Source organism: Burkholderia sp. BCC1996 (assembly GCF_905339955.1).
Taxonomy (GTDB): Bacteria; Pseudomonadota; Gammaproteobacteria; order Burkholderiales; family Burkholderiaceae; genus Burkholderia.
On the sequence record NZ_CAJPHM010000010.1, the window covers coordinates 55,923 to 113,593 of the forward strand.

Annotated in this window: 47 protein-coding genes, 1 tRNA gene and 1 pseudogene (2 of these 49 cut by a window edge); 23 read left to right on the forward strand and 26 right to left on the reverse strand. The window is 69.5% G+C overall.

All coding sequences use genetic code 11. The annotated features are described in order from the left end of the window. Positions 1-1,869, forward strand: partial view of a glycosyl transferase gene (locus U4Z64_RS16480; RefSeq protein ID WP_321820498.1) — the 3' portion only. The gene continues 27 nt to the left of window position 1, outside the view; 1,869 of the gene's 1,896 nt are visible here — the last part of the coding sequence; its start codon lies beyond the left edge, outside the window; it ends in the stop codon at positions 1,867-1,869. Positions 1,870-1,970: 101 nt separating this feature from the next. Here U4Z64_RS16480 and U4Z64_RS16485 read toward each other — a convergent pair whose 3' ends face one another. From U4Z64_RS16485 to U4Z64_RS16550, 14 genes are all read right to left on the reverse strand, one after another. Continuing rightward, positions 1,971-2,588, reverse strand: coding sequence for a DUF924 family protein (locus U4Z64_RS16485; protein WP_321820499.1), 618 nt, complete (start codon positions 2,586-2,588; stop codon positions 1,971-1,973). Next, positions 2,585-3,316 carry an alanyl-tRNA editing protein gene (locus U4Z64_RS16490; protein WP_321807912.1) on the reverse strand — a complete coding sequence of 244 codons (732 nt, stop codon included), beginning with the start codon at positions 3,314-3,316 and terminating at the stop codon, positions 2,585-2,587. The genes U4Z64_RS16485 and U4Z64_RS16490 overlap by 4 nt, the downstream gene beginning before the upstream one ends. Before the next feature lie 104 nt (positions 3,317-3,420). Continuing rightward, positions 3,421-3,831: a group II truncated hemoglobin gene (locus U4Z64_RS16495; protein ID WP_044844686.1), complete on the reverse strand. Its 411-nt coding sequence runs from the start codon at positions 3,829-3,831 to the stop codon at positions 3,421-3,423. 42 nt (positions 3,832-3,873) lie between these two features. Beyond that, complete coding sequence (locus U4Z64_RS16500) at positions 3,874-6,489, reverse strand: ABC transporter permease (RefSeq protein WP_415750579.1); 2,616 nt, start codon at positions 6,487-6,489, stop codon at positions 3,874-3,876. Further along, positions 6,486-7,103, reverse strand: coding sequence for a DUF4126 domain-containing protein (locus tag U4Z64_RS16505; RefSeq protein ID WP_044844688.1), 618 nt, complete (start codon positions 7,101-7,103; stop codon positions 6,486-6,488). The genes U4Z64_RS16500 and U4Z64_RS16505 overlap by 4 nt, the downstream gene beginning before the upstream one ends. A 215-nt stretch (positions 7,104-7,318) precedes the next feature. Beyond that, on the reverse strand, positions 7,319-7,639 hold the full coding sequence (sugE, locus tag U4Z64_RS16510; protein ID WP_044844689.1) for a quaternary ammonium compound efflux SMR transporter SugE: 321 nt from the start codon (positions 7,637-7,639) through the stop codon (positions 7,319-7,321). Between the two features lie 178 nt (positions 7,640-7,817). Beyond that, on the reverse strand, positions 7,818-8,102 hold the full coding sequence (locus tag U4Z64_RS16515) for a DUF333 domain-containing protein (protein ID WP_044844690.1): 285 nt from the start codon (positions 8,100-8,102) through the stop codon (positions 7,818-7,820). Between the two features lie 157 nt (positions 8,103-8,259). Beyond that, on the reverse strand, positions 8,260-8,958 hold the full coding sequence (gene kdpE / locus U4Z64_RS16520; protein WP_040127870.1) for a two-component system response regulator KdpE: 699 nt from the start codon (positions 8,956-8,958) through the stop codon (positions 8,260-8,262). Next, complete coding sequence (locus tag U4Z64_RS16525; protein ID WP_321820500.1) at positions 8,951-11,794, reverse strand: sensor histidine kinase KdpD; 2,844 nt, start codon at positions 11,792-11,794, stop codon at positions 8,951-8,953. The genes kdpE and U4Z64_RS16525 overlap by 8 nt, the downstream gene beginning before the upstream one ends. Before the next feature lie 162 nt (positions 11,795-11,956). Next, complete coding sequence (kdpC, locus tag U4Z64_RS16530) at positions 11,957-12,538, reverse strand: potassium-transporting ATPase subunit KdpC (RefSeq protein ID WP_321820501.1); 582 nt, start codon at positions 12,536-12,538, stop codon at positions 11,957-11,959. A gap of 24 nt (positions 12,539-12,562) precedes the next feature. Further along, positions 12,563-14,647: a potassium-transporting ATPase subunit KdpB gene (gene kdpB / locus U4Z64_RS16535; RefSeq protein WP_321802118.1), complete on the reverse strand. Its 2,085-nt coding sequence runs from the start codon at positions 14,645-14,647 to the stop codon at positions 12,563-12,565. Between the two features lie 54 nt (positions 14,648-14,701). After that, the gene (gene kdpA, locus U4Z64_RS16540) at positions 14,702-16,507 is read right to left on the reverse strand and encodes a potassium-transporting ATPase subunit KdpA (RefSeq protein WP_321820502.1); all 1,806 of its coding nucleotides are present in this window, start codon (positions 16,505-16,507) and stop codon (positions 14,702-14,704) included. Continuing rightward, positions 16,504-16,596 carry a K(+)-transporting ATPase subunit F gene (gene kdpF / locus U4Z64_RS16545; RefSeq protein ID WP_006752209.1) on the reverse strand — a complete coding sequence of 31 codons (93 nt, stop codon included), beginning with the start codon at positions 16,594-16,596 and terminating at the stop codon, positions 16,504-16,506. The genes kdpA and kdpF overlap by 4 nt, the downstream gene beginning before the upstream one ends. Before the next feature lie 391 nt (positions 16,597-16,987). After that, positions 16,988-17,962 (reverse strand): quinone oxidoreductase, encoded by a 975-nt coding sequence (locus U4Z64_RS16550; RefSeq protein WP_321820503.1) that lies wholly within the window; start codon positions 17,960-17,962, stop codon positions 16,988-16,990. 441 nt (positions 17,963-18,403) lie between these two features. Here U4Z64_RS16550 and U4Z64_RS16555 point away from each other — a divergent pair, with 441 nt between their 5' ends. After that, the gene (locus U4Z64_RS16555) at positions 18,404-18,757 is read left to right on the forward strand and encodes a Rap1a/Tai family immunity protein (RefSeq protein WP_321820504.1); all 354 of its coding nucleotides are present in this window, start codon (positions 18,404-18,406) and stop codon (positions 18,755-18,757) included. 122 nt (positions 18,758-18,879) lie between these two features. Here the strand turns inward: U4Z64_RS16555 and U4Z64_RS16560 are convergent, their stop codons facing one another. Together U4Z64_RS16560 and U4Z64_RS16565 are read right to left on the reverse strand one after the other, a co-directional pair. Further along, positions 18,880-19,272, reverse strand: coding sequence for a methylglyoxal synthase (locus U4Z64_RS16560; RefSeq protein WP_044844698.1), 393 nt, complete (start codon positions 19,270-19,272; stop codon positions 18,880-18,882). A gap of 55 nt (positions 19,273-19,327) precedes the next feature. Next, on the reverse strand, positions 19,328-20,107 hold the full coding sequence (locus U4Z64_RS16565) for an SDR family oxidoreductase (protein ID WP_044844699.1): 780 nt from the start codon (positions 20,105-20,107) through the stop codon (positions 19,328-19,330). Between the two features lie 245 nt (positions 20,108-20,352). Here U4Z64_RS16565 and upp point away from each other — a divergent pair, with 245 nt between their 5' ends. The 14 genes from upp (at position 20,353) to U4Z64_RS16635 (ending at position 32,330) form a co-directional block, all read left to right on the forward strand. Beyond that, entirely contained in the window at positions 20,353-21,003 is a 651-nt protein-coding gene (gene upp, locus U4Z64_RS16570; protein ID WP_006481871.1) for a uracil phosphoribosyltransferase, read from the forward strand. 228 nt (positions 21,004-21,231) lie between these two features. Further along, a complete protein-coding gene (locus U4Z64_RS16575; protein ID WP_321820505.1) occupies positions 21,232-21,960 on the forward strand; it encodes a YebC/PmpR family DNA-binding transcriptional regulator in 729 nt (242 codons plus the stop codon). Between the two features lie 105 nt (positions 21,961-22,065). Beyond that, positions 22,066-23,343 carry a phosphoribosylamine--glycine ligase gene (gene purD, locus U4Z64_RS16580; RefSeq protein WP_044844701.1) on the forward strand — a complete coding sequence of 426 codons (1,278 nt, stop codon included), beginning with the start codon at positions 22,066-22,068 and terminating at the stop codon, positions 23,341-23,343. A 118-nt stretch (positions 23,344-23,461) separates the two neighbouring features. Beyond that, complete coding sequence (gene hemF, locus U4Z64_RS16585) at positions 23,462-24,382, forward strand: oxygen-dependent coproporphyrinogen oxidase (RefSeq protein ID WP_321820506.1); 921 nt, start codon at positions 23,462-23,464, stop codon at positions 24,380-24,382. Then, a complete protein-coding gene (locus U4Z64_RS16590) occupies positions 24,379-25,131 on the forward strand; it encodes a nicotinate-nucleotide adenylyltransferase (protein ID WP_415750582.1) in 753 nt (250 codons plus the stop codon). Before hemF ends, U4Z64_RS16590 begins: the two co-directional genes overlap by 4 nt. A gap of 4 nt (positions 25,132-25,135) precedes the next feature. Beyond that, entirely contained in the window at positions 25,136-25,582 is a 447-nt protein-coding gene (rsfS, locus tag U4Z64_RS16595) for a ribosome silencing factor (protein ID WP_257772882.1), read from the forward strand. Between the two features lie 19 nt (positions 25,583-25,601). Next, entirely contained in the window at positions 25,602-26,072 is a 471-nt protein-coding gene (rlmH, locus tag U4Z64_RS16600; protein ID WP_044844705.1) for a 23S rRNA (pseudouridine(1915)-N(3))-methyltransferase RlmH, read from the forward strand. A gap of 51 nt (positions 26,073-26,123) precedes the next feature. After that, complete coding sequence (locus U4Z64_RS16605) at positions 26,124-26,756, forward strand: Maf family protein (protein ID WP_321820507.1); 633 nt, start codon at positions 26,124-26,126, stop codon at positions 26,754-26,756. 8 nt (positions 26,757-26,764) lie between these two features. Next, positions 26,765-28,234, forward strand: coding sequence for a ribonuclease G (gene rng / locus U4Z64_RS16610; RefSeq protein WP_321820508.1), 1,470 nt, complete (start codon positions 26,765-26,767; stop codon positions 28,232-28,234). Between the two features lie 200 nt (positions 28,235-28,434). Beyond that, positions 28,435-28,511, forward strand: a tRNA-Met gene (locus tag U4Z64_RS16615). A 347-nt stretch (positions 28,512-28,858) separates the two neighbouring features. Then, positions 28,859-29,194, forward strand: a complete 336-nt coding sequence (locus U4Z64_RS16620) for a YggL family protein (RefSeq protein ID WP_044844709.1) — start codon at positions 28,859-28,861, stop codon at positions 29,192-29,194. Positions 29,195-29,494: 300 nt separating this feature from the next. Continuing rightward, on the forward strand, positions 29,495-30,460 hold the full coding sequence (locus U4Z64_RS16625) for a PRC-barrel domain-containing protein (RefSeq protein ID WP_321811004.1): 966 nt from the start codon (positions 29,495-29,497) through the stop codon (positions 30,458-30,460). Then, positions 30,457-31,716 carry an MFS transporter gene (locus U4Z64_RS16630; protein WP_321820509.1) on the forward strand — a complete coding sequence of 420 codons (1,260 nt, stop codon included), beginning with the start codon at positions 30,457-30,459 and terminating at the stop codon, positions 31,714-31,716. Before U4Z64_RS16625 ends, U4Z64_RS16630 begins: the two co-directional genes overlap by 4 nt. A gap of 35 nt (positions 31,717-31,751) precedes the next feature. Then, positions 31,752-32,330 (forward strand): FUSC family protein, encoded by a 579-nt coding sequence (locus U4Z64_RS16635; protein WP_044844713.1) that lies wholly within the window; start codon positions 31,752-31,754, stop codon positions 32,328-32,330. An 85-nt stretch (positions 32,331-32,415) separates the two neighbouring features. Here the strand turns inward: U4Z64_RS16635 and U4Z64_RS16640 are convergent, their stop codons facing one another. Further along, entirely contained in the window at positions 32,416-32,808 is a 393-nt protein-coding gene (locus U4Z64_RS16640; RefSeq protein ID WP_321802112.1) for an RcnB family protein, read from the reverse strand. A gap of 88 nt (positions 32,809-32,896) precedes the next feature. Then, complete coding sequence (gene msbA / locus U4Z64_RS16645; RefSeq protein ID WP_260426288.1) at positions 32,897-34,648, reverse strand: lipid A export permease/ATP-binding protein MsbA; 1,752 nt, start codon at positions 34,646-34,648, stop codon at positions 32,897-32,899. A gap of 223 nt (positions 34,649-34,871) precedes the next feature. Between msbA and U4Z64_RS16650 the strand changes: the two genes are divergently transcribed. The 3 genes from U4Z64_RS16650 (at position 34,872) to U4Z64_RS16660 (ending at position 38,032) form a co-directional block, all read left to right on the forward strand. Then, the gene (locus U4Z64_RS16650; protein WP_124487204.1) at positions 34,872-35,624 is read left to right on the forward strand and encodes a glycosyltransferase family 2 protein; all 753 of its coding nucleotides are present in this window, start codon (positions 34,872-34,874) and stop codon (positions 35,622-35,624) included. A gap of 150 nt (positions 35,625-35,774) precedes the next feature. Further along, positions 35,775-36,617 carry a glycosyltransferase family 2 protein gene (locus U4Z64_RS16655; protein ID WP_044844717.1) on the forward strand — a complete coding sequence of 281 codons (843 nt, stop codon included), beginning with the start codon at positions 35,775-35,777 and terminating at the stop codon, positions 36,615-36,617. A 134-nt stretch (positions 36,618-36,751) separates the two neighbouring features. Next, a complete protein-coding gene (locus tag U4Z64_RS16660) occupies positions 36,752-38,032 on the forward strand; it encodes an O-antigen ligase family protein (RefSeq protein WP_321820510.1) in 1,281 nt (426 codons plus the stop codon). A 180-nt stretch (positions 38,033-38,212) separates the two neighbouring features. Here U4Z64_RS16660 and U4Z64_RS16665 read toward each other — a convergent pair whose 3' ends face one another. The 3 genes from U4Z64_RS16665 to dnaE form a co-directional block, all read right to left on the reverse strand. Next, positions 38,213-39,391 carry a glycosyltransferase family 9 protein gene (locus U4Z64_RS16665; RefSeq protein ID WP_044844719.1) on the reverse strand — a complete coding sequence of 393 codons (1,179 nt, stop codon included), beginning with the start codon at positions 39,389-39,391 and terminating at the stop codon, positions 38,213-38,215. 490 nt (positions 39,392-39,881) lie between these two features. Then, a complete protein-coding gene (locus U4Z64_RS16670; RefSeq protein ID WP_321820511.1) occupies positions 39,882-40,976 on the reverse strand; it encodes a glycosyltransferase family 9 protein in 1,095 nt (364 codons plus the stop codon). A gap of 323 nt (positions 40,977-41,299) precedes the next feature. Continuing rightward, complete coding sequence (gene dnaE, locus U4Z64_RS16675) at positions 41,300-44,830, reverse strand: DNA polymerase III subunit alpha (protein ID WP_044844722.1); 3,531 nt, start codon at positions 44,828-44,830, stop codon at positions 41,300-41,302. Between the two features lie 223 nt (positions 44,831-45,053). Between dnaE and U4Z64_RS16680 the strand changes: the two genes are divergently transcribed. Together U4Z64_RS16680 and gluQRS are read left to right on the forward strand one after the other, a co-directional pair. Further along, a complete protein-coding gene (locus U4Z64_RS16680; RefSeq protein WP_044844723.1) occupies positions 45,054-45,908 on the forward strand; it encodes a sulfurtransferase in 855 nt (284 codons plus the stop codon). A gap of 22 nt (positions 45,909-45,930) precedes the next feature. After that, complete coding sequence (gene gluQRS / locus U4Z64_RS16685; protein WP_321820512.1) at positions 45,931-46,824, forward strand: tRNA glutamyl-Q(34) synthetase GluQRS; 894 nt, start codon at positions 45,931-45,933, stop codon at positions 46,822-46,824. A gap of 224 nt (positions 46,825-47,048) precedes the next feature. Here gluQRS and U4Z64_RS16690 read toward each other — a convergent pair whose 3' ends face one another. The 4 genes from U4Z64_RS16690 to purT form a co-directional block, all read right to left on the reverse strand. Beyond that, entirely contained in the window at positions 47,049-48,599 is a 1,551-nt protein-coding gene (locus U4Z64_RS16690; RefSeq protein ID WP_321802105.1) for a DEAD/DEAH box helicase, read from the reverse strand. A gap of 446 nt (positions 48,600-49,045) precedes the next feature. Next, positions 49,046-49,429 carry an MliC family protein gene (locus U4Z64_RS16695; protein WP_124487197.1) on the reverse strand — a complete coding sequence of 128 codons (384 nt, stop codon included), beginning with the start codon at positions 49,427-49,429 and terminating at the stop codon, positions 49,046-49,048. Between the two features lie 92 nt (positions 49,430-49,521). Beyond that, complete coding sequence (locus U4Z64_RS16700; RefSeq protein WP_044844727.1) at positions 49,522-49,716, reverse strand: DUF6726 family protein; 195 nt, start codon at positions 49,714-49,716, stop codon at positions 49,522-49,524. A gap of 18 nt (positions 49,717-49,734) precedes the next feature. Then, on the reverse strand, positions 49,735-50,949 hold the full coding sequence (purT, locus tag U4Z64_RS16705) for a formate-dependent phosphoribosylglycinamide formyltransferase (protein ID WP_257772901.1): 1,215 nt from the start codon (positions 50,947-50,949) through the stop codon (positions 49,735-49,737). Between the two features lie 237 nt (positions 50,950-51,186). On the opposite strand from purT, the gene U4Z64_RS16710 reads away from it, so the two are divergent. Continuing rightward, the gene (locus U4Z64_RS16710) at positions 51,187-51,732 is read left to right on the forward strand and encodes an META domain-containing protein (RefSeq protein WP_124487195.1); all 546 of its coding nucleotides are present in this window, start codon (positions 51,187-51,189) and stop codon (positions 51,730-51,732) included. A gap of 2,676 nt (positions 51,733-54,408) precedes the next feature. Further along, a pseudogene (locus U4Z64_RS37630) lies at positions 54,409-56,907 on the forward strand (DNA translocase FtsK); the annotation flags it as partial. Positions 56,908-57,017: 110 nt separating this feature from the next. Here U4Z64_RS37630 and U4Z64_RS16720 read toward each other — a convergent pair. Then, positions 57,018-57,671: the 3' portion of a lactonase family protein gene (locus U4Z64_RS16720; RefSeq protein WP_321820514.1), read on the reverse strand. The gene runs 594 nt beyond the window's last position; the window shows 654 of its 1,248 coding nt (coding positions 595-1,248); its start codon lies beyond the right edge, outside the window — the gene reads right to left on this strand; the stop codon is at positions 57,018-57,020.

Sequence of the window (57,671 nt, forward strand, 5' to 3'; positions counted from 1 at the left end):
CGACGCACGGCCGTGCCCGCTTCGGCCACGCACGCACGCTCAGCCGCCGATCCCAACCTCAGCGCGACACTCGATGGCGCCGGCACGCCTGCCGTGGCCGGCGCCGCCGCACCGAACGCCACCCGCGATCGCGTCCTCCGGCTCGGCTGGCGCGTCTGGCTGCTGGTTGCCGCGCTGGTGTGCGCGTATACGCTGCCGGGCGTGCTCGGCCACGATCCGTGGAAGCAGGACGAAACCTATACGTTCGGCATCATCCAGCACATGCTCGAGACGGGCGACTTCGTCGTGCCGACCAGCGCCGGCCAGCCGTTCATGGAAAAGCCGCCGCTCTACGCATGGGTCGCGACGAGCCTCGCGTGGCTGCTGCAGCGGGTGATGCCGCTGCACGACGCGGCACGGCTCGCGAGCGCGCTGTTCGCGGCGCTCGCGTTCGGCTTCATCGCTCGCGCGGCCCGCAGTGCCGGCCGGGCCGACAGCTGGCTCGACCTGCGCGTGATCGGCCCCGTCGTGCTGAGCGCGGGCACGCTCGTCGTCATCAAGCACGTGCACGACATGATGACGGACGTCGCGCTGTTCGCCGGCACCGCAATGGGCTTCTGCGGCCTGCTCGAGCTCGTGATGCGGCACGTCGCGCAGGCGCGGCAGATGCGGCACGGGCTGCCGGTGCGGCCGTCCGGCCGCTGGGCCGCGCCGCTCTTCGGCGCGGGTGTCGGCATCGCGCTGATGGCGAAGGGGCTGTTCGTGCCGCTCGTGTTCGCGGCCACGCTCACGGGCGCGCTGGTGCTCTACCCCGCCTGCCGTACGCGCGCGTTCGCACGCTCGCTCGGCGTCGCCGCGCTGGTGTTCGCACCGTTCGCGCTCATCTGGCCGACCGCGCTGTTCCTGCGTTCCGAGACGCTGTTCATGACTTGGTTCTGGGACAACAACGTCGGCCGCTTCTTCGGTTTCTCGGTGCCGGAACTCGGCGCGGAAAACGACAAGCCGTTCTTCATCCTGCGTGCGTTCCTGCTGCTCGGCTTCCCGGTCGCGCCGCTCGCGATCGTCGCGCTGGCGCGCGGCGCATGGCGCGACTGGCGCACGCCGCGCATCGCGCTGCCCGTGCTGTTCGCCGGGATCGGCCTCGCGGTGCTGCAAGTGTCCGCGACCTCGCGCCAGCTCTACATCCTGCCGTTCTTCGCGCCGCTCGCGCTGGTCGCCGCGCAGGCGATCGACCGCCTGCCGCGCGGGCTGCATCTCGCATGGGACTACCTGAGCCGCCTGCTGTTCGGCACCGTCGTCGCGCTCGCGTGGATGATCTGGGCGGTCATGGCCGATCCCGGTGCATCGCGTGCGAACCTCGCGGTGCTCGGCCGCTGGCTGCCGCTCGACTGGACCATGCCGATCGTGCCCGGGCTCGTGATCGGTGCGCTCGCGCTGACGGTCGGCTGGCTGTCGCTGCTGCCGAAGCTGCGCACGACCGGCCTGTGGCGCGGCGCGCTGTCGTGGGGCGCAGGCGCGCTGGTCGCGTGGGGTCTCGTTTATACGCTGCTGCTGCCGTGGCTCGACGTCGCGAAGAGCTACCGGTCGGTGTTCGACGACCTGAACGCGCATCTCGCGCTCGAGTGGAGCGACGGCGACTGCATGGCGAGCCTGCACGGGCTGGGCGAATCGGAAGCGCCGATGATGTACTACTTCTCCGGTATCCAGCACACGCCGATCGACGACGCGAAGACGACGCGCTGCACGTGGATGATCGTCCAGGGCGTGCGGGCCGTCGATCCGGCACCGGGCAGCGAATGGAAACTGTTCTGGACCGGCGCCCGCCCGGGCGACGACGAGGAGCTGCTGCGCGTCTACGTGCGCACGCCCGAAGCGCACGAAACGAAGTAATGCAAGGCGGCGCCGCGAAACGGCGCCGTCGTCATTTCCGCAAGACCAGGCAAGCGGCGCGCGAGCGCGGCTTCATGCCCGCCATCCCGCCACCCTGCCCGTCAAAACGACGAGCCGGGCTCGCGCAGGAATGCCGCCTCCGCATCGGTCGATGCACGGCCGAGAATCGCGTTCCGGTGCGGAAAACGGCCGAAACGCCCGATCACGGCCGCATGACGCAACGCGAAGTCGTGATAGCTCGCACACCCGGCCTCGCCGCGAATGCCCGCGCACAGGCGCACGGCCTCGCGCTGGCTCGCGTCCGACTCGTCATGTTCGAACGGCAGGTACGCAAACGCGCGGTGATGGCCGCTCGGCAACTGCGCGTCCCACCCGGCCGCGACGACGCGCCGCGCAAGCGCCAGCGCTCTCGGATCGGCGGCGAACGCGCGCGGCGTGCCGCGATGAATGTTGCGCGAGAACTGGTCGAGGACCACGATCAGCGCGAGCGCGCCGAGCGGCGTGTCGGCCCAGTGATCGCACGCGCCGTCGCACGCGGCGTCGAGCAACGCACCGTAGCGCGTACGAAGCACGTCGTCGAACGCCGCGCCGCCGTTGAACCACACCTTGCGCGCTTGGCCGAACGCCGCCGAATCCGGTTCGCCGAACCAGAAATCGAGAATCTCGCGCGCTTGCGGATCGAGCGCCGCGGCGCTGTCCGTCAGGTTGTCGATCGTCATGCAAACTCCAGCACGAGGCGCCGTGTCCGCGCACTCTTCTTTTCAAGTCTGGCGACCCGCAGGTCGCCGATTTCCGACGTATTGCGCACATGCGTGCCGCCGCACGGCTGCAGATCGACACCTTCGATGCGCAGCAGCCGCACGCGGCCCAGCCCCAGCGGCGGCTTCACGCTCATCGTGCGCACGAGTTCGGGGCGCTCGGCCATCTCCGCGTCGGTGATCCATTCGGTCGTGACCGCATGCGCGCCGTGGACCAGTTCCGCGAGACGGCGCTCGACGTCGACGCGGTCGATCGTGTCCGACGTCGCGAAATCGAGCCGCACGTAGTCGGCCGTCACGCTGCAGCCGTCGACCGGGTAAGGCAGCACCGCGCACATCAGGTGCGCGGCCGTATGCAGCCGCATGTGCCGGTAGCGGCGCAGCCAGTCGATGTCCGCGACCACGCGCGCGCCGGGTGCGAGCGCCGCGACGCGCGCTTCCTGGCCCGCCTCGGGCACGTGCACGGCATCGTCGGGGGTTGCGCCTTCGAACTTCGCCTTGCGCGTGTCGACGATCGCGATCGTGCTGCCGTCGGGCAGCGTCAGCGTGCCGCTGTCGCCGGCCTGCCCGCCGCCGAGCGGATAGAACACGGTGCGGTCGAGCCGGATGCCGTCTTCGCCGACGGCCGCGACGACGGCCTCGCACTGCGTCAGATAGGCATCGTCGCGAAACAGGGCCTGGGTCATCATCGGGCGAACCTCGTATCGATGGGGAAACGACCAGTGTCGCGCCGCACCGCGCCGGCCGCCCAGACGCAGTTCGCCCGGCGTCCGGACAGCGGCGTACCGGTCGATCAACCGGGCCGGTTGCGCATCCAGTCGGCCGTGTCGTAGAACGAATGCATGAGCCGTTCGCGCAGCGGCTCGGGCAACCCGACGTCCTCCATCGCCCACGCCATGCAGCGCAGCCACTGATCGCGCTCGACCGACGCGATCGGGAACGGCAGGTGCCGGGCGCGCAGCCGCGGATGGCCGAACCGGCTGATGTAGTGATCGGGGCCGCCGAGCCAGCCGCACAGGAACCAGAACAGCTTGTCGCGCGAGCCGTCGAGCGACGCCGGATGCAGCGCGCGAATCTCCGCGAACTCGGGCTCGAGGTCCATCAGGTCGTAAAAACGGTCCACCATCTCGCGCACGCGGGCTTCGCCGCCCACGAGCTCGAACGCCGTCGGCTGCGACGGCGCTTCATCATTCACATCGGTCATACGGATAATCGGAAACGGGATAGTCGGGGCCGCCGGCGACGCTCAGGCGTCGCGCAGCGACTGCAGCGCCGGGCGCCGCAACACATTATGCAGGCTCAGCCAGCCGGCCGCACCGGCGCACGCGACGCCGGCCGCGATGCCGGCCGGCACGAGCCACGGATCGACGGCGAGCCGGAACTCGAACACGCGCGACGCGAGCACCCAGCCGACCGCGATCGCCCCCGCCGCAGCCAGTGCGCCGGCCAGCGCGCCGACGACGATGAATTCCGCGCGCTGCACCGCATTGACCTGCGCGCGCGACGCGCCGAGCGCGCGCAGCAGCGCGGCCTCGCGCACGCGCTCGTCGCGCGAGCCGGCCAGCGCCGTGTACAGCACCAGCACGCCCGCCGCGAGCGTGAACGCAAACAGGAACTGCACCGCGCCGACCACCTGCAGCATCATCCGTTGCAGCTGCGCGAGGATCGGCGCGATGTCGATCGCGGTCAGGTTCGGGTAGCGCGCGATCAGCGGATCGAGCAGCGCCGCCTGCTCGGCCGGCAGGTGGAAGCTCGTCAGGTAGACGGCCGGGAAATCCTTCAGCACCGGCGGCGGCATCAGCACGAAGAAGTTGACGCGGAACGTGCCCCAGTCGAGCTTGCGCACGCTGGTGATCGGCGCATCGACCGTCAGGCCCGTCACGTCGAAGCGCAGCGTGTCGCCCGGCTTCACGTTCAGCGTCTGCGCCAGCCCGGCCTCGATCGAGATCTGCGGGCTGGCCGAATTGCCGAACCAGTCGCCTGCGACGATCCGGTTGTCGGGCGGCAGCTCGGTCGTATACGACAGGTTGAACTCGCGGTCGACGAGCCGGCGCGCCTCGTCGGACGGATACGCGTCCGGGTTCACCGGCTTGCCGTTGATCGCGACGAGCCGGCCGCGCACCGTCGGCGCGGGCACCGCATCGCGCACGCCGTGCGCGGCGAGCCACGCCGCGACGTCGTCGCGCTGGTCGGGCTGGATGTCGATCAGGAACTGGTTCGGTGCATCGGGCGGCATCGACTGCCGCCAGCCGGCGACGAGATCGTTGCGCGTGATCGCGATCAGCAGCAGGCACATCAGGCCCAGCGCGAGCGCGGTGATCTGCAGCGCGCTCGCCGTGCCGCGCCGGTGCAGCGACGCGAGCGCATAGCGCCAGCCGATGCCCGCCGCCACGCGTGCATCGCGCACCGCGCGCGCCGCCGCGTACAGCACGAGCCGCGCGATCAGCGAGAAACCGACCAGGGCGCCGGCGAACCCGCCCGTGACGATCAGCCCGAGCTTCAGGTTGCCCGCCGCGACGATCAGCAGCCCCGCGAACAGCACGACACCGAGCGCATACGCGGCCCACGCGGTGCGCGACGCGTCGCCCCAGTCGCGCCGCAGCACGCGCACCGGCGGCACGCGCGTGAGCGGCGCGAGCGGCGGCAACGCGAAGCCGAGCAGCAGCACGAGCGCGGTGCCGATACCGACGAGCGCGGGCCAAAGCGTCGGCAGCGGCAGCGCGACGTCGATCAGGCCGCCGAGCGCCGCCAGGAGCGCCCAGTGGCCGCCGTAGCCGAGCACCGCGCCGGCGACGCCCGAGACGATGCCGAGGCCGGCGAATTCGAGCGCGAACAGCGCGCCGAGCGTGCGCCGGCTCACGCCGAGGCAGCGCATCGTCGCGCAGCCGTCCAGATGGCGCCGCATGTAGCGCTGCGCGGCCATCGCGATCGCGACCGCCGCGAGCAATGCGGTCAGGAGCGCGACGAGCGTCAGGAAATGGCGCGCGCGATCGAGCGTCTGGCGCACTTGCGGCTGGCCTTCCTGCAGCGATTCGAGACCGACGCCGCGCAGCTTGCCGCCGTCGACGCGCCCGTGCGCATAGGCCTCGAAGCGCGCGACGGCCGCCGGGTCGCCGGCGACCAGCAGCCGGTACGTGACGCGGCTGCCGTAGCCGGTGAGCCCGGTCGCGGCAAGCTCGTCCGCGCGCATCATCAGCCGCGGCGAGAAATTGACGAACGAGAAGCCGCGATCGAGTTCGCGGGAGATCGACGCGGCGACCGTGAACGTGCGCAACCCGACACGCACGGTATCCCCCGCCTTCAGATGCAAAGCATCGAGCAGCGCGGGATCGGCCCACACGGTGCCGGGCGCGGGAATCGCGGCCGCCTTGTGCGCGGCGGCGGTGCCGGCCGGCACGATCTCGACCGCGCCGCGCAGCGGATAGCCGGGCGACACGGCCTTCACGGCCGCAAGGCGCGCGGGCGCCGCGTCGCTCGCCTGCCGGCCGGCGGCCGACGCGATCATGCTCGGGAAGATCGCGGTCGTCGCGGTGCGCAGGCCGAGTGCGCGCGCCTCGCGATCGAACGACGGATCGACGGGATGGTCGGCACGCACGACGAAATCGGCGCCGAGCATCTGGCGCGCGTCGCGCTCGAGCCCCTGGCGCAACCGGTCGGCGAGGAAACCGACGCTCGTCAGCGCGGCGACCGCGAGCACCAGCGCGAGCACCAGCAGCGTCAGTTCGCCGGCACGCCAGTCGCGTGCGGTCATCCGTGCGGCCTGGCGGATCAGGTCGTGCCAGCCGAAGCGGCCGGCATGGCCGGGCCGCCCGGCCGGCGAAGGGTCAGGATGCTGCCGCTCGGCGGTTGACGGCGCCTTCAATCGCGCTTGCCCCCGATCGAGTTGAGCCGCGACACCATGTGGTTCGCCATCCCGCGGAAGCCGCCCGACACGCCGCGCCACAGACGCGGCAGCGCCCAGGCCGACGCCGCGATGAACGCCGCGAGCAGCACGAGGAACGCGAGCGGAACGAAGAACGCGAGTGCGAGGCCGCCGAACACGAGGCCGTCTTCGGTGGACGATGCGACCCAGTTCGAGATCGGCTCGGGAGACAGGTTGATCAGCGCGCGCGTGCCGGCCTTCGCGACGTGCGCGGCACCGGCGAGCGTGCCGCCGGCCAGCCCGGCGACCGCGAGCACGGTCGGGTCGGCATGGCCGAGCGCACCGGCGGCCAGCACCGCGCCGGCCGGAATGCGGATGAAGGTGTGGACGGCGTCCCACAGCGAATCGAACGCGGGAATCTTGTCGGCAAGGAATTCGGTGACGGCGAGCACGGCGGCGGCGCCGATGACCCACGGCGACGTCAGCACCGCCAGCGTGTCGGGCAAATGGAGCCAGCCGACCCGCGCGAGCACGCCGGCGATCAGCACCGTCAGGTAAAGGCGCAGCCCGCTCGCCCACGCGAGCCCCGCGCCGAGCGAAATGGCTTCGATCATGGCCCTCTCCTTGCACTTTCCGTGCGCTTTGCCGATTGATCGGATCGAGTCGGTATGACCGGCCGCGCGGCGCGTGGCAACCGGTGCCGCCTGCCGGGAACGGCGCAGCGGCATTCAGGCCCGAATGCGTTCCATTATAGACAGGCTGGCAGGCGGGCCGCCGCAATTCCGCAGTGCGTCACGGCCGGGCGCGGGCGCCGGCCGGCGCGGCGGCGTCACGCAGCCGACGACAGCTTCAGGCCGATCAGCCCGAGCACGATCAGCGACGCGCTCGCGACGCGGGCGGCGGTGAGCGCCTCGCCCATCATCACGATCCCGAACACGAACGCGCCGACCGCGCCGATGCCCGTCCATACCGCATACGCGGTGCCGAGCGGCAACTGGCGCATCGCGACCGCGAGCAGCCCGAAGCTGGCGAGCGCCGCCACGATCGTCACCACCGACGGTCCGAGCTTCGTGAAACCCTCGGACGATTTCATGCCGGCCGCCCAGGCCACTTCCAGCAAACCGGCGATCAACAACCATACCCACGCCATCTCGACGTACTCCGGATCGGATGGGGCCGTCCCCGTTGAAGCGAATGGCCCGGGGTCGTCCCCGGGCGGCGCCGAGTATAACAAGACGCTTACGGGCATGCCGGATGCACCGGCCGGGGGCGAACGGAGGGATCGCTGCGACGCGTGGCCCGCGCACCGCCGCCCGGCCTGCCCGGTCTCAGTTCGACACGCGTTTGGCGCCCCCGCCGCCGACGCAACGGTCGTCGCGGTACAGCGCCCATTCGTCGCACACCCGGCCGTCCTTGAACACGCACATGCCGACCTGCCCGCTCGACAGGTTGCGGATCACATGGCGGCCGCCGAGCTTCTCGCAGTTGACCGACGCGGGATTGGCGAGCGCCTGTTGCGGCGCCGAAGGCTGCTGCCCGGGCGGCAGCGGCTGGGCAAACGCGCCGGGCGCAGCGAGCGCCAGCGCACAGATGACGACCAGACGGACGGACATTGCACGCTCCTCGATTTCGTTCGCGGAACGGTCAGCATAGCGGGGAATCCGTGGCCGGTGTGCGCGGCCCGCTCATGCGGCGGCAATGTCGCGCCGAAGCAACTTCACCGGCGTGCGGCCTTGCATTCCGGCCGCATCGCGCGGCATGCCGCGGACGTCACGCGGCGCCGACGAGCCGGTAGCCGACGCCCGTTTCGGTGACGATATGCTCGGGTTGCGCGGGATCGCGCTCGAGCTTCTGGCGCAGGTGCGCCATGTAGATGCGCAGATAGTGATGGCTCTCGACGTGCGACGGCCCCCACACGTCGCGCAGCAGCTGGCGATGCGTGAGCACGCGCCCCGCGTGCCGCACGAGCGTCGCGAGCAGCCGGTACTCGAGCGGCGTCAGGTGCACGATCTCGCCGTCGCGCCACACCTGGCGCAGCGCGAGATCGACGCTCACCGTGCCGAAGCTCACCTTCGGCGACTCGTTCGCGCCACCCTGGTTGCGCCGGCGCAGTTGCGCGCGGATCCGCGCGCGCAGCTCGGACACGCCGAACGGCTTGGTCAGGTAGTCGTCGGCGCCGGCATCGAGCGCGGCGACCTTCTCCTCTTCCTGGGTGCGCGCGGACAGCACGATCACCGGCACCTCGGACCAGCCGCGCAGCTCGCGGATCACGTCGAGGCCGTCGGTGTCGGGCAGGCCGAGGTCGACGATCACGAGATCGGGCTTGCGGGTCGCCGCGTCGATCAATCCCTGCTTGCCCGTCTCCGCCTCGAACACGGCGATGTCCTCCTCTTCGAGCGCGGCGCGCACGAAGCGGCGGATCTGTTTTTCGTCCTCGATCAGGACGACGGTCAGGCTCGGTTCACTCATGATCTGGCAATGGCTCGGAGGGAGACGACGCGCCGGGCACGTCGATTTCGTCGTCGGGTACGGCAGGCACGGCCGGCGGCGTGTCGACCGGCAGCGTGAACCAGAAGCGCGCGCCCGTCACGCGGCCGTCGGGCGCGGTACGGTTGAGCGCGCCGATTCTACCGCCATGCGCTTCGACGATCGCGCGGCAGATCGCGAGGCCGAGCCCGATGCCCGGCGTCGCCGATTCCTTCTCGCCGCGCGTGAACTTGTCGAAGATCCGCGTTTCCATCCCGGCCGGCAGGCCCGGGCCGTGATCGTCGACGTGCACGCGCACGAAGGGCTGGCCGTCGTCGGTCACGCGTTCGGCGCCGATGTCGATCGGCGCATCGGGCGGCGTGTATTTCGCCGCGTTCTCGAACAGGTTGGTGAACAGCCGCTCCATCAGCACCGCGTCCATCTGCAGGAGCGGCAGGTCGGCCGGCAGCGACACGCGCGCCGGATGCCGCGCGAGCACGCGCTTGCACGCGGCGAGCGCGGCGCCGACGGTTTCCTCGAGCAGCGACCACTGGCGCTTGAGCTGCAGGCTGCCGGCCTGCAGCCGCGCCATGTCGAGCAGGTTGGTGACGATGCCCGTCATCCGCAGCGCCTCGTCGTGGATCGCGTCGACCAGCTCGCCCTCGCGCTGCGCGAAGCGTTCGGCCGCCGCGGCGTCGCCGTCCTGCGCGGCCGCGCGACCGTTCGCGAGCATCGACGAAAAGCCGACGATCGTCGTGAGCGGCGTGCGCAGGTCGTGCGAGATCGCCGACAGCAGCGAGTTGCGCAGCCGCTCGGATTCCATGTTGACGAGCGCGTCGCGCGCGATCTCGACGTAGTGCACGCGCTCGAGCGCAAGCGCGATCTGCGCGGCGAACGCGTCGAGCATCCGCTGCTGCTCGGGCACCTCGAGCTCGCGCGGCTCGCGCGACGCGACCGCGAGCACGCCGCGCGTACGCATCGGCGCCTTCAGCGGCAGGTACAGCGCGGCGGCGGCGGGCAGCGTGTCGGTGCCGCGGCCGGCCGGCTTCTGCTGGTCGTACACCCACTGGCCGACGTCGCTGTCGAGATCCGCGCCCGTCAGCGTGACGGCCGCGTCGGGTTCCTCGATCTTCTGCCGCACCTGGTCCGCGCTGTCGGGCAGCAGGAACGCGACGCGCGCGCGGAACACCTCGCCCACGTGGCGGCTGCCGATCTCGACGATCTGCTCGGTCGTCAGCGCCGCGCCGAGCTCGCGCGCCATCGCGTAGATCGCGCCGGTGCGGCGCTCGCGGCGCTGCGCGATGCTCGCCTGGCGCGTCAGCGTCGACGTCAGGTGACTGATCACGAGCGACGTCAGCAGCATCCCGAAGAAGGTCAGCAGGTACTGCGTGTCGCTGACCGAGAACGACATGCGCGGCGGCACGAAGAAGAAATCGAACGCGGCGACCGACAGGAACGACTGCAGCACGCCCGGGCCGCGCCCGAGCCGCACGGCCGAGAACACGACGCCGAGCAGGTACAGCATCACGAGGTTCGTGAGGTCGAGCCGCTCGGACACGACGCTCGCGACACCGGTGATCGCCGCGCAGATCGCGGCGGCGTACAGGTAGTGGCGCGGCGGCGAACGCCGCAACCCGAATTGCGCGAACGCGTCGCGCCAGTCGCGTGCGCGCGCGTCGAGCGGCGCCGCGCGCACTTCGTCGCTCGCCGACGCGCGGATCAGCATCAGGTCGACGTCGCCCGCGCGTTCGGCGAGCTGTTCGCCGAACGGCCGCGCGAAGCGGCGCGCGAGCCCGACCTTCGGCGAGCCGCCCGCGACGAGCTTCGACACGTTGCGCACCTTCGCATAGCCGATCAGCGCGGCGACCGCGTCGTCGCCCGCGAGCGTGGCCGTCTCCGCGCCGAGCTCGGCCGCGAGTTTCAACGCGTCGAGCGTGCGCTGCCGCCGCGCGTCGGGCAGCCGCTGCAGCCGCGGCGTCTCGACGTATACGGCGATCCAGTCGGCCTTCAGGCTCGCCGCGAGCCGCGCGGCCGCGCGTACGAGCGTCGGCGCCTCGGGGCCCGGCCCGACGCACACGAGCAGCCGCTCGCGCGCCTGCCAGATGCGCTGGATCGAACGGTCGGCGCGGTACTCGCGCATCTGCGCGTCGACGCGATCGGCCGTGCGCCGCAGCGCCAGCTCGCGCAGCGCGATCAGGTTGCCCTTGCGGAAGAAGTTGCGCACCGCGCGCTCGGCCTGCTGCGCGAGATAGACCTTGCCGTCGCGCATCCGCTCGAGCAGCTCCTCGGCCGGCAGGTCGACCAGCGTGACTTCGTCGGCCGCGTCGAACACGCGGTCGGGCACGGTCTCCCACACGCGGATGCCGGTAATCGCGCCGACCACGTCGTTCAGGCTTTCGAGGTGCTGCACGTTGACCGTCGTATAGACGTCGATGCCCGCGTCGAGCAGTTCGTAGACGTCCTGCCAGCGCTTCAGGTGGCGCGCGCCCTGCACGTTCGAATGCGCGAGTTCGTCGACGAGGATCAATTGCGGCGCGCGCGCGAGCGCGCCGTCGAGATCGAATTCGGCGAGCGTGCGGCCGCGATACTCGATGCGCGCGAGCGGCAGCACGTCGAGGCCGTCGAGCAGTGCGGCGGTTTCGCCGCGGCCGTGGGTCTCGACGATGCCGACGACGACGTCGACGCCGTCCTGCAGCCGCTGGCGCGCGGCCTGCAGCATCGCATAGGTCTTGCCGACGCCGGCGGACGCGCCGAAGAAGATCTTCAGCTGGCCGCGCCGCTGCTTTTCTTCGTCGCGCTGCAGCTTGTCGAGGAGTTGGTCGGGATCGGGGCGGTTCATGCGTCAGGAAGGCGAAACGCGGGATGGCGAACGAGTACTGTCATTGTGGTTCCAAATCGCCGCAAAAGGCAAAGACGGCGCATGCGCCGTCGGACAAGCGCGTGCGGCGCGGATCGGGCCGCGCCGCACGCCGGTTGCCGCGCCGGGAGCCCGGCCGCGCGTTCAGTGCGCGGCCTGCGCCGCGTCGAGCGCGAGGTTCAGCTTCAGCACGTTCACGCGCGGCTCGCCGAGCACGCCGAACTGGCGGCCCGTCGTGTTCGCGGCGACGAGCTGCGCGACCGCGTCGGCGGTCAGGTTACGCGCCTTCGCGACGCGCTCGACCTGGTACGCGGCCGCGGCCGGCGTGATCTCCGGATCGAGGCCGCTCGCCGACGCCGTCACGAGGTCGACCGGCACGGGCTTCGACATGTCGGTGCCGGCGTCGCGCAGCGCGGCGATGCGCGCCTTCACCTGGTCGGCGAGCGACGGGTTCAGCGGGCCGAGGTTCGAGCCGCCGGAGCCGGTCGCGTTGTACGGCATCGGCGACGTGGCCGACAGGCGGCCCCAGAAATACTTCGGCGCATCGAACGGCTGGCCGATCAGCGCGGAGCCGACCGCGCGGCCGCCCTGCTCGATCAGGCTGCCGTTCGCCTGCGACGGAAACACGGCCTGGCCGAACACGGTCATCACGGCCGGATAGGCGAGCCCCGTCACGGCGGTCAGGACGACAAAGATCACGACGAGCGGGCGAATCAACGTTTTCATGAGGGTTCCTTCAAATGCGGCGCATCAGGCCCAGCCGAGCGCGGCGAGCGTCATGTCGATCAGCTTGATGAACGGGAACGGCAGCAGCACGCCGCCGAGGCCGTACACCAGCAGGTTGCGGCGCAGCAGCGACGCGGCGCCGAGCGGCCGGTAGGTGACGCCCTTCAGCGCGAGCGGGATCAGCGCGACGATGATCAGCGCGTTGAAGATCACCGCGGACAGGATCGCGGAGGCCGGCGACGTCAAATGCATGATGTCGAGCACGCGCAGTTGCGGGTACGTCGTCACGAACGCGGCCGGGATGATCGCGAAGTACTTCGCGATGTCGTTCGCGATCGAGAAGGTCGTCAGCGAGCCGCGCGTCATCAGCATCTGCTTGCCGATCTCGACGATCTCGATCAGCTTCGTCGGGTTCGAATCGAGGTCGACCATGTTGCCGGCTTCCTTCGCCGCCTGCGTGCCGGTGTTCATCGCCACCGCCACGTCGGCCTGCGCGAGCGCCGGCGCGTCGTTGGTGCCGTCGCCCGTCATCGCGACCAGGCGCCCCGCCGCCTGATGCTCGCGGATCGTCGCGAGCTTGGTTTCCGGCGTCGCTTCCGCGAGGAAGTCGTCGACGCCCGCTTCCGCCGCGATCGCCGCGGCCGTCAGCCGGTTGTCGCCCGTCACCATCACGGTCTTGATGCCCATCTTGCGCAGTTCCGCGAAGCGCTCCTTGATGCCGCCCTTCACGATGTCCTTCAGCTCGATCACGCCGAGCACGCGCGCGACGCCGTCGTGCAGGTCGGCCACGACGAGCGGCGTGCTGCCGCGACGCGCGACGTCGTCGACCGCGCGGCGCACTTCATCCGGGAAGCGGCTGCCGTGCGTCTCGACGTAGCGGCGGATCGCATCGGCCGCACCCTTGCGGATCTCGCGACCCGGGAGATCGACGCCGCTCATCCGTGTCTGCGCGGAGAAGCCGAGGAAGGTCGCATGCAGCTGCGCCATGTCGCGCTGGCGGATGTTGAAGCGTTCCTTCGCGAGCACAACGATGCTGCGGCCTTCCGGCGTCTCGTCGGCGAGCGACGACAGCTGCGCCGCATCGGCCAGCGCCTCCTCGCTCACGCCCGGCGCGGGCACGAACATCGACGCCTGGCGGTTGCCGAGCGTGATCGTGCCGGTCTTGTCGAGCAGCAGCACGTCGACGTCGCCGGCCGCTTCCACCGCGCGGCCCGACGTTGCGATCACGTTCGCCTGCATCATCCGGCTCATCCCGGCCACGCCGATCGCCGACAGCAGCCCGCCGATCGTCGTCGGGATCAGGCACACCAGCAGCGCGACGAGCGCGGTGATCGTCACTACGTGGCCGGCCTTCATCGCTTCGACCGAGAACATCGAGAACGGCAGCAGCGTCGCGGTCGCGAGCAGCATCACGATCGTCAGCGCGACGAGCAGGATCGTCAGCGCGACCTCGTTCGGCGTCTTCTTGCGCTTCGCGCCCTCGACCATCGCGATCATCCGGTCGAGGAACGCCTCGCCGGGGTTCGCGGTGACCGTCACGACGATCCAGTCGGACAGCACGCGCGTGCCGCCGGTCACCGACGAGAAGTCGCCGCCCGATTCGCGGATCACCGGCGCGGATTCGCCGGTGATCGCCGATTCGTCGACCGACGCGACGCCGTCGACGACTTCGCCGTCGGCCGGGATCACGTCGCCGGCCTCGACCAGCACGACGTCGCCTTTACGCAGGTCCGACGCGGTCGTGATGCGGATCGGCGACTTCGGATGCGGCTCGTTGAGCTTCTTCGCCATCACGTCCTTCTTCGCGCTGCGCAGCGACGCGGCCTGCGCCTTCGAACGCCCTTCGGCGAGCGCTTCGGCGAAGTTCGCGAACAGCACGGTGAACCACAGCCACAGCGCGATCGCGAGGATGAAACCCGCGGGCGCCTCGGCCTGGCCGGCGAGCGCCGCGATCCACAGGATCGTGGTCAGGATGCTGCCGACGTACACGCAGAACATCACCGGGTTGCGGAACTGCGTGCGCGGCGTGAGTTTCTTGAACGAATCCACGATCGCCGGGCGCAGCAGCGCCGGATCGAACATGGACCGTGTTGCGGAATGTTGAGTCATTGCGATCTCTTCAAGCTCTTCAGTCTTTTCAATGTGTCGCCATGCGGGCGCGCGTTACGCACCCAGCCACATCATCAGATGCTCGACGCCCGGGCCGAGCGCGAGCGCCGGCACGTAGGTCAGCGCGCCCACCAGCATCACGGTGCCGAGCAGCAGCACGACGAACAGCGGGCCGTGCGTCGGCAGCGTGCCGCTCGTCACCGCGATGCGCTTCTTCGCGGCGAGCGAGCCGGCGATCGCCAGCACCGGCACGATCGTGCCGAAGCGGCCGAACCACATCGCGATCGCGGTCATCCAGTTGTAGAACGGCGTGCCGACCGTCAGGCCCGCGAACGCGCTGCCGTTGTTGTTCGCGGCCGAGCTGAACGCGTACAGGATTTCCGAGAAGCCGTGCGGGCCCGGGTTCGCGATGCCGGCACGGCCCGCATCGGCCAGCACCGCGATCGACGTGCCGACCAGCACCAGCAGCGGCGTGAGCAGCACGACGATCGACACCATCTTCATCTCGTACGACTCGATCTTCTTGCCGACGTATTCCGGCGTGCGGCCGATCATCAGGCCCGCGACGAACACCGCGAGCAGCGCGAACACCAGCATCCCGTAGAGACCGGACCCGACACCGCCGTAGATCACCTCGCCGAGCTGCATCAGCAGCATCGGCACGAGACCGCCTAGCGGCGTCAGCGAATCGTGCATCGTGTCGACCGCGCCGCACGACGCGGCCGTCGTCGCGACCGTGAAGATGCCGGTCTGCGCGATGCCGAAGCGCGTTTCCTTGCCTTCCATGTTGCCGCCCGGCTGCAGCGCGCTCGTCGACTGGTCGACGTGCAGCGCGGCGAGCGCCGGGTTGCCGGCCTGCTCGGCGCTCACCTCGACGCCGATCGCGACCGCAAACGCGACCGTCATCGCCGCGAGCACCGCGATGCCCTGCCGGCGGTCGCCGATCATCCGGCCGAACACGAGGCACAGCGCGGCCGGAATGATCAGGATCGCGAAGATCTGAACGAAGTTGGCGAACGGCGTCGGGTTCTCGTACGGATGCGCGGAGTTCGCGTTGAAGAAGCCGCCACCGTTGGTGCCGAGCATCTTGATCGCTTCCTGCGACGCGACCGGGCCCATCGCGAGTGTCTGCTTCGTCAGCTGCGTCGGCACCGTGACCGCGTTACCCTTGTCGTCCTTCACCGGGTTGCCCTGCGCGTCGAGCTTCGGCGCCGCATAGGTGCTCGTCTGCAGCACCGGCACGTCCTGGTAGGCCTTCATGTTCTGGATCACGCCCTGGCTCATCAGCAGCGCGGCGATCACCACCGACATCGGCACGAGCACGTACATCGTCACGCGCGTGAGGTCGACCCAGAAGTTGCCGATCGTCTGCGCGGTGTGGCGCGCAAAGCCGCGGATCAGCGCGATCACGACGACGATGCCGGTCGCGGCCGACAGGAAGTTCTGCACGGTCAGGCCGAGCATCTGCGTCAGGTAGCTGACGGTCTGCTCGGGCGTGTAGTCCTGCCAGTTCGTGTTGGTGACGAAGCTGACGGCCGTGTTGAATGCGCCGTCAGTCGTCATCGCGCCGAACTGCTGCGGATTGCCGGGAAGGAAACCCTGCAGGCGCAGCAGGTCGTAGAGAAACAGCGCGCCGAGCGCGTTGAATGCGATCGTCGCGACCGCGTAGCGCTTCCAGTTCATCTCGGTGCCGGCGTCGACGCCGGCGATGCGGTACAGCGCGCGCTCGAGCGGTCCGAACACGCGCACGACGCGCGAGCTGCCGTCCATCACGGCCGTCAGGTAGCGCGCGACCGGCACGGCCGCCGCAAGCAGCACGACGATGAACAGCAGCGTCTGCAACAGGTTGTTCGCGTTCATTCGATGTCCTCCGCGCGCAGCAGCGCAAAGACGAGATACGCGAACAGCAGGGCCGTCGAGGCACCCGCCAGCCAAAGCATCCAGGTCATGCGCGCCCCCCGCGGCCGTATTGCGCGAGCGTCTCGCAACCGGCAAGCAAACCGAGGATCAGCGCTGTGAACAGCACCAGTGCGCCGATGAAAACCCCATCCATTTTTGTGTTCTCCGTCGTCGAAATCGGACGACTAGAACCTTATGGGAACGCGCGTAAAGGACGGGTCAAAGGTCATCGGGCCGGTATAAAAAACGCGTAAACGCGTGCGGCGGGGGACGGCGGGTGGAACGGCGGGTGGGACGGCGGGTGGGACGGCGGCGGGACAGCGGGCGGGACGTCGGGCGGAACAGCGAACCGAACGTCGGTCGAGACGAAGACTGGACGGACGGCGACCGGCGCCGCCCGCCAGGGTGCGCGCCGGCGCGGTGCCGGCGCGAAGGGATGCGTCAGGGAACGAGGATCGTCGAGCCGGTCGTCTTGCGCGACTCGAGGTCGGCATGCGCGCGGCCGACTTCCGCGAGCGGATAGCGCTGGTTGATGCTCGTCTTCACCTTGCCCGACAGGATCACGTCGAACAGCTCGGCGGCCGCGGCTTCGAGATCGGCGCGCTTCGCGATGTACGAGAACAGCGTCGGCCGCGTGAAGAACAGCGAACCGCGCGACGAGAGCTCCTTCGAGTCGATCGGCGGCAGCGGGCCCGACGCGTTGCCGAAGCTGACGAACAGCCCGAGCGGCGCGAGGCAGTCGAGCGAACCGATGTAGGTGTCCTTGCCGATCGAATCGTAGACGACCGGCACGAGCGCATCGCTCGTGATCGCCCTCACGCGCTGCGTGAAGTTCTCGCGCGTGTAGACGATCGGGTGGTCGCAGCCGTGCGCTTTCGCGAGTTCGGCCTTCTCGTCGGAGCCGACCGTGCCGATCACCGTTGCGCCGAGCGCCTTCGCCCACTGGCAGACCAGCAGGCCGACGCCGCCCGCCGCGGCATGGATCAGGATCGTGTCGCCGGCCTTGACCGGATACGTGCGGCGCAGCAGGTAGTGCGCGGTCAGGCCCTGCAGCATCACCGACGCCGCTGCGTCGTAGCTGATGCCGTCCGGCAGCTTGACGAGGCGGTCGGCGGGCAGCACGCGCTCCTGCCCGTACGCGCCGGGCGACGACCACACATAGGCGACGCGGTCGCCGGGCTTGAACGCGGTCACGTCATCGCCGACCGCCGTCACCTCGCCGGCCGCCTCCATCCCGAGCCCGGCGGGCAACGGCTGCGGATAGAGGCCGGTGCGGAAATACACGTCGATATAGTTGAGCCCGACCGCATGCTGCTTGACGCGGACCTGGCCCGCCTGCGGCTCGCTGACCTCGACGTCGACCCACTTCATCACGTCCGGGCCGCCTGCCTGGTCGTATCGGATTGCTTTCGGCATCGTTTCGCTCCTCGCTTGTCTGGAAATTCGGTTCGGCAAATACGTCGCTGCCCCCGAACGGCGAGGCGGGCAGACGCGGGACACTGCGCGTGATTTTCGCGCGTCGCGCGCGCTCGTGCTGCACGCCGGGTCAATCCCTTCACGACCGTAGGGTCTTCGCGAAAAACGATCGGCACGTGACGTGCATTCCGGCGGATGGCGCGGCATCCGGTCCGTCGCGACCTTGCGCTCGTCTCGCGTGCGGCACGTGCCCCACGTGCAACATTTCGCCACGTTCAAGGAATCATCTTCGGGTCGGACGAATGGCTGTCCATTCAGCGATGGCAAAGCGTCGCCACCCATTGCACCGTGCGGTCCCCCGCGAAATCATGCGGTCCATGGAGATTTCCGGGATGGTGACCGTGCTATTTTGCTTTGCGCCGAATTCACGAACCCCATGCCATGAACGCCCTTTTCATCCGCAATGCATTTGTTTTCGCATCGTTGTCGGCAGGTATCGGCATCGCGAACGGAGCCGCGCTCCCACGCGTCGACGGTGCGCGGCTGCTCAACGGCATCAGCCGTACGGACAACAATCCGTACGCCGACGCCGAGCGCCACGTCATGACCGGTTATCTGGCCGGCGTGGCCGACATGACCGAAGGCAAGGACTGGTGCGACAACGGGCGCATCAAATCCGGAGAGATCGATTCGGAAGTGATCGGCGGTCTTCGAAAACTGCCGAACGATGCGCTGCGCACAAACGCAGCAGGCCTGATCGCCCGCATCCTGCAGCAGCAGCATCCTTGCGGTTAAGCGGGAACGATCTGCTTGAAACCACACGTTTTCTTTCACCCCGTCAACGCTCACCGCCATCCGTCACATGTCATCCACACGACAGATGGCGGCAAGCACGCACACTCACGCGTGCCGAACGCCTAGCAAACGTCCTGCATGTTGCGCGCCAGATCGTCGAGCAACATCCGCGCGGTCGCGACATTCGTCGCGACCGGCACGTCGTGCACGTCGCATGCGCGCACCAGCGCGGTGATGTCCGGGTCGTGCGGCTGCGCGGTCATCGGGTCGCGCAGGAACACGACGATGTCGACGCGGCCTTCGGCCAGCTCCGCACCGATCTGCAGGTCGCCACCTTGCGGCCCCGACAGCTTGCGCTCGACCTCGAGCCCGTGCGCGGCGGCGATGCGGCCGCCCGTGGTGCCGGTCGCGACCAGCCGGCATTGCGCGAGCGTCGCGCGGTACTGGCCCGCGAGCGCGACGATCTCGTCCTTCTTCGCGTCGTGCGCAATCAGTGCGATGCGGGGTTTGCTCATCTCCGTTTCCTTCGTGGGTCGATTGTTGTCGTATGTTTGAACGGCGGTGCGCGCGTCAGAACGTGCCCGGATACGCGCCGCCGTCGAGCAGCCAGTTCTGCCCGGTGATATAGCCGGCATGCACGCTGCAGAGGAACGCGCACGCCGCGCCGAATTCGGCGCGCGTGCCGAGGCGCCCGGCCGGGATTTCCTTCGCGCGCCGCGCGCGCATCTCGTCGACGCTCACGCCCTGCGCCTTCGCCGACGCGGCGAGCGTCGTCGCGATCCGGTCGGTGTCGAACAGCCCGGGCAGCAGGTTGTTGATCGTCACGCCCTGCCCCGCGACCTTGCGCGACAGCCCCGCGACGAAGCCGGTCAGCCCCGAGCGCGCGCCGTTCGACAGCGCGAGCACGTCGATCGGCGCCTTCACGGCCGAGCTCGTGATGTTGACGATCCGGCCGAAGCCGCGGCCGATCATCCCGTCGACGGTCGCGCGGATCAGCTCGATCGGCGTCAGCATGTTCGACTCGAGCGCGCGGATCCAGTCGTCGTGCGAGAAATCGCGGAAGTCGCCGGGCGGCGGCCCGCCGGCATTCGTCACGAGAATGTCCGGCTGCGGGCACGCGGCGAGCGCGGCCGCGCGGCCGTCGGGCGTCGTGATGTCGCAGGCGACGGCGGTGATCGACACGTTCGACCCTGCGCGGATCTCCTCCGCGGTTTCCTCCAGCGTGTCGCGCGTGCGCGCGACGATCACGAGGTTCACGCCCTCGGCGGCCAGCGCTTCCGCGCAGCCGCGCCCGAGCCCCTTGCTCGCCGCGCACACGAGCGCGGTCTTTCCTGCGATGCCGAGATCCATCGTCGATTCCTTTATGGCGACGCGCGCCGGACGGGCCGGGTCGCCGACGGGTCGCAGGCCGGTTCGCCGGGCGGGCGAACGGTCGCGAACGGTCGCGAGCGGGCGAACACGGCGCGCGGATTGTCGTGAGACGTCGATAATATCCGGATCACGTGGCGCGCCTTGGTAAAATTGCGGCCATGAGCGGCGGCCGGCCTGGCGCCGGCGCCGCCCCCGATCCCCTTTTGCCGCCAAGGCACCCCGTCATGAAACAGGACAGCCGTTTCCCGAATCTCTTCATCACCGATCACCCGCTGATCCAGCACAAGCTGACCCACATGCGCGACAAGGACACGTCGACGCGCACGTTCCGCGAACTGCTGCGCGAGATCACGCTGCTGATGGGCTACGAGATCACCCGCAACCTGCCGATCACGACCAAGCGGGTCGAAACCCCGCTGGTGGCGGTCGACGCACCGGTGATCGCGGGCAAGAAGCTCGCGATCGTGCCCGTGCTGCGCGCCGGCATCGGGATGTCGGACGGCCTGCTCGACCTGGTGCCGTCCGCGCGCGTCGGCCACATCGGCGTGTACCGCGCCGACGACCACCGCCCGGTCGAATACCTGGTGCGCCTGCCGGACCTGGAAGACCGCATCTTCATCCTGTGCGACCCGATGGTCGCGACCGGCTACTCGGCCGTGCACGCGGTCGACGTGCTCAAGCGCCGCAACGTGCCGGCCGCGAACATCATGTTCGTCGCGCTGGTCGCCGCGCCCGAAGGCGTGCAGGTATTCCAGGACGCGCACCCGGACGTGAAGCTGTTCGTCGCGTCGCTCGACTCGCATCTGAACGAGCACGCGTACATCGTGCCGGGCCTGGGCGACGCGGGCGACCGCCTGTTCGGCACCAAGAACTGACGGAACCGGCCTGCCGGCACCGCCGGGCCGCGCGGCCCGGCGGCCCGTGACGGCCGCCCCGGCCGTTCGCCCATGCGCGGCGGCCCCGAAACGACGGTCGCCGCGTGATAAAATCACGTTCCACTCGACACGCGCGGCCCCGCGGCATCACGCCCGCCGACACGGCCGCCGACTCAACGACACATTGGCACAATCGCCCGCGCAGCGCGCCCGGGCACGGAGAAAGGTATGGCTGGTCATTCGAAATGGGCCAACATCAAGCATAAGAAGGCAGCGGCCGACGCGAAGCGCGGCAAGATCTGGACTCGTCTGATCAAGGAAATCCAGGTCGCGGCCCGCCTCGGCGGCGGCGACGCGAACTCGAACCCGCGCCTGCGTCTCGCGGTCGACAAGGCGGCCGACGCGAACATGCCGAAGGACAACGTCAAGCGCGCGATCGATCGCGGCGTCGGCGGCGCGGACGGCGCGAACTACGAAGAAATCCGTTACGAAGGCTACGGCATCAGCGGCGCGGCGATCATCGTCGACACGCTGACCGACAACCGCACCCGCACGGTCGCGGAAGTCCGCCACGCGTTCTCGAAGTTCGGCGGCAACATGGGCACCGACGGTTCGGTCGCGTTCATGTTCGATCACGTCGGCCAGTTCCTGTTCGCGCCCGGCACGTCGGAAGACGCGCTGATGGAAGCGGCGCTCGAAGCCGGTGCGGACGACGTCAGCACGAACGAAGACGGCTCGATCGAGGTGCTGTGCGACTGGCAGACGTTCTCGGCTGTGAAGGACGCGCTCGAAGCCGCGGGCTTCAAGGCCGAACTCGCCGAAGTGACGATGAAGCCGCAGAACGAAGTCGAGTTCACCGGCGACGACGCGGCGAAGATGCAGAAGCTCCTGGACGCGCTCGAGAACCTCGACGACGTACAGGACGTGTATACGAACGCCGTCATCGTCGAGGAATGAGATGCCGGCCGCCGTGCGCAGCGTTGCGACGGCGGCCCGACCGATTTCGCGGCCGGCGCGCCTGAGCGTGCCGGCCGCCCTGTTTTCTAGTCTGCGGGGAATCCCATGAAACTACTCGTCGTCGGTTCCGGCGGCCGCGAACATGCGCTGGCGTGGAAGCTCGCGCAATCGCCGCGCGTCCAGATGGTCTACGTCGCGCCCGGCAATGGCGGCACGGCGCAGGACGAGCGTCTGAAGAACGTCGACATCACGTCGCTCGACGCGCTGGCCGATTTTGCGGAAAGCGAAGGCGTCGCGTTCACGCTCGTCGGGCCGGAAGCGCCGCTCGCGGCCGGTATCGTCAACCTGTTCCGCGCCCGCGGCCTGAAGGTGTTCGGCCCGACCCGCGAAGCCGCGCAGCTCGAAAGCTCGAAGGATTTCGCGAAGGCGTTCATGAAGCGCCACGGCATCCCGACCGCCGACTACGAAACCTTCTCCGACGCGGCTGCAGCCCACGCGTACATCGACGCGAAGGGTGCGCCGATCGTCGTGAAGGCCGACGGCCTCGCGGCCGGCAAGGGCGTCGTCGTCGCGATGACGCTGGAAGAAGCGCACGCCGCGGTCGACATGATGCTGTCGGGCAACAAGCTCGGCGACGCCGGCGCGCGCGTCGTGATCGAGGAATTCCTCGACGGCGAGGAAGCGAGCTTCATCGTGATGGTCGACGGCAAGCACGCGCTGGCGCTGGCTTCCAGCCAGGACCACAAGCGCCTGCTCGACGAAGACCGCGGCCCGAACACGGGCGGCATGGGTGCCTATTCGCCCGCGCCGATCGTCACGCCGCAGATGCACGCACGCGTGATGCGCGAAATCATCATGCCGACGGTACGCGGGATGGAGAAGGACGGCATCCGCTTCACGGGCTTCCTGTATGCGGGCCTGATGATCGACAAGGAAGGCAATCCGCGCACGCTGGAATTCAACTGCCGGATGGGCGACCCCGAGACGCAGCCGATCATGGCGCGCCTGAAGAGCGATTTCTCGAAGGTCGTCGAACAGGCGATCGCGGGCACGCTCGACACGGTCGAGCTCGACTGGGACCGCCGCACCGCGCTCGGCGTCGTGCTGGCCGCGCACGGCTATCCGGACGCGCCGCGCAAGGGCGACCGCATCAACGGGATCCCGGCCGAGACCGAACAGGCCGTGACGTTCCATGCGGGCACGACGCTCGACGGCGACAAGCTGACGACGTCCGGCGGCCGTGTGCTGTGCGTGGTCGGCCTCGCCGATTCGGTGCGCGAAGCGCAGCAGCATGCGTACGACACGATCAACCAGATCAATTTCGAAGGCATGCAGTATCGCCGCGACATCGGCTTCCGCGCGCTGAATCGCAAGAGCACGTAATACCCTGACCGCCGCTTTGCCGTCGCAAACGGCGGCCTCCTCTGCCGGGGTTCGATAGAATGCCCGGCAGATGCCTTTTTTACGGCCCCCGCTTCGCGCGGGAGCAGCCAGTCCAGACATGACCGATTCGACCTACGACGTGGCGCGCGTGCGCACGTATCTCCAGGGCCTGCAGACACGCATCGCCGACGCGCTCGGCGCGCTCGACGGCACGCCGCTCGCGACCGACGCGTGGCAGCGCGGGCCCGAGGAGCGCCTGCGCGGCGGCGGCTGCACGCGGATTCTCGAAGGCGGCCGCGTGTTCGAGCGCGCGGGGATCGGTTTTTCCGACGTCGCGGGCGATGCGCTGCCGCCGTCGGCGAGCGCCGCGCGCCCGCAACTGGCCGGCCGCGGCTTCGAGGCGCTCGGCGTGTCGCTCGTGCTGCATCCGCACAACCCGTACTGCCCGACCGTGCACATGAACGTGCGGATGCTGATCGCGACGAAGCCCGGCGACGCGCCGATCTTCTGGTTCGGCGGAGGCATGGATCTGACACCGGTTTATCCGTTCGAGGACGACGCGCGGCATTTCCACCAGACCTGCAAGGACGCGCTCGATCCGTTCGGCGCCGAGCTCTACCCGCGCTTCAAGACGTGGTGCGACGAGTATTTCTTCCTGAAGCACCGCAACGAAACGCGCGGCATCGGCGGGATCTTCTTCGACGATTTCTCCGAGCCCGGATTCGAACGCTCGTTTGAGATGATGCAAAGCGTCGGCGACGCGTTCCTGAACGCGTACCTGCCGATCGTCGAACGCCGTGTCGCGCTGCCGTACGGCGAGCGCGAACGCGACTTCCAGGCTTACCGGCGCGGCCGCTACGTCGAATTCAACCTCGTGTTCGACCGCGGCACGCTGTTCGGGCTGCAAAGCGGCGGCCGGACCGAGTCGATCCTGATGTCGATGCCGCCGGTCGCGCACTGGCGTTACGACTGGCAGCCCGAGCCGGGCTCGCCGGAAGCGCGCCTGAGCGAGTTCCTCGTGCCGCGCGACTGGGTCTGAGCCCGTCGCGCCCCGTCGCCTCAAGAACAGGACACGTTTTTCTGGACACCACCACCCGCCCCGTCCCGCAGCCGCTGTCACGTCGTATCGGCCTGCTGGGCGGCACGTTCGATCCGATCCACGACGGCCACCTCGCGCTCGCGCGCCGGTTCGCCGACGTGCTCGGCCTGACCGAGCTCGCGCTGCTGCCCGCCGGGCAGCCGTACCAGAAGCGCGACGTGTCGGCCGCCGAGCATCGGCTCGCGATGACGCGTGCCGCTGCCGGCTCGCTGTCGCTGCCCGGCGTGACGGTCACCGTCGCGACCGACGAGATCGAGCACGCGGGGCCGACCTATACGGTCGAGACGCTCGCACGCTGGCGCGAGCGGATCGGCCCCGATGCGTCGCTGGCGCTGCTGATCGGCGCCGACCAGCTGGTGCGGCTCGACACGTGGCGCGACTGGCGCAAGCTGTTCGACTACGCGCATGTGTGCGCGTCGACGCGCCCGGGCTTCGACCTCGGCGCGGCGCCGCCGGACGTCGCGCAGGAAATCGCGCGGCGGCAGGCCGGTGCCGACGTGCTGAAAGCGACGCCGGCCGGCCACCTGCTGATCGACACGACGCTGGCGTTCGATATCGCCGCAACCGACATCCGCGCACACCTGCGCGAATGCATCGCGCGTCACGCGCAAATGCCCGATGCGTCGGCCGAGCATGTGCCGGCCGCCGTCTGGGCCTATATTCTTCAACATCGTCTCTACCATTCCTGATTCCATGGATATCCGCAAACTGCAGCGCGTGATCGTCGACGCTCTAGAAGACATCAAGGCGCAAGACATCAAGGTGTTCAACACCAGCCACCTGACCGAACTGTTCGACCGCGTGATCGTCGCGTCGGGCACGTCGAACCGACAGACCAAGGCGCTCGCATCGAGCGTGCGCGACAAGGTCAAGGAAGCCGGCGGCGACATCGTCAGCTCCGAGGGCGAAGACACCGGCGAATGGGTGCTGGTCGACTGCGGCGACGCGATCGTGCACATCCTGCAACCGGCGCTGCGCCAGTACTACAACCTCGAGGAAATCTGGGGCGACAAGCCCGTGCGGATGAAGCTCGGCGGCGGCAAGGGTCCGAACGGTCTCGCTACCGCCAGCGAAGACGAGGACGACGAGGAAGAAGCGCCGGCACGCCCGGCGCGCAAGACGGCTGCCCGCCGCCGCTGAGCCGCAGCGAGTCGTCCCGATGAAGCTTTTCATCCTCGCGGTCGGCCACAAGATGCCCGGCTGGATCGCGTCCGGCTTCGACGAATACACGAAGCGGATGCCGCCCGAGCTGCGCATCGAGCTGCGCGAGATCAAGCCCGAACTGCGTTCGGGCGGCCGCAGCGCGGAAAGCGTGATGGCGGCCGAGCGGCAGAAGATCGAGGCCGCGCTGCCGAAGGGCGCGCGTATCGTCGCGCTCGACGAGCGCGGCCGCGACTGGACCACCATGCAGCTCGCGCAGGCGCTGCCCGGCTGGCAGCAGGACGGCCGTGACGTCGCGTTCGTGATCGGCGGCGCCGACGGGCTCGATCCGGAACTCAAGGCGCGCGCCGACCTGCTGCTGCGCATCTCGAGCATGACGCTGCCGCACGGGATGGTGCGCGTGCTGCTCGCCGAACAGCTTTACCGCGCGTGGAGCATCACGCAGAATCACCCCTACCATCGCGCATGACGTGCCGTCCTCGGGACGCGCGCCGCGCGCGCTCAACGAGATAACGACACCATGCCGTCCAGCACGCCCCCTGCCCTTTTTCCGACCCTTTACCTCGCTTCGCAAAGCCCGCGCCGCCAGGAGCTGCTGCAGCAGATCGGCGTGCGCTTCGAATTGCTGCTGCCGCGCCCCGACGAGGACGCGGAGGCGCTCGAAGCCGAGCTGCCCGGCGAAGCCGCCGATGCGTACGTGCAGCGCGTGACCGTCGCGAAGGCGGAGGCCGCGCGGGCGCGTCTCGTCGCGAGCGGCAAGCCGGCCGCGCCGGTGCTGGTTGCGGACACCACGGTGACCATCGACGGCGCGATCCTCGGCAAGCCGACCGATGCCGACGATGCGCTCGCGATGCTGACCCGCCTCGCAGGCCGCGAACACGAGGTGCTGACCGCCGTCGCGGTGGTCGGCGCCGACGGCGAACTGCTGCCGCCCGCGCTGTCGCGCTCGTCGGTGCGCTTTTCGGCCGCGCCGCGCGACGCGTTCGAGCGCTACGTCGACACCCGCGAACCGTTCGGCAAGGCGGGCGCCTACGCGATCCAGGGACGCGCGGCCGAATTCATCGAGCGAATCGACGGTTCCCATTCGGGTATCATGGGTCTGCCCCTTTTTGAGACTGCCGCGTTGCTGCGCACCGCGCGCGTCGCCTTCTGAATCGCACCATGAACGAAGAAATCCTGATCAACCTCACGCCGCAGGAAACGCGGGTCGCACTCGTCCAGCAAGGCGCGGTGCAGGAGCTTCACGTCGAGCGCACGCTGTCGCGCGGGCGGGTCGGCAACATCTACCTCGGCAAGGTCGTGCGCGTGCTGCCCGGCATGCAGTCGGCGTTCATCGACATCGGTCTCGAGCGCGCGGCGTTCCTGCACGTCGCCGACATCTGGCATCCGCGCCTCGCGGGCGAGCCGCAGTCGGGCGTGCCGCACCAGCCGATCGAGAAGACCGTGTTCGAAGGCCAGACGCTGATGGTCCAGGTGATCAAGGATCCGATCGGCACGAAGGGCGCCCGACTGTCGACGCAGGTCAGCATCGCGGGCCGCACGCTCGTCTACCTGCCGCAGGAGCCGCACATCGGCATCTCGCAGAAGATCGAGAGCGAGGCCGAGCGCGAGGCCGTGCGTGCGCGGCTGACCGCCGTGATCCCGCCGGACGAGAAAGGCGGCTACATCGTGCGCACGATCGCCGAGGACGCAACCTCCGACGAACTGGCCGGCGACGTCGCCTACCTGCGCAAGACCTGGACGACCATCGTGGCCCAGGCGCAGCGGCTGCCGGCGACGAGCCTGCTGTACCAGGATCTCGATCTCGCGCAGCGCGTGCTGCGCGATTTCGCGAACGACGACACGACGCGCATCCAGGTCGATTCGCGCGAGACGTACCAGCGCCTCGCGGAATTCGCGAACGAATTCACGCCGGCGGTGAGCCCGAAGCTGCATCACTATACCGGCGAGCGGCCGCTGTTCGACCTGTACAACATCGAGACGGAGATCCAGCGCGCGCTGTCGCGCCGCGTCGACCTGAAGTCGGGCGGCTACTTGATGATCGACCAGACCGAGGCGATGACGACGATCGACGTGAACACCGGCGGCTACGTCGGCGCGCGCAACTTCGACGACACGATCTTCAAGACCAACCTCGAGGCCGCGCATACGATCGCGCGGCAGCTGCGGCTGCGCAACCTCGGCGGGATCATCATCATCGACTTCATCGACATGGAGAACGCCGAGCATCGCGACGCGGTGCTGTCCGAGTTGAAGAAGGCGCTGTCGCGCGACCGCACGCGCGTGACGGTCAACGGCTTCTCGCAGCTCGGGCTCGTCGAGATGACGCGCAAGCGCACGCGCGAATCGCTCGCGCACGTGCTGTGCGAGCCGTGCCCGACCTGCCAGGGCAAGGGCCAGGTGAAGACGTCGCGCACCGTGTGCTACGACATCCTGCGCGAGATCCTGCGCGAGTCGCGCCAGTTCAATCCGCGCGAATTCCGCGTGATCGCCGCGCAACAGGTGATCGACCTGTTCCTCGACGAGGAGTCGCAGCATCTCGCGATGCTGATCGACTTCATCGGCAAGCCGGTGTCGCTGCAGGTCGAGTCGAACCTGAGCCAGGAGCAATACGACATCGTGCTGATGTAAGGTCATGCGCGGCGATCTCCGAATCGGAAGATCGCCCCCGACCCTTGCCGCGGGCATCGAGCAAAAATATCAGTTGGCACGCCGAGCTTCGAGGGCTCGGGCAACGTAAGCGCCCGCTGGCGAGCGAAGCACGGCCGCTTGATTTCAACTTTGGTCACTAAGCGTTTGACGCACCGCAGCAGTATCACTATAATTCGCGCCGCGGGGTGGAGCAGTCTGGCAGCTCGTCGGGCTCATAACCCGAAGGTCATAGGTTCAAATCCTATCCCCGCAACCAACATCGAAGCCCGCTTTGCGACAGCAAGCGGGCTTTTTGCATTTCGCCGATTCGCTGGTTCGTATCGCTCGACTCGAAGCCGCCGGCCCTGGCAAAGCCGAAGAGGCTCGCCATCCCTGTATCATTCGGTCACGCGTGCAATCAGCCGCCGGCCGAGCCGCACCGCGAAAGCCAAGTCGATCGATTGTTCAACGATGGTTTTCTGATCGGCCGCGCGACAGCACGATATCGCGACGACGCAACGCTCGCCCCTTTCGCGACCGGCCGGACCGCGTGGCACGTCGGGACAGTGCCCGCAGCGGCCGCCGCGCTATCCTTTCCCACCTCACATTCACTCACCACATACCATGAGCCAACGCCACAACCGCCGCCAGCGCAAGAAACTCCACATCGCCGAGTTCCAGGAACTCGCGTTCAACGCGGCCGCGCAATACCGCAACGAGTTGTCCGACCTCGAGCGTGGCCAGCTGATCGATGCGTTCATCGATTTCGTCGAAGCGAACGGGCTGCTGACCGTCGCCTCCGCTGACGAAGGGATCGGCGCCTACGTGATCTCCGGCGCGCCGCGCGGCACGACCACCGACGCCGACCGCGAGAACGTGCGGGCGTGGCTGGCCGCACGTCCGGAGCTGACCGACGTCCGGGTCAGCGAATTCACCGACGCGTGGTATCCGGACGCCTGACGCTCCGTTTTCTCCCTGCTTCATGCAGCGCCCGCGCCTGCCCGCCATGACGGCGGCGGGCCGGGGCGGCACCCGTGTGAGCCGCCCCTCATCCGCCGGCCTTCCCCGTCGCCCGACTGCGACGCGACGGCCGCCGATCCCTACCTTTCCCCGACAGTCCGCCTCCAGCAAGCCATCGAAATCGGCCCTGAAAGGAAGACACGTTAAACTCTCACCTCGCGTGGTGCGCCGCCCGCACCCGCCATCCATCGCCAGCCGCGCGCCTCCGGGCCCGGCCCCCGACCCATGGAGTGAGTGTCAATGAGCGGCGGATTTCCGTTTCCCGCATCCCGCATGTCGTTCCCGTCCTCGACGGTCTTCCTCGTTCTCGCCGCCGCGCTGCTGTCCGGCTGCGGGCTGCTGCCGACGCAGAATCCGCCCGCGCCGATCAGCGAGGCGCTCGTCGAGCCCGTCGAGGAAACCGCCGGCGAACCGCTGACGATGCCGCCCGTGCCGGCGCCGACGCAGCCGGAAGCGCCGGAAGCACCGAAGAAACCGCACCGCGAAGTGACGCGGCCGAAACCCGTGCAGCGCCCCGAAACACCGACGCCTCCGCCACCACCTCCCGCCCCGATCGTCGCGACGCGCCCGCTCGACCGCACGCAGATCCATGCGCTGCTCGACAGCGAGGTCGCGCGCCGCAACGGCAAAGTGATCGGCCGCGCGGTCGACATGGTGGCCGACGCGAGCGGCAAGCCGCGCGAGATGATCGTCAACCTGCAGGGCTTCATGGGCGTCGGCGACCGCAAGGTCATCTTCCCGTGGAACGTGTTCCGCTTCACGCCGGGCGGCAAACAGGAGCCGATCGTGCTCGACGTGCCGTCGGGCGACCTGCCCCCGGCCGCGCGGCCGAAGGCCGTGCCGCTGTCCGGTTCGGCCGCGGCGTCACCCGCGACGCGACTGCCGATGCTCGACAGCGATGTCGAGCGCCCGAACGGCACGAAGATCGGCCGCATCGTCGACGTGCTGATCGACCGCGCCGCGCAGCCGCAGGCGGTCGTGCTCGACCTCGGCGGGCTCGTCAACACCGACCGCCGCTCGATCGCCGCGAGCTGGGGCGCGCTGCGCTTCGTCACGCGCGACAAGGCGCTGCATCCGCAGCTCGACCTGAACGATGCGCAGATCAAGGCGTCGCCGCCCTACGCGGCCGACAAGCCGATCGTCGCGGTCTTCCCGCCCGTTGCCCCGGCACCGGTGCCGGCTTCGTCTGCGAGTGCCACCCGATGACGATCAAGCATTCCGTCAGCGTGCGCAGTCTGCGGTCCCTCGACTGGCTCAACTTTTTCGTTGCAAACGTTCAAACCGGGTTCGGTCCGTTCATCGCGTCCTACCTCGCGTCGCACAAGTGGACGCAGGGCGAGATCGGCATGGTGCTGTCGATCGGCACGATCAGCGCGATGGTCAGCCAGGTGCCGGGCGGCGCGGCCGTCGATGCGCTGAAGAACAAGAAAGGCGCGGCCGCGTGGGCGATCGCGGCCATCATCCTGTCCGCGGTGCTGCTCGCGTCGAGCCCGACGATCGTGCCGGTGATCGCGGCCGAAGTGTTCCACGGCTTCGCGAGCTGCATGCTCGTGCCGGCGATGGCCGCGATCTCGTTCTCGCTGGTCGGCCGTGCCGATCTCGGCGACCGGCTCGGCCGCAACGCACGCTGGGCGTCGATCGGCAGCGCGGTCGCGGCGGGCCTGATGGGGCTCACCGGCGAGTATTTCTCCGCGCGCGCGGTGTTCTGGCTGACCGCCGTGCTGGCGTTGCCCGCGCTGTTCGCGCTCGCGATGATCCAGCCGACGCACGAAGTGATCCCGCATTCGTCGAAACCCGACGATCACGACGAAGGCGAGCACCGCGAGACGCTGCTTGAACTGCTGCGCGATCGCCGGATGCTGATCTTCGCGGCGTGCGTCGTGCTGTTCCACCTGTCGAACGCGGCGATGCTCAACCTCGCGGCCGGCGAAGTGACGGCCGGGATGGGCGAGAACGTGCAGCTCGTGATCGCCGCGTGCATCATCGTGCCGCAGGCGATCGTCGCGATGCTGTCGCCGTGGGTCGGCCGTTCCTCGCAACGCTGGGGACGCCGGCCGATCCTGCTGCTCGGCTTCTCCGCGCTGCCGGTGCGCGCGCTGCTGTTCGCCGGCGTGAGCAGCCCGTACCTGCTCGTGCCGGTGCAGATGCTCGACGGCATCAGCGCGGCCGTGTTCGGCGTGATGCTGCCGCTGATCGCGGCCGACGTCGCGGGCGGCAAGGGCCGCTACAACCTGTGCATCGGGCTGTTCGGGCTCGCGGCCGGGATCGGCGCGACGCTCAGCACGGCCGTGGCCGGCTATGTCGCCGATCACTTCGGCAACGCGATCAGCTTCTTCGGGCTCGCCGCTGCCGGCGCGCTCGCGGTCCTGCTCGTCTGGCTCGCGATGCCCGAAACGCGCGTCGAGAACGGCGACGCACCCGAGGGCACGCCGGCCGCCGCCTCGTCCGAACAGGCGCACTGACACACGCACCGCCGCCCCGCTTCTTGGCCGACACGATGGATACGATCAGGACCCTCAACGAAGCCCGCCAGCAGATCCAGCAGTCGATCTTCGATCTGTTCAAGGGGCTGACTTTCGGCGAACGCCTCACGCAAGGCGCGCTGATGGCGCTGCAGGCCGTGTGTGGCGCGTGCCTCGCGTACGCAATCGGCCGCGCGTTGCACACCGAGCAGGCCGTGTGGGCGGCGATCACCGCGATCGCCGTCACGCAGCACAACTATTCGGACACGATGTCGCTGTCGCGCGACCAGTTCATCGGCGCGATGATCGGCGGCGTGGTCGGCTTCGCGGGGGCCGCGCTCGGCGGCGATCGCCTCGTCGCCTATGCGATCGCGGTCGCGATCACGATCGTCGGCTGCTGGTGCCTGAACGTCGGCAGCGCGGCGCGGCTCGGCGGCGTCACCGCGACGATCGTGCTGCTGTTTCCGGGTAACGGCCCGCTGTGGGACATTCCGCTGATGCGGCTCGGGGAAGTCGCGCTCGGCACCGTCTGCGCGCTGGCGGTGTGCTGGGCAATGTCGCGGATCGAGCGACGCTGGTTCCGCCGGGCGGCGAAGTCGGACCAGGACAAGTGACGCGGCTGCCGGGACGCATGCCCCGGCAGCCGGATGAAGCGATGAGCGGCGGCAGGTGTGGCAGGTGTGGCGGGTATGGCAGGTGTTATGGACCGACCCGCAGCACGATGCCCGAGCCGATCTGCACGAGCAGATAGTCGCCGCCGACGCCGACCCAGTGATAGCCGCGCGGCGGCGGGCTCAGCCGATAGCCGCGCCAGTCGTCGACCACGTACTGGCGATCGCGGAATTCGTCCGGGAGCCGGTCGCCCTTGTGCCAGTCGCGGCGCGGCTGGTCGGCCCAGCGCGGCGGTACGTCGTCGTCGCGATGCATCGCCTGGCCGGGCGGCATGTGCTTCGGGCCGTGGCCGCGGTGCATGCCGTGATTGCCGTGGTCACCGTGGTTGTCGTCGTTGCCGTGCCCCTGCGCCATCGCGACCGGCGCGGCGAAACCCGCCGCAACCAGCGCGGCCAGCATCATCCCGTGCATCTTCCTCATCGTCCTTCCCTCCGTGTTGTCACGTCGAACCGGAAATAACTGGACTTGCCCGAACAAGACTAGCACACGGGTGCGACCCGACTTTGTGTCACGCCGCCTGCTGCTGGTACTGGATCCGGTGCAGGTGCGCGTACAGCCCGCCGTGGCGCAGGAGTTCTTCGTGGCTGCCCTCTTCGACGATCTTGCCGGCTTCGAGCACGAGGATCCGGTCCGCGCGCTCGATCGTCGACAGCCGGTGCGCGATCACGAGCGTCGTGCGCCCTTCCATCAGCCGCTCGAGCGCGGCCTGCACGTGACGCTCGGATTCCGAATCGAGCGCGGAAGTCGCCTCGTCGAGGATCAGGATCGGCGCGTCCTTGTAGATCGCGCGCGCGATCGCGAGCCGCTGCCGTTGACCGCCCGACAGTCGCATCCCGTTGCCGCCGACCAGCGTGTCGAGCCCGTCGGGCATCGCGGCGACCGCGTCGGCGAGGTTCGCGGCCTCGAGCGCCGCCTGCACGCGTGCGCGGTCGGGCGTCTGCCCGTACGCGACGTTCGCGGCGATCGTGTCGTTGAACAGCACGACGTCCTGGCTGACCATCGCCATCTGGCCGCGCAGCGCGTGGATGTCGTAGTCGGCCACCGGCACGCCGTCGACCAGGATCGCGCCGCCCGTCGGATCGAAGAAGCGCGGCAGCAGGTTCACGAGGGTCGTCTTGCCGCTGCCGGACGGCCCCGCGAGCGCGATCATCTCGCCCGGCGCGACCTTGAACGAAATGCGGTCGAGCGTCGGCCGCTCGGAGGCGCCGTAGTCGAACGACACGTCGCGGAATTCGATCTCGCCGCGCGCGTGCGCGAGCGCCCGGCCGCCGCCCTGCGGCTCGGCGGGCTCGTCGATCAGCCCGAAGATCAGCTCGGCGGCCGTCATCCCGCGCTGCAGCGGCTGGTTGACGTCGATCAGGTGCTTGAGCGGCGAAATCACCAGCAGCATCGACGTGACGAACGCGACGAAACCGCCGACCGTCGTCTGGTCGTTGGTCGACTGCACGACCGCGATCGTGATCACGACCGCGAGCGCGATCGACGCGAGGAACTGCGTGAGCGGCTGCGCGAGCCCGCCCGAGATCGTCATGCGCATCGCGTAGCCGCGCAGGCGCTTGCTCATCGTCGTGAAGCGGTCCATCTCGTATGCTTCGCCGTTGTGCACCTTGACGACCTTGTAGCCGCCGACCGTCTCCTCGACGATGTACGACAACTCGTTGGTCAGCGTCTGGTGCTCGCGGTTCAGGCGGCGCAGGCGGCGGTTGATCTTGCTGACGAGCCAGCCGATGCCCGGCAGGATCACCGCGACGATCAGCGTGAGCCGCCAGTTCAGGTAGAACAGGTAGCCGAGCAGGAACACCACGGTCAGCGAGTCGCGCACGAGCGTGACCATCACGCCGGTCAGCACCGACAGGATCTGGTTGACCTCGAACACGATCGCGTTGATCACCGTGCTCGCGGTCTCGCGCTGGAAGAACGACGCGCCTGTGTGGAGCATCCGCTGGAACATCTCGAGCCGCAGTTGCAGCAGGATGCGGTTCGATACGTAGTTGAGCAGGTAATTCGACGTGTACTGCGACACGCCGCGCACGAGCGCGAGGCCGATCACCGCGATCGGCACGTACCATTTCGCGCTGTCGCTGCCGTGCGAGCCGAAGCCGTGGTCGAGCAGCGGCTTGAGCAGCGCCGGGATCCCGGCTTCCGTGGCCGCGACGACGCCCATCGTCATCACGGCGAGCAGCACGATGCCGATGAGCGGCCGGATGTACGGCCACAGGCGCTTGAGGACCGTGAGCGGCGAGGTACCGGTGCCGTCCATCGGTTTGCGAAGAGTGTTCTGGGTTTCCAAGGCAATCCTTCTTGAGCCGCGACGCGGCGCCCGGGGCGTGACTGCCCGGGATTCGCCCCGTCCGGCGGGTGCCGAAAAAGGCCCAACATTATAGCTGGACCGCCCCCGCCGGCATGGCCGTCGCCGAAGCGGCCGGCTGCCTGCGCGCGGGTATACTGCCGCTCACCGTTTTCTCCGCCTTTTCGACGATTTCATGGCAGAACCCACCCTCGGCGTCGCCCTCATCGCCCTCAACGCGGCCGCGCGGCTCGCGCAGTGCCTCGACGCGCTGACCTTCGCCGACGACGTCGTCGTGATCGACGGCGGCAGCACCGACGATACGGTCGAGATCGCCCGCGCGCACGGCGCCCGCGTGATCGTCGAGCGCGACTGGCCGGGCTTCGGCCCGCAGAAGAACCGCGCGCTCGACGCGCTCGACACCGACTGGATCCTGTCGCTCGACACCGACGAGGTCGTCAGCCCGGAACTCGCACAGTCGATCCGCGCGGCCATCCGCACACCGGCCGCGCAGGTCTACGCGCTCGACCGGCTGTCGAGCTTCTGCGGCCAGTGGATCCGCCACAGCGGCTGGTATCCGGACTGGGTGCCGCGCCTGTTCCGGCGCGGCACCGCCCGCTTCTCCGACGACCTGGTGCACGAGCGGCTCGTCTTCGACACCCCCGCGCAGCGGCTGCCGGGCAAGCTGATGCACTATTCGTACGAGGATTTCGAAACCGTCGTGCGCAAGCTCGATGCGTATTCGACGGCCGGCGCGCGCCAGCGCCGCGCGGCCGGCCAGCGCGGCGGCTTCGGCAAGGCGCTCGCGCGCGGCGCGTGGGCGTTCGTGCGGACCTACGTGCTGCGGCGCGGGTTTCTCGACGGCCGCGCGGGCTTCATGATCGCCGTGTTCAACGCGGAAACCGTCTACTACCGGTTCCTGAAGCTCGGCCACGAGGCGGCCCGCTGAGCGCGCCCCGCCCTGCCGCCACCCTGACGCCGCCGGCATGCGGCCGGCCCGGCGTTACAATGCCGGGCTGCCCGCGCGCCATGCGCGCCCGAGCACGGCGCAGCGCAGCGCTGCGCGCCGCCGATACGACGACCACCGAATCCGACCGCCATGTTCTCCATCATCATCCCGACCTGGAACAACCTGCCGTACCTCAAGCTCGTCGTCGACAGCCTGCGCCGTCATTCGGCGTACGACCACCAGATCATCGTGCACGTGAACGACGGCGCGGACGGCACGCTCGACTGGGTGCGCAGCGAAGGCATCGAGCACACCGCGTCGCCGGCCAACATCGGCATCTGCCACGCGGTGAACCTGGCCGCCGCCCGCGCGACGCGCGACTACGTCGTCTACATGAACGACGATATGTACTGCTGCCCGGGCTGGGACGCGGCGCTCGTGCGGCGCATCGAGCAGATGCCGACCGACCTGTTCATGCTGTCCGGCACGATGGTCGAGCCGGTCGACACGCGCAACCCGTGCGTCGTCGTCAGCAACTTCGGCCGTGACGCCGAACAGTTCGACGCGGCCGGCCTCGTCGCGGCCACGCCACGGCTCGCGCGCGCGGACTGGCTCGGCTCGACCTGGCCGCCGACGCTCGTGCACCGCGACTGGTGGAACCGCATCGGCGGCTACAGCAGCGAACTGTCGCCGGGGATGAGCAGCGACAACGACTTCTCGATGAAATTCTGGGACGCCGGCTGCCGGATCTTCCTCGGCGTGGGCGACAGCCTCGTCTATCACTTCCAGCAGAAGAGCACCGGCAAGATCGTCAAGAACGACGGCCGCCGCCAGTTCCTCAACAAATGGGGCATGACGCAGGCCACGTTCGACCGCTATTACCTGCATCGCGGCGAACCGGCCGGCGCGCGTGTCGCGCTCGACACGCCGGCCGTCGAAGGCCGCCTGAAGCGTGCGCTGCTGCGCTCGCGGATCAAGCGCGCGTTCAGCTGACCCGACCCCGGAAACGGCACGGAAACGCCCGCGGCTTCGCGTATACTGCGCGCTTCGTCCCGCGCGGTGCCGCCGGGACGCGCGGCGCGCAGCACGGTGCCCGCATGCCGCATTCGTCCATTCGACAGGTTCCGATGCTTTCGTTTTCCGCTCCCGCCTCGCGGCGCCTGACCGCCGCCCGCGCCTTCGCCGTCGTCGCGCTCTGCATGGTGCCCGTCTCGACCGCGCTGACCAACGTGTTCTGCGGGCTGTTCGCGGCCGCGCTCGTCATCTCCCCCGAATTCTGGCGCGACCTGCGTACGTTCGTCACCGAACCGGCGTCGCTCGCGGCGCTCCTGATCCTCGCGGCACTGGCCGCGAGCGTCACCTATACGGTCGCGCCGCACCCGAAGGCGTGGAACTGGGTCGCCAAGTACGACAAGCTGTTGCTGCTGCCGTTTGCCGTGCTGGCCTTCCGCCATTCGAACTGGGCGCCGATCGTGCGGCGCGCCTGGTTCGGCACGCTGTGCGTGATCCTGCTGCTGTCGACCACCAACTATCTCGGGCTGACCGCGATCGGGCCCGCGCATTCGAGCGAACTGCCGCTGTCGCGCGCCTGGGTGTTCAAGAACCACATCGCGGCCGGCATGTTCGGCGCGCTGCTGTTCTACCAGGCGGCCGACCTCGCGCTGTCGGCCCGCACCGCGCTGTCGCGTGCCGCGTATGCCGCCGTGGCCGCATGGTCGCTGATCAACGTGTTCGTGATGCTGCAGGGACGCACCGGGCAGGTCATCGCGCTGCTGCTGATCCTTGTCGTCGCGGTGCGCTTCGTGCTGCTGCAGCGCCGCCAGTCGGCGCTGCGCGCGGGGCTCGCCGCCGGGGCGCTGGTCCTGGCCGGCGTCGCGCTCGTCGTCGCCGCGTGCACGGTGCACGACGGCCGGCTCGTGAAGGTCGTGTCGGAAGTGCAGCAGTATCGGCAGACCGATGCGGTCACGTCGACCGGGCTGCGTCTCGAGTGGTACAAGAAGGGGCTCGAACTGTATCGCCAGCGCCCGGTGATCGGCTACGGCGCCGGCGGCCTCGAGTTCGAGTTCGAGAAGCTCACGGCCGGCAAGACGGCTGCCGAAGGCCAGCTCACGTCGAATCCGCATAACGAATACCTGCTGATGGCCGTGCAGCTCGGCACGCTCGGCGTATTGCTGTTCGTGAACCTGATCGTGCAGATCGCGCGCGGCAGCCGCGCGCTCGACCCGCGCTCGCGGCATGTGCTGCTCGCGTGGCTCGCGATCTTCGCGATCGGCAGCCTTGCGAATTCGCTGCTGCTCGATTTCGCCGAAGGTCACCTGCTGGTGCTGCTCGCCGGGATCCTGCTCGGCTGCGGCACGCGCACGGAAGCGCTGCCGCGCGAAACGTCGGCGATCCGGCGCAGCGCGTAACGCATCATCCGGCGGGCCGGCGGGCGGCGCGCGTTGCCGCCTGCCGCCGGTTCCGCTTCTACGGCTTCTACGGCTTCAATGGCGGCGCATGCGTGCCGCTTGTCGGAAGCACGGCCGCGCGGCGCCGACGCGTCGCCACTCCCCCGCTTTTCGAATCAGGAAACGTACGGCTTTCGCGCGTCAGTCCGGGCGCGCGCGGTGCAGTCGCGACGTGTCGACGACCGCGCCGGCGGCGCCTGGCGGATTCAGTCCGAGCATCTCGGCGGCCGCCGCCTTCACGCGCTGCGTGCCGAGATTGACGAGACAGTCGCTGTGGCTGTCGACATGGCGCTCGCAGCCTTCGTGCCGGCACGGCACGCAATCGCCCTCGCCCTGCAGCAGCCATACGTTGCCGTGCCGCGCGGAGCCGCGCAGCGCCCACGGGTTCTCGGTCGCCGGCCAGTGCTGCGGCCACGGCCCCCAGCGCACCGGATCGGACGGACCGAACAGCGCGATCGTGTCGGTGCCCGTCGCGGCCGCAACGTGCGTCGCGCCCGTATCGGGCCCGATGAACAGCCGCGCGCGCCGCACCAGCTCCGCGCTTTCGCCGAACGTGAGGCGGCCGACCAGGTTCAGCACGTCGCCGCCCGCCTCGGCCGCGACCTGCTCCGCGTACTCGCGCTCGCGATCGGCCGGGCCGCCCGACAGCGCGATCGCAAACCCCTGCGCGCGCAGCCATTCGATCATCTCGACCCAGCCCTCGAGCCGCCATTGCTTGTAGCGGAACATCGGATACGGATGCAGCACGACGAGCGGCTTGCCGTCGCGGATCGCCGGCGATTCGGCGAGCCACGCGTCGAAACGCGCGCGCCGCGCGGGATCGTCGCCGATGCCCGGCGCGACCACCTCGGATACCGGCTCGATGCCGATCACCGGCGCGAGCGCGAGCGTGCTGACGACCGTATGCGCGGACTCGTGATGATTGATCGCGATGCCGTTCAGCATCATTCGAGTCAGCCACGTGACGCGGTTCGGATCGACGAGGCCGACGCGCTTGCGGCCGGCGAACCAGCTATAGAAGCGCGGCCGGTCGGAGCTCAGTGCCGCGCATGCGAGATCGTAGCGGCGCCACATCGACAGCGCATCGCGCAGCCGCTCGCGGAACCCCGCGCGCTGCGCGACGACGATCACGCGCCGCACGTCGGGGTTGTGCTCCAGCACGCCCTCGGTGCCGCGAAACACCAGCATGTCGATCTGCGCATCGGGCCAGCGCGCCTTCAGCGAACGCACGAGCGGCGTCGTCAGCAGCACGTCGCCGATACGGCGCGGGGCTGCGACGAGGATGGTTCGGGGCGGGCGGGCGGAAGAAAACAGGGCCACGGCGATCGTTCCGTCTAGCTGGCTGGACAAGGCTCGCAATGTACAGGATTTTGCGGCCGGTGGCGTGGCGTCGGGTGCGGCGTCGGCGAAGTGCCGCGGTTGGCGGTTGGCGGTTGGCGGTTGGCGGTTGGCGGTTGGCGGTTGGCGGTTGGCGGTTGGCGGTTGGCGGTTGGCGGTTGGCGGTTGGCGGTTGGCGGTTGGCGGTTGGCGGTGGGCGGTGGGCGGTGGGCGGTGGGCGGTGGGCGGTGGGCGGTGGGCGGTGGGCGGTGGGCGGTGGGCGGTGGGCGGTTGGCGGTTGGCGGTTGGCGGTGGGCGGTGGGCGGTGGGCGGTGAGCGGTGAGCGGCGGCCGGCGGCCGGTCGCCGGTCGCCGGCGGTTGGCAACACGGCAGGAACGACGCACGGCGGGGCCTGCCTCCGCCGCGCCGCGTGGCCCCGTTTGCGCGTCCGATGGCGGTGCCGGCAATGCAGGCCCCGCCGGCCTTCCGGGGGCTACGAAACGATCGCGCCGACCGCGGGTGCCGCGAGCGTCGCGGCCGGGAGCGGCATCGCCCCCCCCATCGCGTCGTCGAGCTGTCCGGCCTGCGTCAACAGATGAAGCACCGCGCGCTCGAGCGCGTCGACGCCGATCGCGTCGACCGTCGCGCCGGCCCGCAGGATCATGTGCGGCACGCCGAGCGGATGCCAGCGCCGGTATTTCTCGGGGCGGTCCTCGAACAGCGCGGCGACCGGCACGCCGAGCGCCGACGCGAGATGCACGGGGGCGCTGTCGGCCGACACGATCGCGTCGAGCAGGCTCGCGGCGGCCACCAGTTCGACGACCGACGACGGCGCGACATGCCGGGCGTTGACGTCCCGCCACGCATCGCGGTCGGCGCCGGCCTCGGCCGACACGGCGGAATCGCGGAACACGATCACGTCGGCGAACGGTGCGAGCCGCCGGCCGAGGTCGCGCCATCGCTCGGCCGGCCAGCGCCGCTCGGCCGCCTTGTTCGACACGAACAGCCCGACGCGCGGTTTCGTGCGCGGCCCGAGCAGCCGATACCACGTGTCCTGCAGCGCGCGGTCCGGGTGCACGGACAACGCGAGACCGTCGAGATCGGCGCGGCCGAGTTCGGGCACGAGCCGGAATCCCGACAGCGCTTCATGGCAAATCGGCCGCGCCGCGACATGGTCGGGCTTGCGGTCGTCGAATTCGGAATCGGCATCGTGCCAGCGGCAATCCTTCACGCCGAGCTGCCGCGCGAACCGGATGCTGCTGCGATGCATGCCGCCGTTCGGCACGACCACGAGGTCGAACCGCAGGCGGCGCAGCCGGCGCACGAGCCGCAGCCGGTCGAAGAACGCGCGCATCCGTCCGGGGCGGTCGTTGCGCTCGCACTGACGGCTGTACACGTAGGTATGGACCGTGTGCACGTCAGGGTTGCCGGCCAGCGCGGCCGCGTTGTAGCGGTTCGCGACCACGTGCAGCTCCTTGCCCGGCCAGCGCTGTTTCAGCGCGCCGAGAAAAGCGGTCGTGCACAGCATGTCGCCCAGAAAATCAATCCGGATCACGAGGATCCGCCCCGTCGGTTTCCCGTTGGCCATCGTTGTTGTGATGCTGTCGATTTTTTATCGTCGCGCACCAGCCGGCATCCTGGCGTTCTTTACCGTGCCGGCTTCGTCGCGTGGTCGCTCGCGGCACCGCGACGCATCGCGTGCCGCGCGGAACCGTCCCCGTCTGATTCGCGCGCGCGATGTCGCCGCCGGCCGGCGGACAGACCGCAACCGGCGCCGTATCGGCGTCGCGCGACGGATTGTATAGCGTCCGGATGACGGCCCCAAGCATCCGCCGACATGAAAACGGCCCGCCGCACCGCACGATGGCGATGCGACGGGCCGCACAGGCAACGACCGTCCGGCGGGGACCGTCAGTACGTGATTTCGACGATGCTGCCGTCGAACGTCGCGCGCAACTCCGCGAGCAGTGTGTCGCTCGGCTTCACGCGCCACGCGTCGCCGAGACGCATTTCCCCTTGCGCGCGCGCGTTGCTGTAGTGAACCTGGACCGCGAGCCCGTTCGGCAGCGGCGCCTGCGGGCGACGCCCGCCGTCGCGCCCGCCGCCGCGCGGCGCGGGTACCTCGACCGCGGGCGCGGCCGAATCGTCCTTCGACACGTGCGGCTCGAGCACGCGGCGCAGCGCCGCCGCATCCGCATTGCCGTTCATCGTGAGCCGCACCGCCTGCGCGTAGCGGCTACGCGCGCGTTCGAGATCCATCACCGTGTCGGCCGTGAAGCGGATGCCGCCGGTGAACGCATCGTTGCGCGCCTGCCCCTGCACGATCAGCAGTTCGTCTTCCTTGAACAGCGCCTTGTTCGCCTCGAACTGCTCGTTGAAGATCGTGATCTCGCACTGGCCCGAGCCGTCGTCGAGCAGCGCGATCAGCATCTTGCCGCGCTGGGTCATCTGCGTGCGCAGCGATGCGATGATGCCCGCGACGAGCTTGTCGCGCCCTTCCTTCAGGTCGCCGACCTTCTGCCGCACGAACCGGCGCACTTCGTCGCGATACGCGTCGAACAGGTGGCCGGACAGGTAGAAGCCGAGTGCGCCCTTCTCTTCCTGCAGGCGGCGCTTGTCGTCCCACGCGGGTTCGTCGACGAGCGCATGCGCGTGCGGCGACTCGGCGCCCATGTCGAACAGCCCGGCCTGCATCGCGTTCGCTTCGGCCTGGTCGGCCGCTTCCATCGCGAGCGGCACCGACGCAATCAGCTGCGCGCGGTTCGCGTTCAGCGAATCGAACGCGCCGGCGCGGATCAGCGCCTCGACCGTGCGGCGGTTGACGACGCGCCGGTCGATCCGCTCGCAGAAGTCGAACAGGTCGGTGAACGGCTTTTCGTCGCGGGCGCGCAGGATCTCCTCGATCGCGTTCTGGCCGCTGCCCTTCACCGCACCGAGACCGTAGCGGATCGTGCGCGAGCGCTTGCCGTCGGCTTCGGCGACCGGCTCGAACCGGTAATGCGATGCGTTGATGTCCGGCGGCAGCACGGCGAGGTTGTTCACGACGCAGTCGTCGTACAGGATCTTCACCTTGTCGGTGTCGTCCATCGCGAGCGTCATGTTGGCCGCCATGAATTCGGCCGGATGGTGCGCCTTCAGCCACGCGGTGTAATACGCGAGCAGCGCATAGGCGGCCGCGTGCGACTTGTTGAAGCCGTAGCCCGCGAACTTCTCCATCAAGTCGAAGATCTCGTCGGACTTCTCGCGCGTCAGGCCGTTCTTCGCCGCACCCTCGGCGAAGATCTCGCGGTGCTTGGCCATCTCCTCGGGCTTCTTCTTGCCCATCGCGCGACGCAGCAGGTCGGCGCCGCCGAGCGAGTAGCCGCCGATGATCTGCGCCATCTGCATCACCTGCTCCTGATAGACCATGATGCCGTAGGTCTCTTTCAGGACGGGTTCGACGCGCGGATCCGGATAGTCGACCTTCTCGCGGCCGTGCTTCCGTGCGCAGAAGCTCGGGATCAGGTCCATCGGGCCCGGACGGTACAACGACACGAGCGCGATGATGTCCTCGAAGCGGTCGGGCTGCGCATCCTTCAGCATGCCCTGCATCCCGCGGCTTTCCAGCTGGAACACGGCGACCGTATTGGCCTTCTTCAGGATCTGGAACGACGCCGGATCGTCGAGCGGCACCTGCGCGAGCGACCAGTCGGCCTTCGACGCATCGAGGCGGCGAATGTAGCGCTCGGCCCAGTCGAGGATCGTCAGCGTCGTGAGACCCAGAAAGTCGAACTTCACGAGGCCGACGGCTTCGACGTCGTCCTTGTCGTACTGGCTGACGACGCCGCCGTCGTCGCCCTGCGTGTACAGCGGGCAGAAGTCGGTCAGCTTGCCGGGCGCGATCAGCACGCCGCCCGCGTGCATCCCGACGTTACGCGTCAGGCCCTCGACGCGCTGCGCGAGATCGAGCAGCTGGTGCACTTCGTCCTCGTGGTCGTAGCGCTCCTGCAGCTGCGGCTCTTCCTTCATCGCGTCGGCGATGGTCACGTGCTTGCCCGGCTTGAACGGGATCAGCTTCGCGACGCCGTCGGTGAACATGTAGCCGAGATCGAGCACGCGGCCGATGTCGCGCACGGCCGCCTTCGCGGCCATCGTGCCGAAGGTGGCGATCTGCGACACGGCATCCGCGCCGTATTTTTCCTTCACGTACTGGATCACGCGATCGCGGCCGTGCTGGCAGAAGTCGATGTCGAAGTCGGGCATCGACACGCGTTCCGGATTCAGGAATCGCTCGAACAGCAGGTTGTAGCGCAGCGGGTCCAGATCGGTAATGCCGAGCGCGTACGCGACCAGCGAACCGGCACCCGAGCCGCGGCCCGGACCGACCGGCACGCCGTTGTTCTTCGCCCAGTTGATGAAGTCGGCCACGATCAGGAAGTAGCCCGGGAAGCCCATCTTCGTGATGGTCCCGCACTCGAATTCGAGCCGCTTGTAGTACGTGTCGCGCTGCGCGTCGCGCTCCGCCGCATCCGGATACAGCTGTTCGAGGCGCTTCTCGAGCCCCTCCTTCGACAGCTGGACGAGGTAGTCGTCGAGCGACATGCCGTCCGGCGTCGGGAACAGCGGCAGCTTCGGCTTGCCGAGTTCGAGCTTCAGGTTGCAGCGCTTCGCGATCTCGACCGTGTTCGCGACCGCCGACGGCAGGTCGGCGAACAGCGCGACCATCTCGTCCTGCGTGCGGAAGTACTGATCGGTCGTGAAGCGCTTCTGGCGCCGCGGATTCGCGAGCATGTCGCCTTCCGAGATGCACACGCGCGCTTCATGCGCGGTGAAATCGTCGTCGGTCATGAACTGCGTCGGATGCGTCGCGACGACCGGCAGCTTCAGCGACGCGGCGAGCGTCGCGGCCTGCTGGATGTACGCCTCGGCGCCCGGCTGGCCGTAACGCTGCAGCTCGATGTAGAAGCCGCCCGGGAACACTTTCGCCCAGCGCTCGGCGTGCCGGCGCGCGGCCTCCTCGTTACCGGCCGCGAACGCGAGCCCGATGTCGCCCTGCTGCGCGCCCGACAGCGCGAGCAGCCCTTGCGACAGCTCGCCGTCGAGCCAGCTCGCGTCGAGCTCTGCGCGGCCGCGGTACTGGTTCGTGAGCCATGCCTTCGACAGCAGTTCGCACAGGTTCAGGTAGCCGGTCTTGTCCTTCACCAGCAGCAGCAGGCGCGACGGTTTGTCGCGATCGTCCGGATTGGTGATCCAGACGTCGCAGCCGGCGATCGGCTTGATGCCCTTGCCGCGGGCTTCCTGGTAGAAACGGACGAGGCCGAACGCGTTGCCGAGATCGGTGAGGGCGAGCGCGCCCTGGCCGTCCGCGGCCGCCGCCTTGACGATGTCGTCGAGACGCACGATGCCGTCGGCAATCGAGAATTCGGAGTGAACGCGAAGATGGACGAAGCGGGGATCTGACATGGGCGTTATTGTAGCCGCGTCGCCGCGCAGGCTGCCCAAAAAATCCCCGCGCCCGGCCGTTCGGCCGATGCGCGCGACGCCGGCCGAACGGCCGGGTGCCGGCAGACGTGCAGTTTGCGGGATAATACGGGTTTTCGAATCACCGCCCCGGCTTCGCACCCTTTTTTTGCGGGGCCACCGTGCGCCCGCCGCACGGTCGCGGCCGTTTTCCCGTCGGACCATCATGACCATCGTCAACCTCGCCGCCTACCACTTCGTGTCGCTCGACGCGACCGAGCAATGGCGCCCGCTCGTCACCGCCCGCTGCAACGAACTCGGCCTGCGCGGCACGATCCTGCTCGCGCCGGAAGGCATCAACCTGTTCATCGCCGGCCCGCGCGACGCGACCGACGCATTCATCGACTACCTCCGCCACGATCCGCTGTTCGAAGGCAAGTTCGCGACGCTGCAGTTCAAGGAGAGCCTGTCCGACTCGCAGCCGTTCCGCCGGATGCTCGTGCGCCTGAAGCGCGAGATCATCACGATGAAGAAGCCCGCGATCAAGCCGGAGCTCGGTCGCGCGCCGTCGGTCGACGCGCACACGCTGAAGGCGTGGCTCGACCGCGGCCACGACGACGCCGGCCGCCCGGTCGTGATGCTCGACACGCGCAACGCGTTCGAAGTGGACGTCGGCACGTTCGACGACGCGCTCGACTACCGGATCGACAAGTTCAGCGAGTTCCCGGAAGTGATCGACGCGAACCGCGCCGATCTCGAGGGCAAGACGGTCGTGTCGTTCTGCACCGGCGGCATCCGCTGCGAGAAGGCGGCGATCCACATGAAGGAAATCGGCATCGAGAACGTGTACCAGCTCGAGGGCGGGATCCTGAAGTACTTCGAGGAAGTCGGCGGCGCGCACTATCACGGCGACTGCTTCGTGTTCGACTACCGCACCGCGCTGAACCCGCAACTGCAGCCGACCGAGAACGTCACGTGCTTCGCGTGCCGCGCGGTCGTCACGCCGGAAGCCCAGCAAGCGCCGAGCTACGTGCCCGGCAAGTCGTGCCCGGCCTGCGCGCAGGCAGCCAGCGCCGCGTAAGCGCGCGTCGCACCGCGTCCCGATGAACGGCTACCGCGGCCGCTTCGCGCCGTCGCCCACCGGCCCGTTGCATTTCGGCTCGCTGGTCGGTGCGCTCGCGAGTTGGCTCGACGCGCGCGCACACGGCGGCGCATGGCTCGTGCGCATCGAGGACATCGACGGCCCGCGCACGGTGCCCGGCGCCGCCGACGACATCCTCGCGACGCTCGCGCATTTCGGCATGACGCCCGACGAACCGCCCGTGTGGCAAAGCACGCGCGAGGCCGACTATGCGGCCGCGCTCGAACGGCTCGTCGCCGCGGGGCTCGTCTATCCGTGCGGCTGCACGCGCAAGGAAATCGCCGATTCGCTGCGCGCCGCGCACGAGCGCCACACGACGCTCGCCTACCCGGGCACCTGCCGCACCGGCCTGCACGGCAAGCCCGCCCGCGCGTGGCGGCTGCGCGTGCCGGACGGCGACGCGGCGCTCGTCACGTTCAACGACCGCTGGCAGCACACGCAAGTGCAGAACCTCGCGACCGAGGTCGGCGATTTCGTGCTGAAGCGCGCCGACGGCCAATGGGCGTATCAGCTCGCGGTCGTGGTCGACGATGCCGACGCGGGCATCACGCACGTCGTGCGCGGCGCCGACCTGCTCGACTCGACCGCGCGCCAGATCTACCTGCAGCGCTGTCTCGGCGTGCCGACGCCGGCGTACCTGCACGTGCCCGTCGTCGTCGACGCGAACGGCGAAAAGCTCAGCAAGCAGACGGGCGCGATCGCGCTCGAGCGCGACGATCCGCTGCCGGCGCTGCGCGCCGCCGCCGCGCATCTCGGCCTGTGGGCCGATGGCGATCCGTCGATCGATACGCTGGCTGCGTTCTACACGGCCGCGACCGATGCGTGGGCGCGTCGCTTCGGGCCACGCGCCGGTTGAGGCGCTCGCGGGACACCCGTTCGTGTCGACCGCGTTCCTGCGTCCGTCGGCGGCGAGTCCGGTCGCATGCAAGCGTGATGGCAGCCCCACGCGGCAAGTCGTCGCCCATCTCGCCCACTCCTTCACGAATCGTCTCGCCCAATGAAAAACGGGCACATGCTCATCGCATGCACCCGTTTCCGCGGCAGCGCTCGCGCGCCGCACCGACCGCCTGAACCGCCCGCTTACGCCGACGGCTTGCGCGGCATCCCGAAGCCGCCCAGCAGCGCGGCGACCTGACGCTTCGGCCCCTTCTTCTCGGGCTGCTGCGCGGACTTGGTCTCTTCCGGCTGTTTCGCCGGCGCCGACGGTTCGTACGGCTTCAGGAAGAAGTCGTCGACCGGCGCCTCGTGACGACGGTGGTGGCCGCGCTCGGACCCGCCCGGACGACGCCCCGACGCGCCGCGATGCTCGTCGCGATCGCGACGGCCGCCGCGATCACCGCGCTCACTACGATCGCCCCCGCGCTCGCCGCCACGATCGTCGTGACGATGGCGCGCCGGCTTGTCGAGCGCGAGCGTCTGCACCTCGAGCGGACGCTTGATCAGTTTTTCGATATCGGCGAGCTGCTTGCGCTCGTTCGGGCTGCACAGCGACAGCGCATCGCCCGTCGCACCCGCGCGGCCCGTGCGGCCGATCCGGTGCACGTAGTCTTCCGCGTTGAACGGCAGGTCGAAGTTGATCACGGCCGGCAGTTCGGCGATGTCGAGGCCGCGCGCGGCCACGTCGGTCGCGACCAGCGCCTCGATCTCGCCGCGCTTGAACGCGTCGAGGGCCTGCATCCGCTCGATCTGCGTCTTGTCGCCGTGGATCGCCGACGCGACCACGCCGTCGCGCTCGAGGTTGCGGGCCAGCCGGCTCGCGCCGATCTTGCTGTTGCAGAACACGATCACCTGCTTGAGCCCGCGATCGCGCAGCAGCTGCACGACGGCGGCCTGCTTGTCGCCTTCGGCGACGTCGTAGACGATCTGCGTGACGTTTGCATTGGTCGAGTTGCTGCGCGCGACCTCGATCGTCTGCGGGTTGCGCAGGTAGGTCGACGCGAGCTTCTTGATTTCCGGCGAGAAGGTGGCCGAGAACAGCAGCGTCTGGCGTTCCTTCGGCAGCAGGTTCAGGATGCGCTGCAGGTCCGGCAGGAAGCCCATGTCGAGCATCCGGTCGGCCTCGTCGAGCACGAGCATCTGCACCTGCCCGAGGTTCGCGGTCTTCTGCTGCACGTGGTCGAGCAGGCGGCCCGGCGTCGCGATCAGGATCTCGACGCCGCGGCGCAACTCGGCCATCTGCGGGTTCATGTCGACGCCGCCGAACACGACCGCGCTGCGCAACGGCGTGTGCTTGCCGTATGCATGCACGTTCGCGGCGACCTGGTCGGCGAGCTCGCGGGTCGGCGTGAGGATCAGCGCGCGCACCGGGTGGCGCGCGGGCGATGCGCTCGTGTTGGCCTGCGGCAGCAGGCGCTGGAGGATCGGCAGCGAGAAACTCGCGGTCTTGCCGGTGCCCGTTTGCGCGGCGCCCATGACGTCGCGGCCGGCGAGCACGACCGGAATGGCCTGCGCCTGGATCGGCGTCGGCGTCGTATAGCCCTGCTCCGCAATGGCTTTCAGGATATCGGCGGCAAGGCCGAATTGATCGAAGGTTGCGTCGACTGGCTTGGCGACAGAATCGGACATGGTGGCGTTTCGCTCAAAAGGCGCGGCGGGGACTTCGTGCGTCAGGCCGGCCGGGCCTGCGCTCATCACATTTCGGAAGTAGACGGAGCCGCGGCGCGCCGCGCGGCGCCGCTCTGGCGCTCGGGACCGGTTCAATTCGAACAGCGGGCGCCACAGGCCGTGCGGACTCCGTTCGGCGCGAATGCCGGCGGAAAGGGCCGTATTGTAGCACTGCGCAGCAATCTGTCCGTGACAACGCCGCGAACGGCCCCGGCGGCGACTCGCGGCGTGCGCCGGCAGGCCGGCGCGGGGCGGATGCGTCGTGCGATCGGGCTATCTCGATCGGCTGATGGCGGAAATACGGGGTCGAATCTCGCGCATCTGCCGCGGGGCAGCTGCCGCGAGGAATCAACCGGCGGCCGGCGAGCCCGGGCGCCGCCGGCGCCACCTTCCGGTCCGAGGTCGAACCCGGCTGCCCGCATCGATCGCGGCAACCGGCACGCCCGCGCGGCGTAGCCGATCGCGCGCCGCGTTCAACCCTTCTTCTTTTTCTTCTTCTCGACCTGCACGCAGTCGCCCAGCAGCGGTGCCGCGTTCTGGTCGGCGATCTCGTCGCGCAGCGTCCCTTCCTTGCCCTTCGTCCACCAGGTATAGCGTCCGGCCTGGTAACGCGCGCCCGACGCCGAAACGGTATCGACGAACAGCAGCTGCTGCCCGTTGACCGGCACCAGCGCGAAGCTCTGGCCGTTGCCCGCGCGCCAGTACGACACGCGTACCGGCTGCTTCTGGTTCGCGCACTGATAGAGGGTCTGCACGCGCGCATCGGCGTCGATCTCCTCGACGGTCAGTTGCGCGGCCTGCGCGACGGAAACGGCGGTGCCGGCCAGCGCGAGCGCGGCAAGGGTGTGGCGAATCATGCAGTTCCTCTCACGAGACGGGTGGAAGCGCGCCCTCGCGGGACGCGCGATTGTCGTTGGTTATGGTTGGCTACGGATCGAGGGTTCGCCGGTCAGGGATCGATGACGTCGGCGCACGCGTCGGTCGGCGCGGCCGCGACGTGGCCGACGAGCGGCACGATCTTCAGCCCGGCCGATGCGACCCGGCATGGCGCGGCCGCGAGGCCGCACCCCGCGAGACTCGCGACCAGCGCCAGCGCGGCGCCCAGCTTGCCGAGCCGTCCGATCCGCTGCCATGTCGACGCCATCGCGCTCTCCTGGTCTGGTCAGCGTGCCGACACGGGCCGCACGGCCGCCGCGGCGCGCTTCGCGCGTTCGCGGGCTTCGTCGACGGTCGCGCCGGTCGCGAGCGCGACGCCCATGCGTCGCTTCGCGAAGCTTTCCGGTTTGCCGAACAGGCGCAGGTCGGCGCCCGGCACGGCCAGCGCGTCGCGCACGCCCTCGAACGCGATACCGCGCTCGTCGAGCCCGCCGTAGATCACCGCGGACGCGGCCGGCGAGCCGAGCGTCGGATCGACCGGCAGCCCGAGAATCGCGCGCGCGTGCAGTTCGAACTCCGACTGGCGCTGCGATGCGAGCGTGACGAGGCCGGTGTCGTGCGGCCGCGGGCTCACCTCGGAGAACCAGACTTCGTCGCCGCGCACGAACAGCTCGACGCCGAACAGCCCGCGCCCGCCGAGCGCCTCGGTCACCTTGTGCGCGATCTCGCGCGACTTTTCCAGCGCGACGGCGCTCATCGGCTGCGGCTGCCACGATTCGACGTAGTCGCCCGCCACCTGCACGTGGCCGACCGGCTCGCAGAAGTAGGTGCGCGTCTCGAGCGTCGCGGGGTCGATCGCGCGCACGGTCAGCTGCGTGATCTCGTAGTCGAAATCGACGAAGCCCTCGACGATCACGCGGCCGTGGTTCACGCGGCCGCCCGCCATCGCGTAGTCCCAGGCTGGCTTCACGTCGGCCTCGGTCCGCACGACCGACTGTCCCTTGCCCGACGACGACATCACCGGCTTCACGACGCACGGCATGCCGATCTTCGCGACGGCCGCGCTGAACGCGTCGAACGAGTCGGCGAACGCGTACGGCGAAGTTGCCAGCCCGAGTTCCTCGGCCGCGAGACGGCGGATGCCTTCGCGGTTCATCGTGAGCTGCGTCGCGCGTGCGGTCGGGATCACCTCGGCCAGGCCGGCCGCCTCGATCGCCGCGAGCGCATCGGTTGCGATCGCCTCGATCTCCGGCACGATCAGGTGCGGACGCTCGGCCTCGACGACCGCGCGCAGCGCGGCGGCGTCGGTCATGTCGATCACGTGCGCGCGATGCGCGACCTGGTGGCCCGGTGCGTCCGGATAGCGGTCGACCGCGACGACTTCGACGCCGAGCCGCTGCAACGCGATGATGACTTCCTTGCCGAGTTCGCCCGCGCCGAGCAGCATGACGCGCGTGGCCGAGGGTGAGAGCGGCGTACCGAGCCGCTGACCGATCTGCATGTGATTTCCCGCTGGTTCTGTTGGAGGACGAAAACGGCTTCGATGTTAACACGCACACCCGACGCACACCTCACGCGCACCCGCGCCGGTCCGGCCGGTTTCGTCGCATCGCCCCCCGCCGCGCGAGGCTCGCGGGCGGATTGCGAACGTTTTCACGCGCGAAGTGTCGGCTCGCCTCGCGCGGGGCGGGTGCGTTACTCTTACGCCTTGATCAGAATCCGATGAGGAACGAGGCTCATGTCCCACCTGTCCGCCGCCGCACGCGCACGCACCGGCCTGCTTCGCCCGCTGCGCGCGCCGCTCTGCGCGTTGACGCTTGCCACGCTTCTCGCCGCCTGCGCGATGCCGACCCACCCCGATTCCGCCGCCCCCGCACCCGACCCGTACAACCCCGCCGCCGTCCAGCTGCTCGACGACACGAGCTGGGAGCTCACGAGCTGGGTGAACGCCGACGGCACGCCGCGCACGATTCCGCACGGCGACAACGGCGAGCCGATCAAGCTCGCGCTGTCCACCGAAGCGGGCGTCCGACGCGCCAGCGGCTTTTCGGGCTGCAACCGCTATACGGGAACCTATGCGCTGAAGAACGGCCTGCTGAGCTTCGGGCCGCTCGCCGGCACGCGCATGGCATGCACGAACACGCTCGGCGGCCAGCTCGAGCACGCGTACCTCGATGCGCTCGCGCACATCGGGAAGACCGGCGTGCAGATGCGCGAGCCGCAGCAGTTGCAGATCGTGACCGAAGCCGGCGCGACGCTGACCTTCACGCGCCGGAGCCCCTGATGCAGCGCGCGGGCGAAGGCCGATCGGCCGCCTTCGCCGCGCGCGGATCCCGGACGCATGCGTCCCGCGGCCTGGAAGCGCTTCGACGCCTTCAAACTGCCTTAGAGTCCTGTTCGTCGGCCGGTTAAACTCGGCGGGTCGCGCACCGCGCTCCCCGCCCTCTTCCTGTTTCATCAAAGCATGCACACGGTTGTCTTCGGCTGGTTCGGCATCTCCGCCGTCTGGTTCCTCCTTCTCATCTGGCGTCTCGTTCAGGCGATGCTGCCCGGCGGCGGCGGACTCGCCGGCCGCGGCTCGATTCGCCTGTGGCTCGGCTTCGCGGCCGTGTTCATCGCGAGCTGCGCGCTGACGAGCCCGCTGTCGGGCCCCGACTCGAATGCGCTCGGCCACGCGTTCTCGAACGGCTTCGCGCATGTGCTCGGCCCGATCGGCACGCCGGTCGCGATGGTCGTGCTGTTCTTCGCGGGCCTGCCGTGGCTGACCGGCATCGGCTGGCGGCAGTTCGCCGCGTGGGTCGACACGTCGTTCGGCGTCAAGCTCGCGCGCGACGTCGACGACGACGACGTGCGCGGCGTTGCCGACCTGCCGCGCAGCGCGCTGCATCGCGACGACGACATCGTGCAGCCGACCACCGCCCATACCGTCAACTCGATGGCGCCGCGGCAAAACGGCCGGTATTCGCGCCCGACGTTGTGGAAGCCCGATCCGCAGGCGCGGCCGAAGCCGCGCAGCAAGCCCGCGCCGCGTCCGCTCGCCGAGCCGGTCGCGCCGACGGGCTGGCTGAAGCCGACGTCGGCCAATCGCATGCCGCCGCCGCCCGCACCGGGCGCGACGAGCGCCATGCCGCCCCCGACGACCGGCAGCACCGCCAGCCTCGCGCGCGCCGCCGCGAACACCCAGGTGCCGCGCCCGAGTCCGGCCCCGCTGCCGGCCGGGTTCGAGCCCGTTCGGCCGCAACCGACCGCCGCGCGACCGGCCGCAGCCGCGCTGAAGCAACCGGCCGCGCCGCGCACCGCGGTCACGCCGCGCCCGGCCGCCGCGACGACGCCGCGCACGCCCGCCCGCCCGGTGACGGGCGCCGGCGCCGCCGGCCAGTCGCCGGACGCCGCACGACGCCGCCCCGCGCCGCCGGCCCCGGCACGCGCGCCGCTCTACGCGTGGGTGCAACAGCCCGCGGAGCCGATCACGCCAGCACCGAGCGTTCACGACACGCTGCGCTCGATCGAAGCCAGTACCGCGCAGTGGGCGACGCTGGACGGTGTGCGGCAGGCCGATGCGTCGTCGGCGTCGACGGCCGTACCGGCCGCGGTCGTTCCGGACGCGCGCCAGGCCGCGCCCGAGGACGCAGGGCGTCCGGATGCGCACGAAGCGGCGCCGGCGTCCGACGACGCACTGATCGTGCTGGATGCGTTCATGTCGGCCGAGCCGAGCATGCGCGTGCCTGCCGTCGATACGGATGGCGCGGCATTCGACGAGGCCGTGCTGCCATCCGACGACGCACCGATCGTGCTGGATGCATTTATGCCGGCCGAGCCGGGCGTGCGCGTGCCTGCTGTCGATACGGGTACCCCGGCGTTCGGCGAGGCCGTGCGGCATGCCATGCCGGATCCCGGCGTCGAAACCGATGCGCCGACGCGTCACGCGGACCGCGAGCATCGGCATGGCGCCGATGCACCAGCCGCGCCGGCATTCGATGCCCCGATCGACTTTGCGCCGTGGGAAGACATCGTCAGCCCGCCGGTTCCCGGGCTCGGCGCGCCGCATGAAAGCCCGATTGCCGTGCCGCTGTCGGACGCGGACGAGTCGGTGGCCGCGAGCGCAGCGGTCGGTACGCCTTCGGCCGCTGTCACGTCGACCGTGAGCGCCACGGGCCGCACCGTCGATGAGAAGGATGCGGCAAACGCCGCCGGAATTGCCGGCCAGGTCCAATCGCAAGCTACGGCGCTTGCCGATACCGCCGTATCGGTCGTCGCGAAAGAACACGCGCACGCGACGCAGGATGTCGTGAAGCCGGTCCAGCCGGTCACGCCGCCTCCCCTCTCCGCTTCGTCGATCGCGGCAACGCCGACGCAGCCGCGTGCCGATGCGATGCCCGTCGCAGCCGCGACGACGGTTGCCTCGGCCGCGTCGAACACGGCACCGGCCGGCGCCGTGACGGGAACGGTCTGGCACGCGGCAGCAGAGCACGGTGGCGAAACCGCTCCGTTGCCTGCAGGCATGCAACGCGCCACGCCACCGGCACCGGCGGCACCGGCCACCGCGGTCATGGAACCTGCGTCCGTCGACGCCGCGCCCTCCTCCGCATCATGGTCGAAGCCTTTGTCCGCTGAGCCCTTCGCTGGTACGCAGACGACCTCGGCAGCTGACGCGTCGTCGCCCGTCGGCAGCGCATCCGGTTCTGCCGCGCCGGTGCCCGCGAACACGCCGAACAGCACACCTGTCGCCGCAGCGCCTGCGTTTACCGGCATGACAAACCCGGGCGCCGGTTCGCTGTCGCGACCGGCCGCATCGGAATCGTCTGTTGCGCCTGCTGCTCCCATTGCACCGTCCACGCCGATGAGTGTCACGGGTACTGCGTACGGTTCCGGCATTCACGCGCCGGCTGCCGCGGCGTCGACGATCGACGCCACGGATCCGGCATCGAGCATGGTCACGCCGGCGCCCGCACCGACGACGCCTGCCCGGACGCCTTCGACGGTTGCCTCCGTCCCGGCCGCCGCGCAGGCGTCCGCATCCGCTCCGACCGCGGCAGCGGCGACATCCGCCCCCATGCCCGTGACTGGCGTCTCCGACCTGACGACGGCACAACCTTTTGCGGCCGCGCCAAACGCAGCGGCTGCGGCTTCCGCCCTGACGTCTGCGGCGGGCGCTTCCGGCCCGGCCACCGCGCAGCCTTTCGCATCCGCGCCGACCGTGGCAGCCGCCACGGCGCCCGCATCGACCGGCACGTCCTTCAGCGCAACCGGATCGCAACCTGCGCAACGCACGCCGGTGTCGCCTGCCGCCGCGTCTTTCGCCTCGTCGGGCAGCGCATTGGCCGCAATGTCGACCGCATCGGCGACGCCTTCGGCAGCATCGACCACCCGCATGCCTGACGGTTCGGCATTCGGTGTGCCGGCCGCGACGACTGGAGCGACGCAGACGACAACCGGCGCCGCGCCTGCCGCCGCCGCCGCCATCGCCCCGACACCGTCTTCCGGCGCACTCGCCCCGATGAACACGGTCGCCGTTGCCGCGCCCGCCGCGTTCGGCGCCACGCCTGCCGCGACAAATGGCGCGCCGGCCTCCTTCGCCGCTGCCCCGGCCGCGACGGCACCGGCCGCGTCGCCGACTTCCGCGCCCCCGTCGGTCTCGGCATTGCCGACCTACTCCGCGCCGGGCGGATCCGTCGACACGGCGACACCGGCGCAATCCATCGCGTCCGCACCGCTGCCGCAGGCCCCGTCGTTCACCACCCCGCCGGCTCCCGCCGCTGCGCCGGCGAATTGGTCCATGTCCGACATCGGCACGGCGCCCGCGACAACCGGCATCACGATCCCGGCCGCCACGACCGTGCCGCTTCCGACCGCAACGCCTCCCGCGGCCACCGTGCCGCCGGCACCGGCAGAATCGGACGCCCCGGCCGCCGACGCATCGGCCGCGCCCGCGCGCCAGCCGCGCCCGAACGCGTTCGAATTCCACGCACCCACGTCGTTCAACGTGGAGCTGCCGACGCTCGACCTGCTCGAGCCCGCATCCGACGACGTCGAAACGATCACCGAGGAACACCTCGCGCAGACGGCCCAGGTCATCGAGCAGCGCCTGCAGGAGTTCAAGGTACCGGTGACGGTGGTCGGCGCATCGGCCGGCCCGGTGATCACGCGCTTCGAGATCGAACCCGCGCTCGGCGTGCGCGGCAGCCAGATCGTCGGCCTGATGAAGGACCTGTCGCGCGGCCTCGGCCTCACGTCGATCCGCGTCGTCGAGACGATTCCCGGCAAGACCTGCATGGGCCTCGAGCTGCCGAACGCGAAACGCCAGATGATCCGCCTGTCGGAAATCCTCGAGTCGCGCCAGTACCAGCATTCGGCGTCGCAGCTGACGATCGCGATGGGCAAGGACATCACCGGCCACCCGGTCGTCACCGATCTCGCGAAGGCGCCGCACATGCTGGTCGCCGGCACGACGGGTTCGGGCAAGTCGGTCGCGATCAACGCGATGATCCTGTCGCTGCTGTACAAGGCGACGCCCGAGGACGTGCGGCTGATCATGATCGACCCGAAGATGCTCGAGCTGTCGGTCTACGAAGGCATCCCGCACCTGCTCGCGCCGGTCGTCACCGACATGAAGCTCGCGGCGAACGCACTGAACTGGTGCGTCGGCGAAATGGAGAAACGCTACCGGCTGATGTCGGCCGTCGGCGTGCGCAATCTCGCGGGCTTCAACCAGAAGATCCGCGACGCGGAGGCGAAGGAAAAGAAGATCGGCAACCCGTTCTCGCTGACGCCCGACGATCCCGAGCCGCTGTCGAAGCTGCCGCTGATCGTCGTCGTGATCGACGAGCTGGCCGACCTGATGATGGTCGCCGGCAAGAAGATCGAGGAGCTGATCGCCCGTCTCGCGCAAAAGGCGCGCGCGGCCGGCATCCACCTGATCCTCGCGACCCAGCGCCCGTCCGTCGACGTGATCACCGGCCTCATCAAGGCGAACATCCCGACGCGCGTCGCGTTCCAGGTGTCGTCGAAGATCGACTCGCGCACGATCCTCGACCAGATGGGCGCCGAATCGCTGCTCGGCCAGGGCGACATGCTGTTCCTGCCGCCGGGCACGGGCTACCCGCAGCGCGTGCACGGCGCGTTCGTCGCGGACGAGGAAGTGCACCGGATCGTCGAATACCTGAAGCAGTTCGGCGAGCCGCAGTACGAGGAAGGGATTCTGGACGGCCCGGCCGCCGACGGCGCGACCCAGGACCTGTTCGGCGAAGCGCCGGATGCGGAAGCCGATCCGCTGTACGACGAAGCGGTCGCGTTCGTCGTGCGCACGCGGCGCGCGTCGATCTCGTCGGTGCAGCGCCAGTTGCGCATCGGCTACAACCGCGCCGCGCGCCTCGTCGAGCAGATGGAGGCGGCCGGACTGGTGTCGCCGATGGGCATCAACGGCAGCCGCGAGGTGCTCGTGCCGGCCGCGGCCGACTGAGCATGGCGGCCGCACGGCCGCCGACGATCGATCCGGGCGCCCCGCGCAAGCGGCCGCCCGAACGAACAAGGGCGCTGCCTCCGCAGCGCCCTTTTTTCATGGACGGCGATTTACAGCGCCGCCGGCACCAGCTTGAAGTCGACCGGGCTGCCGACCGCCACCTTCTGCGGATTCGCGCCGAGCTGCCCCGTCTGGACGTCGCGGCTGAACACGTAGAACGCGTCGCTGTCCTGGTTGCCGACGATCAGCCACTTGCCGGTCGGATCGATCAGGAATTCACGCGGCGTCCTGCCGAGGCTCGACTGGCGCCCGACGGTCTTCAGCCGGCCGTCGGCCTGGTTCACCGCGTAGATCACGATTTCGTTCACGTCGCCGCGATTGCTCGCGTACAGGAAGCGGCCGTCCGGCGACAGGTGGATCGCGCCGCCGCCGACCTTGCCCTTGAAGCCCGGCACCGTCATCGGCAGCGTCTCGACCGGCGTCAGCTTGCCGTCACGGTAGCCGAACACCTCGACCGACGCGTTGAGTTCGCTCGTCACGTACGCGAACCGGCCGTCGGCGCTGAATACCATGTGACGCGGGCCGGAGCCGGCCTTCACCGGCGTGTAGCGCGTGTCGGTCGGGCTGATCAGCCCACGGCTGCCGTCCACCGTGTAGCGGTAGCCGTAGAGCTTGTCCGCGCCGAGGTCCTGCACGAACAGGTAGCGGCCGTCGGGCGAGAACACCGTCGAGTGCACGTGCGCGCCGTCCTGGCGCCCCTTCAC

Excerpts from the sequence above, each read along its gene's own strand:
- U4Z64_RS16605 (WP_321820507.1), top strand. The coding sequence starts at position 26,124 with ATGCCGTCCAGCACGCCCCCTGCCCTTTTTCCGACCCTTTACCTCGCT.
- gluQRS (WP_321820512.1), top strand. The coding sequence starts at position 45,931 with ATGAACGGCTACCGCGGCCGCTTCGCGCCGTCGCCCACCGGCCCGTTG.
- U4Z64_RS16655 (WP_044844717.1), top strand. The coding sequence starts at position 35,775 with ATGTTCTCCATCATCATCCCGACCTGGAACAACCTGCCGTACCTCAAG.
- msbA (WP_260426288.1), bottom strand. The coding sequence starts at position 34,648 with ATGGACGGCACCGGTACCTCGCCGCTCACGGTCCTCAAGCGCCTGTGG.
- U4Z64_RS16660 (WP_321820510.1), top strand. The coding sequence starts at position 36,752 with ATGCTTTCGTTTTCCGCTCCCGCCTCGCGGCGCCTGACCGCCGCCCGC.
- U4Z64_RS16690 (WP_321802105.1), bottom strand. The coding sequence starts at position 48,599 with ATGAGCGCAGGCCCGGCCGGCCTGACGCACGAAGTCCCCGCCGCGCCT.
- U4Z64_RS16650 (WP_124487204.1), top strand. The coding sequence starts at position 34,872 with ATGGCAGAACCCACCCTCGGCGTCGCCCTCATCGCCCTCAACGCGGCC.
- U4Z64_RS16485 (WP_321820499.1), bottom strand. The coding sequence starts at position 2,588 with ATGACGATCGACAACCTGACGGACAGCGCCGCGGCGCTCGATCCGCAA.
- rsfS (WP_257772882.1), top strand. The coding sequence starts at position 25,136 with ATGGATATCCGCAAACTGCAGCGCGTGATCGTCGACGCTCTAGAAGAC.
- U4Z64_RS16555 (WP_321820504.1), top strand. The coding sequence starts at position 18,404 with ATGAACGCCCTTTTCATCCGCAATGCATTTGTTTTCGCATCGTTGTCG.
- kdpA (WP_321820502.1), bottom strand. The coding sequence starts at position 16,507 with ATGAACGCGAACAACCTGTTGCAGACGCTGCTGTTCATCGTCGTGCTG.
- U4Z64_RS16670 (WP_321820511.1), bottom strand. The coding sequence starts at position 40,976 with ATGGCCAACGGGAAACCGACGGGGCGGATCCTCGTGATCCGGATTGAT.
- kdpC (WP_321820501.1), bottom strand. The coding sequence starts at position 12,538 with ATGAAAACGTTGATTCGCCCGCTCGTCGTGATCTTTGTCGTCCTGACC.
- purD (WP_044844701.1), top strand. The coding sequence starts at position 22,066 with ATGAAACTACTCGTCGTCGGTTCCGGCGGCCGCGAACATGCGCTGGCG.
- U4Z64_RS16635 (WP_044844713.1), top strand. The coding sequence starts at position 31,752 with ATGGATACGATCAGGACCCTCAACGAAGCCCGCCAGCAGATCCAGCAG.
- U4Z64_RS16515 (WP_044844690.1), bottom strand. The coding sequence starts at position 8,102 with ATGTCCGTCCGTCTGGTCGTCATCTGTGCGCTGGCGCTCGCTGCGCCC.
- U4Z64_RS16630 (WP_321820509.1), top strand. The coding sequence starts at position 30,457 with ATGACGATCAAGCATTCCGTCAGCGTGCGCAGTCTGCGGTCCCTCGAC.
- upp (WP_006481871.1), top strand. The coding sequence starts at position 20,353 with ATGAAACAGGACAGCCGTTTCCCGAATCTCTTCATCACCGATCACCCG.
- U4Z64_RS16695 (WP_124487197.1), bottom strand. The coding sequence starts at position 49,429 with ATGATTCGCCACACCCTTGCCGCGCTCGCGCTGGCCGGCACCGCCGTT.
- rlmH (WP_044844705.1), top strand. The coding sequence starts at position 25,602 with ATGAAGCTTTTCATCCTCGCGGTCGGCCACAAGATGCCCGGCTGGATC.
- U4Z64_RS16490 (WP_321807912.1), bottom strand. The coding sequence starts at position 3,316 with ATGATGACCCAGGCCCTGTTTCGCGACGATGCCTATCTGACGCAGTGC.
- sugE (WP_044844689.1), bottom strand. The coding sequence starts at position 7,639 with ATGGCGTGGGTATGGTTGTTGATCGCCGGTTTGCTGGAAGTGGCCTGG.
- U4Z64_RS16575 (WP_321820505.1), top strand. The coding sequence starts at position 21,232 with ATGGCTGGTCATTCGAAATGGGCCAACATCAAGCATAAGAAGGCAGCG.
- U4Z64_RS16505 (WP_044844688.1), bottom strand. The coding sequence starts at position 7,103 with ATGATCGAAGCCATTTCGCTCGGCGCGGGGCTCGCGTGGGCGAGCGGG.
- U4Z64_RS16625 (WP_321811004.1), top strand. The coding sequence starts at position 29,495 with ATGAGCGGCGGATTTCCGTTTCCCGCATCCCGCATGTCGTTCCCGTCC.
- U4Z64_RS16710 (WP_124487195.1), top strand. The coding sequence starts at position 51,187 with ATGTCCCACCTGTCCGCCGCCGCACGCGCACGCACCGGCCTGCTTCGC.
- kdpE (WP_040127870.1), bottom strand. The coding sequence starts at position 8,958 with ATGAGTGAACCGAGCCTGACCGTCGTCCTGATCGAGGACGAAAAACAG.
- rng (WP_321820508.1), top strand. The coding sequence starts at position 26,765 with ATGAACGAAGAAATCCTGATCAACCTCACGCCGCAGGAAACGCGGGTC.
- U4Z64_RS16620 (WP_044844709.1), top strand. The coding sequence starts at position 28,859 with ATGAGCCAACGCCACAACCGCCGCCAGCGCAAGAAACTCCACATCGCC.
- hemF (WP_321820506.1), top strand. The coding sequence starts at position 23,462 with ATGACCGATTCGACCTACGACGTGGCGCGCGTGCGCACGTATCTCCAG.
- dnaE (WP_044844722.1), bottom strand. The coding sequence starts at position 44,830 with ATGTCAGATCCCCGCTTCGTCCATCTTCGCGTTCACTCCGAATTCTCG.
- purT (WP_257772901.1), bottom strand. The coding sequence starts at position 50,949 with ATGCAGATCGGTCAGCGGCTCGGTACGCCGCTCTCACCCTCGGCCACG.
- U4Z64_RS16680 (WP_044844723.1), top strand. The coding sequence starts at position 45,054 with ATGACCATCGTCAACCTCGCCGCCTACCACTTCGTGTCGCTCGACGCG.
- kdpF (WP_006752209.1), bottom strand. The coding sequence starts at position 16,596 with ATGACCTGGATGCTTTGGCTGGCGGGTGCCTCGACGGCCCTGCTGTTC.
- U4Z64_RS16565 (WP_044844699.1), bottom strand. The coding sequence starts at position 20,107 with ATGGATCTCGGCATCGCAGGAAAGACCGCGCTCGTGTGCGCGGCGAGC.
- U4Z64_RS16550 (WP_321820503.1), bottom strand. The coding sequence starts at position 17,962 with ATGCCGAAAGCAATCCGATACGACCAGGCAGGCGGCCCGGACGTGATG.
- U4Z64_RS16640 (WP_321802112.1), bottom strand. The coding sequence starts at position 32,808 with ATGAGGAAGATGCACGGGATGATGCTGGCCGCGCTGGTTGCGGCGGGT.
- kdpB (WP_321802118.1), bottom strand. The coding sequence starts at position 14,647 with ATGACTCAACATTCCGCAACACGGTCCATGTTCGATCCGGCGCTGCTG.
- U4Z64_RS16525 (WP_321820500.1), bottom strand. The coding sequence starts at position 11,794 with ATGAACCGCCCCGATCCCGACCAACTCCTCGACAAGCTGCAGCGCGAC.
- U4Z64_RS16495 (WP_044844686.1), bottom strand. The coding sequence starts at position 3,831 with ATGACCGATGTGAATGATGAAGCGCCGTCGCAGCCGACGGCGTTCGAG.
- U4Z64_RS16700 (WP_044844727.1), bottom strand. The coding sequence starts at position 49,716 with ATGGCGTCGACATGGCAGCGGATCGGACGGCTCGGCAAGCTGGGCGCC.
- U4Z64_RS16560 (WP_044844698.1), bottom strand. The coding sequence starts at position 19,272 with ATGAGCAAACCCCGCATCGCACTGATTGCGCACGACGCGAAGAAGGAC.